The sequence below is a fragment of the Kitasatospora sp. NPDC059812 genome (assembly GCF_042732075.1).
Taxonomy (GTDB): Bacteria; Actinomycetota; Actinomycetes; order Streptomycetales; family Streptomycetaceae; genus Kitasatospora.
Genome location: NZ_JBHWIO010000054.1, coordinates 10979 through 55058, shown reverse-complemented (window position 1 = coordinate 55058; position 44080 = coordinate 10979). Strand labels below are relative to the sequence as shown.

40 protein-coding genes are annotated in these 44080 nt (G+C 72.1%); 7 read left to right on the top strand and 33 right to left on the bottom strand.

The window, feature by feature from the left end:
• Positions 1-131: 131 nt before the first annotated feature.
• From ACFV6D_RS24880 to ACFV6D_RS24785, 20 genes are all read right to left on the bottom strand, one after another.
• Positions 132-1187 carry a 2-oxoacid:ferredoxin oxidoreductase subunit beta gene (locus ACFV6D_RS24880; RefSeq protein WP_380344876.1) on the bottom strand — a complete coding sequence of 352 codons (1056 nt, stop codon included), beginning with the start codon at positions 1185-1187 and terminating at the stop codon, positions 132-134.
• Entirely contained in the window at positions 1184-3181 is a 1998-nt protein-coding gene (locus ACFV6D_RS24875) for a 2-oxoacid:acceptor oxidoreductase subunit alpha (protein ID WP_380561141.1), read from the bottom strand. The genes ACFV6D_RS24880 and ACFV6D_RS24875 overlap by 4 nt, the downstream gene beginning before the upstream one ends.
• Positions 3182-3416: 235 nt before the next feature.
• Complete coding sequence (locus ACFV6D_RS24870) at positions 3417-4079, bottom strand: response regulator transcription factor (protein WP_063348138.1); 663 nt, start codon at positions 4077-4079, stop codon at positions 3417-3419.
• 115 nt (positions 4080-4194) lie between these two features.
• Positions 4195-5205, bottom strand: coding sequence for a polyprenyl synthetase family protein (locus ACFV6D_RS24865; RefSeq protein ID WP_063351191.1), 1011 nt, complete (start codon positions 5203-5205; stop codon positions 4195-4197).
• Between the two features lie 303 nt (positions 5206-5508).
• Positions 5509-7131: an NADH-quinone oxidoreductase subunit NuoN gene (gene nuoN, locus ACFV6D_RS24860; protein ID WP_380423208.1), complete on the bottom strand. Its 1623-nt coding sequence runs from the start codon at positions 7129-7131 to the stop codon at positions 5509-5511.
• Positions 7132-7142: 11 nt separating this feature from the next.
• Entirely contained in the window at positions 7143-8777 is a 1635-nt protein-coding gene (locus ACFV6D_RS24855) for an NADH-quinone oxidoreductase subunit M (RefSeq protein WP_380423204.1), read from the bottom strand.
• Between the two features lie 34 nt (positions 8778-8811).
• Positions 8812-10707 (bottom strand): NADH-quinone oxidoreductase subunit L, encoded by a 1896-nt coding sequence (nuoL, locus tag ACFV6D_RS24850; RefSeq protein ID WP_380423203.1) that lies wholly within the window; start codon positions 10705-10707, stop codon positions 8812-8814.
• A 13-nt stretch (positions 10708-10720) separates the two neighbouring features.
• The gene (gene nuoK / locus ACFV6D_RS24845; RefSeq protein ID WP_030060110.1) at positions 10721-11020 is read right to left on the bottom strand and encodes an NADH-quinone oxidoreductase subunit NuoK; all 300 of its coding nucleotides are present in this window, start codon (positions 11018-11020) and stop codon (positions 10721-10723) included.
• Positions 11017-12030 (bottom strand): NADH-quinone oxidoreductase subunit J, encoded by a 1014-nt coding sequence (locus ACFV6D_RS24840; RefSeq protein WP_380423202.1) that lies wholly within the window; start codon positions 12028-12030, stop codon positions 11017-11019. Before ACFV6D_RS24840 ends, nuoK begins: the two co-directional genes overlap by 4 nt.
• Positions 12027-12629 carry an NADH-quinone oxidoreductase subunit NuoI gene (nuoI, locus tag ACFV6D_RS24835; protein WP_363371702.1) on the bottom strand — a complete coding sequence of 201 codons (603 nt, stop codon included), beginning with the start codon at positions 12627-12629 and terminating at the stop codon, positions 12027-12029. The genes ACFV6D_RS24840 and nuoI overlap by 4 nt, the downstream gene beginning before the upstream one ends.
• Positions 12630-12635: 6 nt before the next feature.
• Positions 12636-13964 carry an NADH-quinone oxidoreductase subunit NuoH gene (gene nuoH, locus ACFV6D_RS24830; RefSeq protein WP_380423201.1) on the bottom strand — a complete coding sequence of 443 codons (1329 nt, stop codon included), beginning with the start codon at positions 13962-13964 and terminating at the stop codon, positions 12636-12638.
• The gene (locus ACFV6D_RS24825; protein WP_380561140.1) at positions 13961-16495 is read right to left on the bottom strand and encodes an NADH-quinone oxidoreductase subunit G; all 2535 of its coding nucleotides are present in this window, start codon (positions 16493-16495) and stop codon (positions 13961-13963) included. Before ACFV6D_RS24825 ends, nuoH begins: the two co-directional genes overlap by 4 nt.
• Positions 16492-17853: an NADH-quinone oxidoreductase subunit NuoF gene (gene nuoF / locus ACFV6D_RS24820; RefSeq protein ID WP_363371709.1), complete on the bottom strand. Its 1362-nt coding sequence runs from the start codon at positions 17851-17853 to the stop codon at positions 16492-16494. The genes ACFV6D_RS24825 and nuoF overlap by 4 nt, the downstream gene beginning before the upstream one ends.
• Positions 17853-18632: an NADH-quinone oxidoreductase subunit NuoE gene (gene nuoE / locus ACFV6D_RS24815; protein WP_079135683.1), complete on the bottom strand. Its 780-nt coding sequence runs from the start codon at positions 18630-18632 to the stop codon at positions 17853-17855. The genes nuoF and nuoE overlap by 1 nt, the downstream gene beginning before the upstream one ends.
• 17 nt (positions 18633-18649) lie before the next feature.
• Entirely contained in the window at positions 18650-20026 is a 1377-nt protein-coding gene (locus tag ACFV6D_RS24810; RefSeq protein WP_063348145.1) for an NADH-quinone oxidoreductase subunit D, read from the bottom strand.
• The gene (locus tag ACFV6D_RS24805) at positions 20026-20739 is read right to left on the bottom strand and encodes an NADH-quinone oxidoreductase subunit C (RefSeq protein ID WP_063348146.1); all 714 of its coding nucleotides are present in this window, start codon (positions 20737-20739) and stop codon (positions 20026-20028) included. The genes ACFV6D_RS24810 and ACFV6D_RS24805 overlap by 1 nt, the downstream gene beginning before the upstream one ends.
• Entirely contained in the window at positions 20736-21290 is a 555-nt protein-coding gene (locus ACFV6D_RS24800) for an NADH-quinone oxidoreductase subunit B family protein (protein ID WP_063348147.1), read from the bottom strand. The genes ACFV6D_RS24805 and ACFV6D_RS24800 overlap by 4 nt, the downstream gene beginning before the upstream one ends.
• A 100-nt stretch (positions 21291-21390) precedes the next feature.
• Complete coding sequence (locus ACFV6D_RS24795; RefSeq protein ID WP_030060100.1) at positions 21391-21750, bottom strand: NADH-quinone oxidoreductase subunit A; 360 nt, start codon at positions 21748-21750, stop codon at positions 21391-21393.
• Positions 21751-22443: 693 nt separating this feature from the next.
• Positions 22444-23124 carry a response regulator gene (locus ACFV6D_RS24790; protein ID WP_380344892.1) on the bottom strand — a complete coding sequence of 227 codons (681 nt, stop codon included), beginning with the start codon at positions 23122-23124 and terminating at the stop codon, positions 22444-22446.
• The gene (locus ACFV6D_RS24785; RefSeq protein WP_380561139.1) at positions 23121-24245 is read right to left on the bottom strand and encodes a sensor histidine kinase; all 1125 of its coding nucleotides are present in this window, start codon (positions 24243-24245) and stop codon (positions 23121-23123) included. The genes ACFV6D_RS24790 and ACFV6D_RS24785 overlap by 4 nt, the downstream gene beginning before the upstream one ends.
• A 193-nt stretch (positions 24246-24438) precedes the next feature.
• Between ACFV6D_RS24785 and ACFV6D_RS24780 the strand changes: the two genes are divergently transcribed.
• Positions 24439-24993 carry a hypothetical protein gene (locus ACFV6D_RS24780; RefSeq protein ID WP_380561138.1) on the top strand — a complete coding sequence of 185 codons (555 nt, stop codon included), beginning with the start codon at positions 24439-24441 and terminating at the stop codon, positions 24991-24993.
• Positions 24994-25006: 13 nt separating this feature from the next.
• On the opposite strand, the gene ACFV6D_RS24775 is transcribed toward ACFV6D_RS24780, so the two are convergent.
• Positions 25007-26032: a DMT family transporter gene (locus tag ACFV6D_RS24775; RefSeq protein ID WP_380561137.1), complete on the bottom strand. Its 1026-nt coding sequence runs from the start codon at positions 26030-26032 to the stop codon at positions 25007-25009.
• A 230-nt stretch (positions 26033-26262) separates the two neighbouring features.
• Complete coding sequence (locus tag ACFV6D_RS24770) at positions 26263-26928, bottom strand: CatB-related O-acetyltransferase (protein WP_208869079.1); 666 nt, start codon at positions 26926-26928, stop codon at positions 26263-26265.
• A gap of 94 nt (positions 26929-27022) precedes the next feature.
• Here ACFV6D_RS24770 and ACFV6D_RS24765 point away from each other — a divergent pair, with 94 nt between their 5' ends.
• The 3 genes from ACFV6D_RS24765 (at position 27023) to ACFV6D_RS24755 (ending at position 28956) form a co-directional block, all read left to right on the top strand.
• Complete coding sequence (locus ACFV6D_RS24765; protein WP_380561136.1) at positions 27023-27706, top strand: TetR/AcrR family transcriptional regulator; 684 nt, start codon at positions 27023-27025, stop codon at positions 27704-27706.
• Between the two features lie 85 nt (positions 27707-27791).
• Positions 27792-28490, top strand: coding sequence for a peptidylprolyl isomerase (locus ACFV6D_RS24760; protein WP_363371732.1), 699 nt, complete (start codon positions 27792-27794; stop codon positions 28488-28490).
• Positions 28491-28593: 103 nt separating this feature from the next.
• Complete coding sequence (locus ACFV6D_RS24755) at positions 28594-28956, top strand: MazG-like family protein (RefSeq protein WP_063348152.1); 363 nt, start codon at positions 28594-28596, stop codon at positions 28954-28956.
• 63 nt (positions 28957-29019) lie between these two features.
• Here ACFV6D_RS24755 and ACFV6D_RS24750 read toward each other — a convergent pair whose 3' ends face one another.
• The 6 genes from ACFV6D_RS24750 to ACFV6D_RS24725 all read right to left on the bottom strand — a co-directional run bounded on the left by ACFV6D_RS24750 (position 29020) and on the right by ACFV6D_RS24725 (position 35227).
• Positions 29020-30309 (bottom strand): geranylgeranyl reductase family protein, encoded by a 1290-nt coding sequence (locus ACFV6D_RS24750; RefSeq protein ID WP_063351195.1) that lies wholly within the window; start codon positions 30307-30309, stop codon positions 29020-29022.
• Positions 30310-30443: 134 nt separating this feature from the next.
• A complete protein-coding gene (locus ACFV6D_RS24745; protein ID WP_063348153.1) occupies positions 30444-31139 on the bottom strand; it encodes a demethylmenaquinone methyltransferase in 696 nt (231 codons plus the stop codon).
• A 199-nt stretch (positions 31140-31338) separates the two neighbouring features.
• Positions 31339-31926, bottom strand: coding sequence for a hypothetical protein (locus tag ACFV6D_RS24740; RefSeq protein ID WP_159398455.1), 588 nt, complete (start codon positions 31924-31926; stop codon positions 31339-31341).
• Between the two features lie 247 nt (positions 31927-32173).
• Positions 32174-32890: a hypothetical protein gene (locus tag ACFV6D_RS24735; protein WP_380344903.1), complete on the bottom strand. Its 717-nt coding sequence runs from the start codon at positions 32888-32890 to the stop codon at positions 32174-32176.
• A gap of 16 nt (positions 32891-32906) precedes the next feature.
• Entirely contained in the window at positions 32907-34127 is a 1221-nt protein-coding gene (mqnC, locus tag ACFV6D_RS24730; protein ID WP_063348156.1) for a cyclic dehypoxanthinyl futalosine synthase, read from the bottom strand.
• 197 nt (positions 34128-34324) lie between these two features.
• The gene (locus ACFV6D_RS24725; protein WP_380561135.1) at positions 34325-35227 is read right to left on the bottom strand and encodes a menaquinone biosynthetic enzyme MqnA/MqnD family protein; all 903 of its coding nucleotides are present in this window, start codon (positions 35225-35227) and stop codon (positions 34325-34327) included.
• A gap of 368 nt (positions 35228-35595) precedes the next feature.
• On the opposite strand from ACFV6D_RS24725, the gene ACFV6D_RS24720 reads away from it, so the two are divergent.
• The gene (locus ACFV6D_RS24720; protein WP_052580872.1) at positions 35596-35799 is read left to right on the top strand and encodes a cold-shock protein; all 204 of its coding nucleotides are present in this window, start codon (positions 35596-35598) and stop codon (positions 35797-35799) included.
• Between the two features lie 266 nt (positions 35800-36065).
• Here the strand turns inward: ACFV6D_RS24720 and ACFV6D_RS24715 are convergent, their stop codons facing one another.
• Complete coding sequence (locus tag ACFV6D_RS24715; protein ID WP_063348158.1) at positions 36066-37412, bottom strand: dicarboxylate/amino acid:cation symporter; 1347 nt, start codon at positions 37410-37412, stop codon at positions 36066-36068.
• A 423-nt stretch (positions 37413-37835) separates the two neighbouring features.
• On the opposite strand from ACFV6D_RS24715, the gene ACFV6D_RS24710 reads away from it, so the two are divergent.
• Positions 37836-39053: an MFS transporter gene (locus ACFV6D_RS24710; protein ID WP_063348159.1), complete on the top strand. Its 1218-nt coding sequence runs from the start codon at positions 37836-37838 to the stop codon at positions 39051-39053.
• Positions 39054-39126: 73 nt separating this feature from the next.
• On the opposite strand, the gene ACFV6D_RS24705 is transcribed toward ACFV6D_RS24710, so the two are convergent.
• The 4 genes from ACFV6D_RS24705 to ACFV6D_RS24690 all read right to left on the bottom strand — a co-directional run bounded on the left by ACFV6D_RS24705 (position 39127) and on the right by ACFV6D_RS24690 (position 42733).
• Entirely contained in the window at positions 39127-40317 is a 1191-nt protein-coding gene (locus ACFV6D_RS24705) for a LacI family DNA-binding transcriptional regulator (RefSeq protein ID WP_380561134.1), read from the bottom strand.
• A gap of 29 nt (positions 40318-40346) precedes the next feature.
• Positions 40347-40691, bottom strand: coding sequence for a DUF4229 domain-containing protein (locus ACFV6D_RS24700; RefSeq protein ID WP_063348160.1), 345 nt, complete (start codon positions 40689-40691; stop codon positions 40347-40349).
• A gap of 137 nt (positions 40692-40828) precedes the next feature.
• Positions 40829-41356, bottom strand: coding sequence for a GNAT family N-acetyltransferase (locus ACFV6D_RS24695; protein WP_063348161.1), 528 nt, complete (start codon positions 41354-41356; stop codon positions 40829-40831).
• Between the two features lie 45 nt (positions 41357-41401).
• Positions 41402-42733 carry an MFS transporter gene (locus ACFV6D_RS24690; protein WP_380423190.1) on the bottom strand — a complete coding sequence of 444 codons (1332 nt, stop codon included), beginning with the start codon at positions 42731-42733 and terminating at the stop codon, positions 41402-41404.
• 197 nt (positions 42734-42930) lie between these two features.
• On the opposite strand from ACFV6D_RS24690, the gene ACFV6D_RS24685 reads away from it, so the two are divergent.
• Positions 42931-43902 (top strand): GlxA family transcriptional regulator, encoded by a 972-nt coding sequence (locus tag ACFV6D_RS24685; protein ID WP_380561133.1) that lies wholly within the window; start codon positions 42931-42933, stop codon positions 43900-43902.
• Positions 43903-44080 lie beyond the last annotated feature (178 nt).

Genomic DNA, 44080 nt, shown 5'->3' with positions numbered 1-44080 from the left:
GAGACTGTGCTTGCTCCCGCCACCCACCCCCCCCCAGGCCGCCCCCCCCCCGCCCCCTCCACCCCCCGCCCGGCTCCGGGGGGCGCGGCTCCCGCCCCCCCCGCCGCGGTGACCGGACCAGGCCGGACCGGTCAGTCCACCGTCCAGGTGTCGCCGCCCGCCAGCAGCGCGGCCAGGTCGCCCGGCCCGCGATCGGCCTGCGCGGCCGCCAACTGCCCCGCCATCAGCTCGTCGTAGACAGGCCGCCGCACATCGCGCAGGACACCGATCGGGGTGTGGTGCAGGGTGTCGGCGTCGGCGATCCGGGACAGCGCGAAGGCCGCCGTCGGGTTGGCCGCGTGCGCGTCGTGGACCAGCACCTGCGCCTCGTTGTCCGCCGTCACCGGGGCGGTGAACAGCTCGCCGTCCGGGCCGCGGAACACGCCGCCGGCCAGGTCCGCGCCGAAGCGGATCGGCTGGCCGTGCTCCAGCCGGATCAGCGCCTCGTCCCGGGTGCCGGGCTGCTTCAAGGCCTCGAACGCACCGTCGTTGAAGATGTTGCAGTTCTGGTAGATCTCCACCAGCGCGGTGCCCTCGTGCGCGGCCGCCGCCCGCAGCACCGACTGCAGGTGCTGGCGGTCCGAGTCGATCGTCCGGGCGACGAAGGACGCCTCGGCGCCGATCGCCAGCGAGAGCGGGTTGAACGGCGCGTCCAGCGAGCCCATCGGCGTCGACTTGGTGATCTTGCCCAGCTCGCTGGTCGGCGAGTACTGGCCCTTGGTCAGGCCGTAGATCCGGTTGTTGAACAGCAGGATCTTCAGATTGACGTTGCGCCGCAGCGCGTGGATCAGGTGGTTGCCGCCGATGGACAGCGCGTCGCCGTCCCCGGTCACCACCCACACGCTCAGGTCCTGCCGCGCGGACGCCAGCCCGGTCGCGATCGCCGGCGCGCGCCCGTGGATCGAGTGCACCCCGTAGGTGTTCATGTAGTACGGGAAGCGCGAGGAACAGCCGATCCCGGAGACGAACACGGTGTTCTCGCGCTTGATGCCGAGCTCCGGCATGAAGCCCTGCACCGCCGCCAGGACGGCGTAGTCCCCGCAGCCGGGGCACCAGCGCACCTCCTGGTCGGTCTTGAAGTCCCGTGCGCTCTGCGGTTCTTCGGCCTTGGGCACCAGGCGCAGGGAGGGGAAGCCGTTCTCGCTCATCGGTGGTCCTCCTCGTCCAGGGTGCCGATCGCCGCCGACAGCACGTCAGCCAACTGTGCCGCCTTGAACGGCAGTCCACGCACCTGGTTGTAGGACTCCGCGTCCACCAGGTACTTCGCCCGCAACAGCAGCGCGAGCTGGCCGAGGTTCATCTCCGGCACGACGACCTTCTCGTAACTCCTGAGCACCGCACCCAGGTTGGCCGGGAAGGGGTTCAGGTGGCGCAGGTGCGCCTGGGCGACCTCCCCGCCGTCCGCCCGCACCCGCCGCACGGCCGCGGTGATCGGCCCGTACGTCGAACCCCAGCCGAGCACCAGCACCCGCGCCTCGCCGCTCGGGTCGTCGACCTCCACGTCGGGGACGGCGATCCCGTCGATCTTCGCCTGCCGGGTGCGGACCATGAAGTCGTGGTTCGCCGGGTCGTAGGAGATGTTCCCCGTCCCGTCCTGCTTCTCGATCCCGCCGATCCGGTGCTCCAGCCCCGGCGTGCCGGGCAGCGCCCACGGCCTGGCCAGGGTCTTCGGATCCCGCAGGTAGGGCCAGAACGAGCCGTCCTCGCGGTTCGGACCGGTCGCGAAGTCCGGGCTGATCAGCGGGAGTTCGTCCACCTCCGGGATCCGCCACGGCTCCGAGCCGTTCGCCAGGTAGCCGTCCGAGAGCAGGAACACCGGCGTCCGGTACGTCACCGCGATCCGCGCCGCCTCCAGCGCCGCGTCGAAGCACTCGGCCGGCGTCGCCGGGGCGACGATCGGCACCGGCGCCTCGCCGTTGCGCCCGAACATCGCCTGCAGCAGGTCCGCCTGCTCCGTCTTGGTCGGCAGGCCGGTGGAGGGGCCGCCGCGCTGGATGTCCACGACCAGCAGCGGCAGTTCCAGCGACACCGCCAGGCCGATCGTCTCGCTCTTCAGCGCCACCCCGGGGCCCGAGGTCGTCGTCACGCCGAGCGCGCCGCCGAAGGACGCGCCGAGCGCGGCGCCGATCCCGGCGATCTCGTCCTCGGCCTGGAAGGTGCGGACCCCGAAGTTCTTGTGCCGGCTCAGCTCGTGCAGGATGTCCGAGGCCGGCGTGATCGGGTACGAGCCCAGGTACAGCGGCAGCCCGGAGCGCTGCGCGGCGGCGATCAGGCCGTAGGAGAGCGCCAGGTTCCCCGAGATGTTGCGGTAGCGCCCGGCCGGGAGCTTGGCCGGCGGCACCTCGTAGGAGACCGCGAAGGTCTCCGTGGTCTCGCCGAAGTTCCAACCCGCCTTGAACGCGCTGATGTTCGCCTCGGCGATCTGCGGCTTCTTCGCGAACTTGCTGCGCAGGAAGGTCTCCGTCCCGCGGGTGGGGCGGTGGTACATCCAGGACAGCAGCCCCAGCGCGAACATGTTCTTGGCCCGCTCGGCGTCCTTGCGCGCCAGCCCGCTGTCCTTCAACGCCTCCAGGGTCAGCGTCGTCAGCGGCACCTTGTGCAGGTGGTAGCCCTCCAGCGAGCCGTCGGCCAGCGGATCCGCCGCGTAACCGACCTTCGCCAGCGCGCGCTTGGTGAACTCGTCCGTGTTGACGATGATCTGCGCGCCGCGCGGCAGGTCCTCCAGGTTCGCCTTCAGCGCCGCCGGGTTCATCGCCACCAGCACGTTCGGCGCGTCCCCCGGGGTGAGGATGTCGTGGTCCGCGAAGTGCAGTTGGAAGCTCGACACGCCCGGCAGCGTCCCGGCGGGCGCCCGGATCTCGGCCGGGAAGTTCGGCAGCGTGGAGAGGTCGTTGCCGAACGACGCCGTCTCCGAGGTGAACCGGTCACCGGTGAGCTGCATGCCGTCACCCGAGTCGCCGGCGAAACGGATGATCACCCGGTCGAGTCGGCGAATCGGCTTGCCGTGCCTCGGCGGCGAACCTCCCGGGGCCGTTGGATCGGCGGGCACGGCCGCACCGGGGCGTCCGTCACCACTCCCGGAACGACCACCGTCGCCGTCCGAGCCGTCCACTGCCTCTGACTGATCGACCTGACTGGTCACTGCCGCGGACCTCCTCGAGGGCACACCACCGCGGGCGCGGCCCCGTGCCCCGTCCGCTTGGTGCACCTCCCGCATCCTATGCGCGGGCACTTGATCCCGGACGGAACTCCCACGTGCGGCGGGAAAACACCGGCCCGCGCCCGAACCGCACACGGGGTACAACGTCCGACCGCCGGAGATCATTCCGCGTCCGACGGCCGCTCCCCCGGCCCCTGCCTCCGAGCCGCCCGGCCGGCTACGAGTTGAGGTAGGTGAGCACCGCCAGCACCCGGCGGTGGTCCTCCGGGCTCTGCGCCAGGCCCAGCTTCAGGAAGATGTTGCTGACGTGCTTCTCCACCGCGCCGTCCGAGACCACCAGCTGCTTGGCCACCGCGCTGTTGGTGCGGCCCTCCGCCATCAGCCCGAGCACCTCCCGCTCGCGCGGGGTGAGGTTGGCCAGCACATCGCCCTTGCGGCTGCGGCTGAGGAGTTGCTGCACCACCTCCGGGTCCAGCGCGGTGCCGCCGTCGGCGACCCGGACCACCGCGTCCGCGAACTCGCGCACCTCCGCGACCCGGTCCTTCAGCAGGTAGCCGACGCCCCGGGTCGAACCCGCCAGCAGCTCGGAGGCGTACCGCTCCTCCACGAACTGCGACAGCACCAGCACGTTCAGCTCCGGGTAGCGGCCGCGCAGCTCGACGCAGGCGCGCAGGCCCTCGTCGGTGTGGCTCGGCGGCATCCGCACGTCGGAGACCACGACGTCCGGCAGCTGCCCGGCCGCGGCCAGGTCGTGGATGGTCTTCACCAGCGCGGCGCCGTCCCCGACACCCGCCACGACCTCCAGGCCCCGGTCGGTGAGCAGCCGGGTCAGGCCCTCCCGCAGCAGTACGGAGTCCTCGGCTATGACGACACGGCGCATGGTGACCTTCCCGGCAGGGCTGAGCTGACAGAGGCCAGTCTCCCCCATCCGGGCAACCACCCGACCCGCCGTCCGCGGATCCGCCGGCCGGGGGCTGCCGCCCGCCGCGCCCCGGTCACATGGTCCGGATCGCCACCGCGTCGCAGAGCCCCTCCAGGGCCGCCTTCGCCGCGCAGTCCGGCAGCGGGGCGAGCAGCGCCCGGGCGTCCTCGGCCTGGCGCAGCGTCTCCCGGCGGGCGCGCTCCAGCGCGGGGTGGCGGCGCAGCAGCCGCAGCGCCTCGGCGTGCAGTTCGTCGTCGGCGAGGTCCAGGGTGAGCAGTTCGCGCAGCCGGGTGTCGGCCGGGTCGGCGGGGTCGGCCGGCATCTGCTCCAGCAGCAGGGTCGGCAGGGTCGGCACGCCCTCGCGCAGGTCGGTGCCGGGCGTCTTGCCGGACTCCTGGCCGTCGCTGGCGATGTCCAGCACGTCGTCGGCCAGCTGGAAGGCGATGCCGATCCGCTCGCCGAACTCGCTGAGGGTGTCCACCATCCACGACTCGGCGCCGGCCATCAGTGCTCCTATCCGGCAGGAGACCGCGATCAGCGAACCGGTCTTGCCGGCCAGCACGTCGAGGTAGTGCAGCAGCGGGTCGCCGTCCGGGCCGGGGCCCCGGGTCTCCAGGATCTGGCCGGTGACCAGCCGCTCGAAGGCGTCGGCCTGCATCCGCACCGCCTCGGGGCCGAGGTCGGCGAGCACCTGGGAGGCGCGGGAGAATAGGAAGTCGCCGGTGAGGATGGCCACCGAGTTGTCCCAGCGGGAGTTGGCGCTGGGGGCGCCGCGGCGCACCGGGGCCTCGTCCATGACGTCGTCGTGGTACAGGGTCGCCAGGTGGGTGAGCTCGACGACGACGGCGGCCGGCACCACCCCGGGCGCCCCCGGGTCGCCGAACTGCGCCGCCAGCAGCAGCAGCAGCGGGCGGAAGCGCTTGCCGCCGGCCTCGATGAGGTGACTGGCGGTGATGGTGATGAACGGGACGTCGCTCTTGACGGCCTCGGCGAGAGCCGTCTCCACCGCGTCCAGTCCGGCCTGAACGTCCCGGGTCAGGTCGCGGTCCTGCACGCTGAGCCCGAAGGGTCCCACGACGGTCACGAAGACCACTCCTCTGTCCCTGGTCGATCTAGCGGCCTGGTCCCTGAGTGCCGCCGCTGGCCATACAGGCAGGGTATCCGGTCACGAGTGGATCACTGCACGGGCGTGCGGATCCTGTCATGATCGGGCCGGATGCCCTGGTCAGGGCGGCTGTGGGGGCAGTACTGCGGTGGGGGCGAATTCAGCTGGAAAACACGGGCCGGAGCCCCTGCGCCGGCAGGCCGGCGGCAAACGCGCGTCCGGACCGCGCGCCGAGGGCGCGGCCCGGACGGGCCCGGGGCGGCGGCGCCGCCCCGGCAGCGGTCAGCGGACGAACAGCGCGGCCTTCGACGCCAGGTCCAGGAAGTACTGCGGCAGCAGGCCGAGACCCAGCGTGACCAGCACCCCCACCCCGATCGCGGTCGCCGTGAAGGCGCTCGGGATCGCCACCGTCGGGCCGCCCGGCTTCGGGTCGGAGAAGAACATCAGCACGATGACCCGGATGTAGAAGAACGCGGCCACCGCCGAGCTCAGCACACCCACGATCACCAGCGGCGTCGCCCCGCCGGCCGCCGCCGCCTGGAACACCGCGAACTTCCCGGTGAACCCGGAGGTCAGCGGGATCCCGGCGAAGGCCAGCAGGAACAGCGCGAACACCGCCGCCACCAGCGGCGAGCGCCGGCCCAGCCCGGCCCAGCTGGACAGGTGGGTCGCCTCGCCCTTGGAGTCGCGCACCAGGGTGACCACGGCGAACGCGCCGAGCGTCACGAAGGAGTACGACAGCAGGTAGAACAGCACCGAGGACAGGCCCTGCTTGTTGGTGGCGATCACGCCCGTGAGGATGAACCCGGCGTGCGCGATCGAGGAGTACGCCAACAGCCGCTTGACGTCCTGCTGGGTGACCGCCAGCACCGCGCCCACCACCATGGTGAGGATCGCCACCCCCCACAGCACCGGCCGCCAGTCCAGCCGCAGGCCCGGGAAGGCCACGTAGAACAGCCGCAGGAACGCCCCGAAGGCCGCGACCTTCGTCGCCGCCGCCATGAAACCGGTCACCGGGGTCGGCGCGCCCTGGTACACGTCCGGGGTCCAGGAGTGGAACGGCACCGCGCCGACCTTGAACAGCAGGCCGACCGCGAGCATCGCCAGGCCGATCAGCAGCAGCGCGTCACTCTGGGTGCTGCTCAGCTGCGCCGGGGTGGTCATCGCCTTGCCGGAGATCACGTCCGAGATGTCGCCGAGCTTCACGCTGCCCGCGTAGCCGTACAGCAGCGCGGTGCCGAACAGGAAGAACGCCGAGGCGAAGGCGCCCAGCAGGAAGTACTTGACGGCCGCCTCCTGGGAGAGCAGCCGGCGGCGCCGGGCCAGCGCGCAGAGCAGGTACAGCGGGAGGGAGAAGACCTCCAGCGCCACGAACATCGTCAGCAGGTCGTTGGCCGCGGGGAACAGCAGCATCCCGCCGACCGCGAACATGGTGAGCGGGAAGACCTCGCTGGTGGCGAAGCCCGCCCGGACCGCGGCCCGCTCCTGCTCGCCGCCGGGGGTGGCGGCGGCCTGGGCCGCGAAGGCGTCGGCGGGCAGGCCGCCCACCGTGGGCTCCAGCTTCCGTTCGGCGTAGGTGAGCACCGCGACGACGGCGACCAGCAGGATCACGCCTTGCAGGAACAGCGCCGGGCCGTCCAGCGCGACCGACTCCATGGCCAGCAGGTCGACCCGGGTGGAGCCGAAGCCCTGGGAGGCCAGCACCACCACGGCGACGAAGGAGCCGATCAGCCCGGCCAGGGCGAGCGACACCTGCGTCCAGTGCCGGTACCGGCGGGGCACGAAGGCCTCCACCAGGATGCCGGCCACGGCGGCGCCGAACACCACCAGCATCGGGGAGAGCTGGCCGTACTCCAGGTGCGGCGCCGGGATGCTGGCGGTGTTGCCGCCGGCGGCGGCGAGCATGCCGGTGGTGCTCACTTCTGCTCACCTCCTGAGGTGGCGGCGACCGGGTGGGCCGGCGCCGGGTCGGTCTCGTGGACCTGCGAGAGCGTCGCGTTCACCGAGGGGTTGACCAGGTCGGTGAGCGGCTTGGGGTAGACGCCGAGCAGGATGGTCAGCGCCACCAGCGGGGCGACCACGGCCAGTTCGCGGACCTTGAGGTCGGGCATCCCGCCGACGCCGGCCTTCACCGGGCCGGTCATGGTGCGCTGGTACAGCAGCAGGGCGTACAGCGCGGCCAGCACGATGCCGAAGGTCGCCACGATGCCGATCGCCGGATAGCGGGTGAACGTGCCCACCAGCACCAGGAACTCACTGACGAACGGGGCCAGCCCGGGCAGCGACAGGGTCGCCAGACCGCCGACCAGGAACGTCCCGGCGAGCACCGGCGCGACCTTCTGCACCCCGCCGTAGTCGGCGATCAGCCGCGAACCGCGACGGGAGATCAGGAAGCCCGCCACCAGCATCCACGCGGCGGTGGAGATGCCGTGGTTGACCATGTAGAGGGTGGCGCCGCTCTGGCCCTGGCTGGTCAGCGCGAAGATGCCCATGATGATGAAGCCGAAGTGCGAGATCGACGCGTAGGCGACCAGCCGCTTGATGTCCTTCTGGCCGACCGCCAGCAGCGCGCCGTAGATGATCCCGATCACCGACAGGACCAGGATCGCCGGGGCGAAGGTCTTCGAGGCGTGCGGGAACAGCCCGAGGCAGAAGCGCAGCATCGCGAAGGTGCCGACCTTGTCCACCACGGCGGTGATCAGCACGGCGGTGCCGGCGGTGGCCTCGCCCATCGCGTTCGGCAGCCAGGTGTGCAGCGGCCACAGCGGGGCCTTCACCGCGAAGGCGAAAAAGAAGCCCAGGAACAGCGCCTTCTCGGCGGTGCCGGACAGCTGCAGCTTGCCGTCGGCGATCGCCGAGGTGAGGGTCTGGAGGTCGAAGGTGCCGAAGCCCTGGTCCTGCGCGATCACGTACAGGCCGATCACGGCGGCCAGCATCACCAGGCCGCCGAGCAGGTTGTAGAGCAGGAACTTCACGGCCGCGTACGAGCGCTGGCGCGCCGCGTCGGGGCCGCCGGCCCGGTCGCCGAAGCCGCCGATCAGGAAGTACATCGGGATCAGCATGGCTTCGAAGAACACGTAGAAGAGGAAGACGTCGGTGGCGTAGAAGGAGACGACCACCATCGCCTCCACCGCCAGGATCAGGGCGAAGAAGCCCTGGGTGCGGCGCCTGCCCTCAAAAGTGTCGGGGGCGAAGGTGCCGTCGGGGCCGGCCGGCCCCGGGTCGGCGTCGTGCCAGGAGGCCAGCATCACCACCGGCACCAGGACGGCGGTGAGCAGGGCGAGGACAGCGCCGATGCCGTCCACGCCGAGCGAGAAGGTGATGCCGAAGGAGCGGATCCAGCTGTACGACTCGGTCAGCTGGTAGCGGTCGCCGTGCGGGTCGAAGCGGGTCGCCACCACGGCGGCCAGCACCAGGGTGACGGCCGAGACGCCCAGGGCGACGGCCTTGGTGGTCGAGCGGCGGCGCTCGGTCGACCCGGCGGGCAGCGCGGCGGTCAGCACCGCGCCGGCCGCCGGGACGGCACAGGTGGCGGTCAACAACGCGCTCATGGCCGCACCCCCCACGTGGAATCTGCGCGAGTCATCAGACGGACCTCATCAGGAGAGTCGTGGCGACCAGCACCAGCGTGCCGCCGAACATGGAGAGCGCGTACGAGCGGACGAAGCCGTTCTGGATCCGCCGCAGCCGACTGGACACCCCGCCGATGGTGGCGGCCAGGCCGTTGACGAAGCCGTCCAGGCCGCGGCTGTCGAAGTAGACCAGCGTCGCGGTGAGCGCCGAGCCCGGGCGGACCAGGACGGCGTGGTTGAAGTCGTCCTGGAGCAGGTCGCGGCGGGCGGCCCGGGTGAGCGGGGAGCCGACCGGCGCCACCACGGGGACGGCGGAGCGCCCGTACATCAGGTACGAGACGAGGACGCCGGCCAGCATGCAGGCCGTGGTGAGCACGGTGACCACCAGCGGGGCGAGCGGCGAGTTGCCCTCGGAGTGTCCGGTGACGGGCTCCAGCCAGGTCAGGAACGAGTCGTTGAAGGCGAACAGCCCGCCCGCGAAGACCGAGCCGAAGGCCAGCAGGACCATCGGGATGGTCATGGTCTTCGGGGACTCGTGCGGGTGCGGGGCGTTGCCGTCGGCGTCCGGCTGCCAGCGCTTCTCTCCGAAGAAGGTCAGCAGCATCACCCGGGTCATGTAGAACGCGGTGACGGCGGCGCCGGTCAGCGCGCACAGGCCGAGGATCCAGCCCTCGGTGCCGCCCTTGGCGAAGGCCGCCTCGATGATCTTGTCCTTGGAGAAGAAGCCGGACAGACCGGGGAAGCCGATGATCGCCAGGTAGCCGAGGCCGAAGGTGACGAAGGTGACCGGCATGAACTTGCGTAGGCCGCCGTAGTGACGCATGTTCACCTCGTCGTTCATGCCGTGCATGACCGACCCGGCGCCGAGGAACAGCCCGGCCTTGAAGAAGCCGTGCGTCACCAGGTGCATGATCGCGAAGGCGTAGCCGATCGGGCCGAGCCCGGCCGCCAGCACCATGTAGCCGATCTGCGACATCGTCGACCCGGCCAGCGCCTTCTTGATGTCGTCCTTCGCGCAACCGACGATCGCACCGAACAGCAGCGTGACCGCGCCGACCACCACCACGGCGGTCTGCGCGTCCGGCGCCAGGTCGAAGATCGCCGACGAGCGGGTGATCAGGTAGACGCCGGCGGTCACCATGGTGGCCGCGTGGATCAGCGCCGACACCGGGGTCGGGCCCTCCATCGCGTCGCCCAGCCAGGACTGCAGCGGCACCTGCGCCGACTTGCCGCAGGCCGCCAGCAGCAGCATCAGGCCGATCGCCGTCAGCTTGCCCTCGCTCGCCTGCGCCGCCCCACCGAAGACCGGTTGGAAGGCGAAGGAGCCGAACTCGGTGAACATCAGCATGATCGCGATCGACAGGCCCAGGTCACCGACCCGGTTGACGATGAACGCCTTCTTCGCCGCCGTCGCCGCGCTCGGCTTGTGCTGCCAGAAACCGATCAGCAGGTACGAGGCGAGGCCCACGCCCTCCCAACCGAAGTACAGCAGCAGGTAGTTGTCGGCGACCACCAGCAGCAGCATGGCGGCCAGGAACAGGTTCAGGTACGCGAAGAAGCGGCGCCGGCGCTCGTCGTGCGCCATGTAGCCCACCGAGTACAGGTGGATCAGCGTGCCGACACCGGTGATCAGCAGGACGAAGGTCATCGACAACTGGTCGAGCCGGAACGACATGTCGGCCTGGAACCCGTTCACCGGGATCCAGCTGAACAGGTGTTGGGTGACGGCCCGGTGCTCGGCCTCGCGGCCCAGCATGTCCCAGAACAGCGCCAGGCCGAAGCCGAACGAGAGCGCCGCGAGGGCGGTGGCCAGCCAGTGGCCGAAGCGGTCCAGCGCGCGGCCGCCGAGCAGGAGCAGGGCGGCGCCGGCCAGCGGGGCCGCCACCAGCAGCGGAATGAGAGAGTTCACCGAGGCCCTCCGCCTACAGCTTCATCAGATTGCTGTCGTCGACCGAAGCGGAGTGCCTGGTCCGGAAGATGGAGACGATGATGGCGAGGCCGACCACGACCTCGGCCGCCGCGACCACCATCGTGAAGAACGCGATGATCTGACCGTCCAGGGTGCCGTGCAGCCTGGAGAAGGTCACCAGGGCGAGGTTCGAGGCGTTCAGCATCAGCTCCACGCACATGAACAGCACGATCGCGTTGCGCCGGATCAGCACTCCGGCCGCGCCGATGGTGAACAACAGGGCCGCGAGGTACAGGTAGTTGACCGGGTTCACTCCGCTCCCCCCTCGTCGGCGCGGCCGTTCAGGCCGTCCTTGCCGTTAAGGCCGTCCTTGGCGTTCAGACCGCCGTTGGCATTCAGACCGCCGTTGACGTTCAGACCGTTCGGACCGTTCGGACCGCCGTTGCCGTCCTTGCCGTTCACCGACGCCGGCACCGGCTCCAGCGACTTGCGCGGTCCGGAGACCGCCGGCCGCTCGGACGACGGCCGGCCCAGCCAGTCCGCCGTGGTGTTCTCCAGCTCGGCCATCCGCCGCAGCATCTCCTGACTGACGTCCCGGACCTGGCCGCGCTCGCGCAGCGTCGCCATCACCGAGTCCTCGGCGATCGTGCCGTCCGGCAGCAGCGCCGGAACGTCCACCGCGTTGTGCCGCGCGTACACGCCCGGCGCCGGCAGCGGCGGCAGCTGGAGGTTGTCCACGACCCGCTGGGCGGCCAGCTCGCGCTGCGTCTTCGGCGCCTTCACGTGCTCGCGGTGGGTCAGCACCATCGCACCGATCGCCGCGGTGATCAGCAGCGCGCCGGTGACCTCGAACGCCCACACGTACCGGGTGAAGATCAGCCGGGCCAGGCCCGGTACATTGCCCTCGGCGTTCGCCTCGGACAGGCCGGTGAAGTGGTCCAGCCGCGCGTTGGCGATCCCGGCGATCAGCAGCACGCCGAAGCCCAGCCCGCACAGCACCGCGGCGACCCGCTGGCCCTTCAGCTGCTCCTTCAGGGAGTCCTCGCTGGTGACGCCGACCAGCATCACCACGAACAGGAACAGCATCATGATCGCGCCGGTGTACACGACGATCTGCACCACGCCCAGGAACACCGCGCCCTGCGCCATGTAACAGACCGCCAGCGCCATCATCGTGGCCGCCAGGCACAGCGCGCTGTGCACGGCCTTGCGCATCAGCACCATACCGAGCGCGCCGCCGACCGCGAGCACCGCGAGCACCCAGAACTGGACGGCCTCCCCGACGGAGGTCGTCCCGGTCGCGGCCAGGTTGAGGGAGGTCACTGCTGGACCTCCCGCTCCCGGTCGGTGCGCTCCTGCTGGACCGTCCCGGGCGCCGCCGCGGTGATCTCGCCCCGGTAGTACGCGCCCTCGTCGGCGCCCGGGAAGATCGAGTGCGGGGAGTCCACCATGCCCTCGGACAGGCCGACCAGCAGCTGCTCCTTGGTGAAGATCAGGTCCCGGCGCGAGGAGTCGGCCAGCTCGTACTCGTTGGTCATGGTGAGCGCGCGGGTCGGACAGGCCTCGATGCACAGCCCGCACAGGATGCAGCGGGCGTAGTTGATCTGGTAGACCGCGCCGTAGCGCTCGCCCGGCGAGTAGCGCTCCTCCTCCCGGTTGTCCGCGCCCTCCACGTAGATGGCGTCGGCCGGACAGGCCCACGCGCACAGCTCGCAGCCGATGCACTTCTCCAGGCCGTCCGGGTGCCGGTTCAGCTGGTGGCGGCCGTGGAAGCGCGGAGCGGTGGGCTTCTTCTGCTCCGGGTACTGCTCGGTGAGCCGCTTCTTGAACATGGCCTTGAAGGTCACGCCGAAGCCGGCGGCCGGGCCGAGGATCGACGGCTTGTCGGGCCGTTCGGCCCGTTCCGTCTGGTCGGACGACATCTCGGTTCAGCTCCCTTCGGTATGGTCGGCCCCGTTGAGGGCTTCCTGGAGTTGCTTCGGGGCCCGGCTGCGCCGGCGCGGCACCGGCGGGAGCTCCTGCCCGGGCAGCGGGGGCACCGGGTAGCCGCCCGCCATCGGGTCGAACTCCCCCTTCGGCAGGGTTGGTTCGGGCTCGGGTTCCTTCTTCAGGAAGTCCCGCAGCAGGGCGAGCAGCAGGATCGCCCCGACCGGCGCGCCGACGTACAGCACCACCTCGCCGAAGCCGTAGCCCTCGTTGCGCAGCGCCCGCACGCTCGCGATCAGCACCAGCCACACCAGCGAGACCGGGATCAGCACCTTCCAGCCCAGCTTCATGAACTGGTCGTAGCGGAACCGGGGCAGCGTGCCGCGCAGCCAGATGAAGAAGAACAGCAGCAGCTGGATCTTCAGCGTGATCCACAGCATCGGCCACCAGCCGTGGTTGGCGCCCTCCCAGAAGGTCGACACCGGCCACGGGGCCCGCCAGCCGCCCAGGAACAGGGTGGAGGCCACCGCCGAGACGGTCACCATGTTGACGTACTCGGCCAGCATGAACATCGCGAACTTCAGCGAGGAGTACTCGGTGTTGAAGCCGCCGACCAGCTCGCCCTCGGCCTCCGGGAGGTCGAACGGCGCCCGGTTGGTCTCACCCACCATCGCGATGATGTACACGATGAACGACACCGGCAGCAGCGCCGCGAACCAGGTCGGCTGCTGGTGCGCCACGATCTCCGAGGTCGACATCGACCCCGAGTAGATGAACACCGCCGCGAAGGACAGACCCATCGCGATCTCGTAGCTGACCATCTGCGCGGCCGAGCGCAGCCCGCCCAGCAGCGGGTACGTCGAACCGGACGACCAGCCGGCCAGCACGATGCCGTAGATGCCGATCGAGGCCGTCGCCAGGATGTACAGCAGCGCCACCGGGAAGTCGGTCAGCTGCATCGCCGTCCGGGTGCCGAAGATCGACACCTCGTTGCCGGCCGGCCCGAACGGGATCACCGCGAAGGCCATGAACGCCGGGACGGCGCAGACGATCGGGGCCAGGATGTAGACCACCTTGTCCGCGCCCTTGACCACCAGGTCTTCCTTGAGCGCCAGCTTCACGCCGTCCGCCAGGGACTGCAGCATCCCCCACGGCCCGTGCCGGTTCGGCCCGATGCGCAGCTGCATCCAGGCCACCACCTTGCGCTCCCAGACGATCGCGATCAGCACCGTCAGGACCAGGAAGCCGAAGCAGAACACCGCCTTCAGCAGCACCATCCACCACGGGTCCTGCCCGAAGAAGTGGAGCGTCTCGTACGGCTGCGGAGTCATCGCTCCTCCCCTTCAGTGCCCGCGTCGCCCGCCGCGGCCTCGGCCCGGACGGCCGGCTCGGGGGCGGCCACGGCGATCGTGACCAGATGGCCGACGGTGGTGCCGAGCGCGCGGTGGGCACCGCCCGGCGTGGAGTTGAGCGGGATCCAGACCGTGCGGTCCGGGATCGAGTCGGTGACCTCCAGCGGCAGGGTCAGCGAGCCGGCCGGGCCGGTCAGCCGCAGCGCCCCGCCCGCCTCGGCGCCGGTGTCCTTCGCGCCGATCTCCTTCGCGGTGGCCGGCGAGACCCGGGCCACCGCCCGGTGCCGGGTGCCCGCCAGGTGCGGATCGCCCTGCTGCAACGTGCCGTTGTCCAGCAGCTGGCGCCAACCCGCCAGCACCGCCTGGCCGGTGGCCGGGCGGGGCAGCACGCCGGGGTGCGCGGCCGGGTCCGCGGACCGGTCACCCGCCCACGGGGTGAAGTGGTCCAGCTCCAGCCGGGCCGCCCGGACGTCCGGCAGACCCAAGCGGTGGCCCAGCGCCTCCGCCAGCATGGTCAGCACCCGCAGGTCCGGGTACAGATGGCGGCCCATCTGCTGATCGGGCTTGAGCGCCGCCTCGAACATCCGCAGCCGGCCCTCCCAGTCCAGGAAGGCACCGGCCTTCTCCGCCACCGCCGCCACCGGCAGCACCACGTCCGCGCGCGCCGTCACCGCGGAGGGCCGCAGCTCCAGCGACACCACGAACGGCACCGCCGCCAGCGCCGCGTCGGCCAGCGCCGGATCCGGCAGGTCGTCCGGGTCGACGCCGCCGACCAGCAGCGCGTCCAGCTCACCGTGCGCCGCGGCCGTCAGGATCTGCTCGGTGTCCCGGCCCGGCCCGGACGGCAGCTCCGCCACCCCCCACACCCCGGCGGCCTCCGCCCGGGCGGCCGGAGCCGCCACCGGACGGCCGCCGGGCAGCAGCCCCGGCAGCAGGCCCGCCTCGACCGCACCGCGCTCACCCGCCCGGCGAGGCACCCACGCCAGCCGGGCGCCGGTCGCGTGCGCCAGCCGCAGCACCGCCGTCAGCGCGCCCGGGGCCGCGGCCAGCCGCTCGCCCACCAGGATCACCGCGCCCGGGCCGCGCAGCAGCTCGGCGGCCCGCCCGGCCTCGTCGTTCAGCGGCTCGTCGGCGGCCAGCGCGGCGAACCACTCCGCCTCCGTGCCCGGGGCCGCCGGCAGCAGCGCGCCACGCAGCTTGGCCAGGCCCCGGGAGGCGAACGCCGCCACCGAGTACACCTTCAGGCCCCGGTCGCGGCTCGCCTTGCGCAGCCGCAGGAAGACGATCGGCGACTCCTCCTCCGGCTCGAAGCCCGCCAGCAGCACCGCCGGAGCCTGCTCCAGCTGCTCGTAGGTGAGGCCCTCGCCGTCCACGTCCACCCCGCGCCCGGCGACGGCGGCGGCCAGGAAGTCCGCCTCCTCTCCGCTGTGCGGGCGGGCCCGGAAGTCCACGTCGTTGGTGCCGAGCACCACCCGCGCGAACTTCCCGTACGCATAGGCGTCCTCGACGGTCACCCGGCCACCGGTCAGCACCCCGGCGCGGACGCCGCGCAGTCCCTCGGCGGCCCGGGCCAGCGCCTCCGGCCAGGAGACGGGCACCAGCTCGCCGTCCACCCGCACCAGCGGGGTCGCGATCCGGTCCCGCTGCTGGGCGTAGCGGAACGCGAACCGGCCCTTGTCGCAGTTCCACTCCTCGTTGACCGCCGGGTCCTCGCCCGCCAGCCGGCGCAGCACCTTGCCGCGCCGGTGGTCGGTGCGCTGGGCGCAGCCCGCGGAGCAGTGCTCGCACACGCTCGGCGAGGAGACCAGGTCGAACGGGCGGGAGCGGAAACGGTAGGCCGCCGACGTCAGGGCGCCCACCGGGCAGATCTGGATGGTGTTCCCGGAGAAGTACGAGTCGAGCGGCTCGTCGTCCCCGGTGCCGACCTGCTGGAGCGCGCCGCGTTCCAGCAGGTCGATGAACGGGTCCCCGGCGATCTGCTGCGAGAAGCGGGTGCAGCGCGCGCACAGCACGCAGCGCTCCCGGTCCAGCAGCACCTGGGTGCTGAGCGGGATCGGCTTCTCGTAGGTGCGCTTCATCCCCTCGAAGCGGGTGTCGGCGTCACCCGTGGACATCGCCTGGTTCTGCAGCGGGCACTCGCCGCCCTTGTCGCAGACCGGGCAGTCCAGCGGGTGGTTGATCAGCAGCAGCTCCATCACGCCGCGCTGCGCCTTCTCGGCCACCGGCGAACTCACCTGGGTGCGCACCACCATGCCCTCGGCGACCGGGATGGTGCAGGAGGCGACGGGCTTGCGCTGGCCCTCGATCTCGACGATGCACTGCCGGCAGGCTCCGGCCGGGTCGAGCAGCGGGTGGTCGCAGAAGCGCGGGATCTGGGTGCCGATCCGTTCAGCGGCCCGGATCACCAACGTCCCCTTGGGGACCTGCACTTCGACGCCGTCGATGGTGAGCGTGACCAGCTCGACCGCGGCCTTGTCGCCCGTGGAGGTGGATGGCTCTGTGATCGTCACGCGTGCACCTCCCTTTCGGTGGCGGACTGGTGGCCGGGGCGGGGGCCGTCGGCCCAGACGGTGGAGGCGGCCGGGTCGAACGGGCAGCGGCGCTCGGCCAGGTGCTGCTCGTACTCGGCCCGGAAGTGCTGGAGGGAGGAGACGATCGGGCTCGCGGCGCCGTCGCCCAGTGCGCAGAAGGACTTGCCGTTGATGTTGTCGGCGATGTCGAGGAGCTTCTCCAGGTCCCCCTCGACGCCCGCGCCCGCCTCGATCCGCTTGAGCAACTGGACCAGCCAGTAGGTGCCCTCGCGGCAGGGGGTGCACTTGCCGCAGGACTCGTGGGCGTAGAACTCGGTCCAGCGGGTGACCGCCCGCACCACGCAGGTGGTCTCGTCGAAGACCTGCAGCGCCTTGGTGCCGAGCATCGAGCCGGCCGCGCCGACACCCTCGTAGTCCAGCGGGACGTCCAGGTGCTCGTCGGTGAACATCGGGGTGGACGAGCCGCCCGGGGTCCAGAACTTGAGCCGGTGCCCGGGGCGGACGCCGCCGCTCATGTCCAGCAGCTGGCGCAGCGTGATGCCCAGCGGCGCCTCGTACTGGCCGGGGTTGGTGACGTGGCCGGAGAGCGAGTACAGCGTGAAGCCGGGGGACTTCTCGGTGCCCAGGCCCTTGAACCACTCCTTGCCGCGGGCCAGGATCGGCGGCACCGAGGCGATCGACTCGACGTTGTTGACCACCGTCGGGCAGGCGTACAGGCCGGCGATCGCCGGGAACGGCGGCCGCAGCCGGGGCTGGCCGCGGCGGCCCTCCAGCGAGTCCAGCAGCGCCGTCTCCTCGCCGCAGATGTAGGCGCCGGCGCCGGCGTGCACGGTGATGTCGAGGTCGACGCCGGAGCCGAGGATGTCCCGGCCGAGCAGCCCGGCCTGGTACGCCTCGGCGACGGCCGCGTGCAGGCGGCGCAGCACCGGGACGACCTCGCCGCGCAGGTAGATGAACGCGTGGTCGCAGCGGATCGCGTAGGAGGCGATGATCATGCCCTCGATCAGCGCGTGCGGGTTGGCGAACAGCAGCGGGATGTCCTTGCAGGTGCCCGGCTCGGACTCGTCCGCGTTGACCACCAGGTAGTGCGGCTTGCCGTCGTTCTGCGGGATGAACTGCCACTTCATCCCGGTGGGGAAGCCGGCGCCGCCGCGACCGCGCAGCCCGGAGTCCTTCACCAGGGCGATCACGTCGTCCGGCGGCATCGCCAGGGCCGCCTTGAGGCCGTCGTAGCCGTGGTGGCGGCGGTAGGTGGCCAGCGTCCAGGGCCGGTCGTCGTCCCAGGAGGCGGACAGGACGGGGGTGAGCAGCTTCTCGGCCGGCTCGGCGGCGGTCATCACGCTTCCGTCCCTTCGTGGCCGGTGCCCTCGTGGCCGGTGCTCTCGTAGCCGGCGCCCTCGTGGCCGATGCCCTCGTGGCGGGGTGCGACGACCTTGGTGCCGCCGGTGCCGGGCAGCGCCTCGCCCTTGGCCAGGCGCAGGCCCGCCAGCGAGGGCGCGCCGCCCGCGCCGGACTCGTCGTTGGCACCCGGGCGCTCGTCGGGGAAGCCCGCCAGGATCCGGGCGGACTCCTTGAAGGTGCACAGCCGGGCGCCGCGGGTCGGCCGGACCTCCCGGCCCGCGCGCAGGTCGTCGACCAGCCGCTTGGCGCTCTCCGGGGTCTGGTCGTCGAAGAACTCCCAGTTGACCATCACCACGGGCGCGTAGTCGCAGGCCGCGTTGCACTCGATGTGCTCGATCGAGATCTCGCCGTCCCCGGTGGTCTCGTTGTTGCGCACGCCGAGGTGCTGCTGGAGCTCGTCGAAGATCTGGTCGCCGCCGAGCACCGCGCACAGGGTGTTGGTGCAGACCCCGACGTGGTACTTCCCGGCCGGGCGCCGCCGGTACATGGTGTAGAAGGTGGCGACGGCGGTCACCTCGGCGGTGGTGAGGTCCAACTGCTCGGCGCAGAACCGGATGCCGGTCGGGCTGACGAAGCCCTCCTCGGCCTGCACCAGGTGCAGCAGCGGCAGCAGCGCCGACCGGGCCTGCGGGTAGCGGCCGATCAGCTCCGCGGCGTCGGCGGCCAGCCGGGCGTGCACCTCCTCGGGGTACGGTGTGGCCGGCAGCGCCGGCATCCCCAACTGAACGTCTGTCACCGGTCCACGCCTCCCATCACCGGGTCGATCCCGGCCACCGCGACGATCACGTCGGCGACCTGGCCGCCCTCGCACATCGCCGCCATCGACTGCAGATTGGTGAACGACGGATCCCGGAAATGGACCCGGTACGGGCGCGTCCCGCCGTCGCTGACCACGTGCACGCCCAGCTCGCCCTTGGGCGACTCGACCGCCGCGTACGCCTGGCCGACCGGGACCCGGAAGCCCTCGGTGACCAGCTTGAAGTGGTGGATCAGGGCCTCCATCGAGGTGCCCATGATCTTGCGGATGTGGTCGAGCGAGTTGCCCATCCCGTCCGGTCCGACGGCGAGTTGGGCGGGCCAGGCGATCTTCTTGTCGGCCACCATCACCGGGCCCGGCCGCAGCCGGTCCAGGCACTGCTCGACGATCCCCAGCGACTGCCGCATCTCCTCCAGGCGGATCAGGAAGCGGCCGTAGGAATCGGCGCTGTCCGCGATCGCGACCTCGAAGTCGTAGTCCTGGTAGCCGCAGTACGGGTCGGTCTTGCGCAGGTCGTGCGGCAGGCCGGTGGCACGCAGGATCGGGCCGGTGGCGCCGAGGGCCAGGCAGCCGGGCAAATCGAGGAAACCGACGTCGACCAGGCGGGCCTTGAACACCGGGTTCCCGGTGGCGAGTTTGTCGTACTCGTGCATCCGGGAGCGCAGGGTCTTCACGCACTCGCGGATCTGGTCGACGGCGCCGGGCGGGAGGTCCTGGGCGAGGCCGCCGGGGCGCACGTACGCGTGGTTCATGCGCAGGCCGGTGACCAGCTCGAAGACGTCCAGGATCAGCTCGCGGTCGCGGAAGCCGTAGATCATCAGGGTGGTGGAGCCGATCTCCATGCCACCGGTGGCCAGGCAGACCAGGTGCGAGGCGATCCGGTTGAGCTCCATCATCAGCACCCGGATCACGGTGGCCCGGTCCGGGATGTCGTCGGTGATGCCGAGCAGCTTCTCGACGGCCAGGCAGTACGCGGTCTCGTTGAACAGCGGGGTCAGGTAGTCCATCCGGGTCACGAAGGTGGTGCCCTGGACCCAGTTGCGGAACTCCATGTTCTTCTCGATGCCGGTGTGGAGGTAGCCGATGCCGCAGCGGGCCTCCTTCACCGTCTCGCCGTCGATCTCCAGGATCAGCCGCAGCACGCCGTGGGTGGACGGGTGCTGGGGGCCCATGTTGACGATGATGCGCTCGTCGTCGGCCCGGCCGACCGCCTCGACCACCTCGCCCCAGTCGCCGCCGGTGACCGTGAAGACCCGGCCCTCGGTGGTCTCCCGGGCCTCTGCCTGCTCGGCTCCTTCGTGGGGACGAGTCCCTTCGTCGTGCCGAGCCTCTTCGTCGTGCCGAGTACTCATCAGCTGTACGACCTCCGCTGGTCGGGAGCCGGGATCTGGGCGCCCTTGTACTCGACGGGGATGCCGCCGAGCGGGTAGTCCTTGCGCTGCGGGTGGCCCAGCCAGTCGTCCGGCATCATGATCCGGGTGAGCGCCGGGTGGCCGTCGAAGACCAGGCCGAAGAAGTCGTAGGCCTCGCGCTCGTGCCAGTCGTTGGTCGGGTAGACGCTCACCACGGAGGGGATGCGCGGGTCGGCGTCCGGCGCGGTGACCTCCACCCGGATCAGCCGTCCGTGGGTGATCGACCGCAGGTGGTAGACCGCGTGCAGCTCGCGGCCCTTGTCGTCGGGGTAGTGCACGCCGCTCACGCCCAGGCACAGCTCGAAACGCAGCGCCGGGTCGTCGCGCAGGGTGCGGGCGGTCCGGAGCAGGTGGGCGCGGTCGATGTGGAAGGTGAGCTCGCCGCGGTCGACAACGGTCTTCTCGATCACCTCGGCCGGGTCCAGGCCCTGCTCCTCCAGGGCGCCCTCCAGCTCGTCGGCGACCTCGTCGAACCAGCCGCCGTACGGCCGTTCGCTCGGGCCGGGCAGCACGATCGGCGCGGCCAGGCCGCCGAAGCCGGAGGTGTCACCGCTGCCCAGGGCGCCGAACATGCCCTGCCGGCGGCCGACCACCTCGACCGGGATCTCGCGGACCGGGTGCTCGCGACGGGTCTCGGGTACCTGCTCGTTCATCGCAGCAGCCCCCGCATCTCGCTGACCGGGGTGGCCTTGAGGGCGAGCGCCTCGCCGAGCTCCTCGGCCCGGATCCGGTTCGCGCCCAGCGGCTCGTGCTGGATCTTGTCGTGCAGCTTCAGGATGGCGTCCATCAGCATCTCCGGGCGGGGCGGGCAACCGGGCAGGTAGATGTCCACCGGGACGATGTGGTCGACGCCCTGCACGATCGCGTAGTTGTTGAACATCCCGCCCGAGGAGGCGCAGACGCCCATCGAGATGACCCACTTCGGGTTGGCCATCTGGTCGTACACCTGGCGCAGCACCGGGGCCATCTTCTGGCTCACCCGACCCGCCACGATCATCAGATCGGCCTGCCGGGGGGAGCCCCGGAACACCTCCATGCCGAACCGGGCCAGGTCGTAGCGGCCGGCGCCGGTGGTCATCATCTCGATCGCGCAGCAGGCCAGACCGAAGGTGGCCGGGAAGAGTGACGCCTTGCGCACCCAACCGGCGGCCGTCTCCACGGTCGTGAGCAGAAAGCCGCTCGGCAGCTTCTCCTCGATTCCCATCAGATCCCTCTCAATGCCCTCAAGAAGCCCTCAAGTCCTGTGGTACCTCGGCCCGTTCGGGCTTGTCCGCTCGTTCACAAAGGCGGCGGCCACCCCGCGCTCAGTCCCACTCCAGGCCGCCGCGGCGCCACACGTAGGCGTAGGCGACGAAGACCGTGGCGATGAACAGGAGCATCTCGACCAACCCGAAGATCCCCAGGGCGTCGAAGGTCACCGCCCAGGGATAGAGAAAGACGATCTCGATGTCGAAGACGATGAAGAGCATCGCCGTCAGGTAGTACTTGATCGGGAACCGACCGCCGCCCACGGGCTGCGGGGTCGGCTCGATGCCGCACTCGTACGCCTCCAACTTGGCCCGGTTGTAGCGCTTGGGGCCGGTGAGTGAGGCCATCACGACGGAGCCGACCGCGAACGCCGCCGCGATGGCACCGAGTACGAGGATCGGCGCGTAGGCATTCATAGCCCCCGCTCCCTCCGTCCAGTCGTCCTTGACTGCAGATCGGAACCGGCAGGTCACGCTGAGGTGAACCCGCGTTCCGGTTCCCGGGATCCACCTCATGTGAGGCAGTTCACAAAGCCTGGAACGAGCGCATCCTATGCCCGTCGGCTTGTGATCTGCGACACGCAGTTCAACGTCATCTTTGTGATCTACGCCACGATGGGAATCGTGCCGAATATGAACATGTCCAGAATTGTCAACACAAAGAAGTCAAATGGTCACAACCAGTCGCATTTACTTGTGAAGCGGCTGGTCAGAGCCGCGCTCCTATATCAACTATGCGTCGACGGGAGCAAATTTCGAGGCGCCATGTTGACGTGTTATAGCGGCTCACTCTGAGGGGTGGCGGGGGGCCGAACGCTCGCTTGACCCTTCGTTCACAAGCGCGCGAAACGGTCCTTGGGGCCCTCCCCCTCCCCCTCCCCCTCCCCCACCCCGCCCGCCGCCCGCCGCCCGCCGCCCGCCGCCCGCCCGACCCTCTCCTGCGCTGGGCCATGCCCGGCCCAGCGCGCGGCGCCCCGACCTCCGTGCGCTGCCCTTCCCGCGCCGCCTTCCCTGGGGCCCTTTCCTGGGGGCCCTTCCTCGGGGCCGCTGCCCTCTGCCCTCGCGCCCGCGTCCGGGCTCGCCCCACCGTTCACCGGGGCCGGTTACCGGCTACCGGCCCTGCTCCCAGACCCAGGCCGCGATGCCCACCCGGTTACGGGCACCGAGCTTGCGCTGGACGTTGGCGAGGTGGTTCTTGACCGTCCCCGGCGAGATGAACAGCCCCGCTCCGATCTCGGCGTTCGTCGCGCCGTCTGCCACCTGTTCGGCGATCTCCCTTTCTCTCGCGGTCAGTTCCTCGATCGGGCCGGCTATCAGCGGCGCCGCCGCCGAAGGCCCCGCTCCGGCCGTACGGTCGCTCCCGGGCGCCGTCATGTGCCGCAGCAGCCGGACGGTGACCTGTGGACTGATCAACGCGTCCCCGGCCATCGCCGCCCGCACCGCCTCGATCAGCAGCACTGGCCCCGATCGCTTCAACAGGAAGCCGGCCGCCCCATGCCGCAGGGCCGTATGCACGTACTCGTCCAGGTCGAAGGTGGTCACCACGATCACCTTGCACTCGCCGGCCAGCTGCCTCGTGACCTCCAAGCCGTCGAGCCTCGGCATTCGAATGTCCGCGAGCACGACGTCCGGTCGAAGCCGTCGGGCCTCCTCCACCGCCGCGGCGCCGTCCGCCACCTCCGCCACCACCGACATGTCCGGCTGAACGTCCAGGATCATCCGGAACGCGGTGCGGACATCGGCCTGGTCGTCCGCGACCAGGATCCGGATCGGCCCTGTGCTGCCGATCATTTCCACCTCTCCCCTGAACTGGTCCTCACCGGAATCACTGGTTTCTCCTGACTCTCCTGTCGTTCCTGCCTCTCCAGCGGCAGTCTCGCCGCCACCCGCCAAGCCTCCCGCTCCTCCGTGCCTGCCGCGAACGTGCCGCCGAGCGCCTCCACTCGGGCCGCCAGCCCCGGCAATCCGCTGCCGCCGCCACCGCGCGGGCGCCCACCCGCGCCGGGTGCGAGTCCGTCGTTCGTCACGGTCAACTCCAGCCACCCGCCCGCGCGACGGGCACGGACCTCGACCGTCCGGGCGCCCGCAGCGTGCCGCCGGACGTTGGTCAGCGCCTCGACCACGATCCGGTGGACCGTGCCCTCCACCTCCCGGGGGACCGGCCCGTCCGGCAGCTCCACCCGGACCTCGGCGCCGCCCAAGGCGGTGAACCGTTCTGCCACCTCCGCCAGCTCGGCCAGCCCCTGTTGCGGTCCGCGCCCGCTCCCCTCCTCCGTGCGCAGCAGTTGAACCGTCCGGTCCAGCGAGGCCAGGGCCCGCTGCCCGGCCTGTTCTATCCGCTCGAACATCTCGACCGCCCGGGCTGGGTCAGCCGCGGCCAGGTACACCCCGGCCTGAGCCTGGGCGACCATGCCGCTCACGTCGTGCGCCACGAAATCGTGCAGGTCGTGGGCCAGTTCGAGCCGCTGGGAACGCCTGGCCTCGGCCACCGCCCGACACCGCCCCTCGTCCAGGCCGCGCAGGTAGAGCCCGGTCAGGACGGCCGGCAGGGCCAGCATCGACCCGAATCCGAAGAGGGTGAGCACGTCTCCGGGCCCGCCGATCGCCTCGAACCGGGACGGCCAGAGCGCGACCGCGCCGCAAGCCGTCCACGTCGCCAGCGCGCACCGGAGGCCGTCCTCGACGCGCAGGGCGAGGACCACGGACAGCAGGAGGGCGGCCAGTTCGACCAGGCCGACCAGCCCGGGCCACCGGTCCGACTCCGTCCAGCGGCCGGTGAGCCAGACGGCAACCGTGACCGCGGCCGACATCGCCCCGGCCGTCGCCGTCACGACCGCCATGCCGTGGCGCCTGCGCGCCGCCCGGACCAGCGGAAGCACGGCCGGGACGATCACCGCCAGCATCTGATTCATCGCCATCTCCTCCCTTCGACTGCCGTCACGTTACGACGCGGCGCAGGTTGCCCGCCTGTGCCGATCGGCATATTTCAGAGGCCTGTTGAGCAGGGAGAACAGCCCGATCGGCAGCTGCCGCTCGCCGCGTGGAACGGCCAGGCTTGAGCCATCGAAGCGGCCGGAGCGCCGGCCGCGAAGGGAGTTCACCACCATGTCGAAGCTCGCGATCAACGCCCGGACCACCACCCGTCCGGCCGTCCCGCCCGCACCACGCTGGGCCGAGTTCGCCGCCAAGGCCACCGTGCTGACCACCGTTCCCTCGGGGCTGTGGCGGATCGCGTTCGGCTTCGGCATCCCGGTCGGCTTCACGGGTGCCACCGCCGCACGGTACGCCGAGCACCAGCCGGGCTGGGGCACGGTCTACGTCGTGGTGCTGAGCGCCCTGGCCGAAGCGCTGGCCTTCCTGACCGTCGGGCTGGTCCGGCCCTGGGGCCAGCTGGCGCCGCGCTGGATCCCGCTGATCGGCGGCCGGGCGGTGCACCCGCTCGCCGCGATCGTTCCGGGCGCGCTGGGCTCGGCGTTTCTGACCGTGCTCGGGATAACCGCGGCGGTCGGCGGCTGGGGCCGGAACATGGCGGAGCCGGACTCCCCGCACGGTGCCGCCGGCCTGGTGATGACCCTCGCCTACCTGCCGCTGGTGGCATGGGGTCCGCTGCTCGGCGCGGTCACCATCGACTACGCCCGTCGGACGCTGAGTCGCCGGTGACCACCACAGCGGATCACACCGGGGCCGGCTCCGGGCCCCGCTCCCCGACCCCGGTCGCGGACTCGGCAACAACAGATCCAGCGGCCTCGGACTCGACGACCTCGGACTCCCCGCGCCGGACGGGGGCGGGAGCGGGGACGGGGGCGGGAGCGATGCGGCGGCCCCACTCGGTGGCGACCACGACCAGGGCTCCGCCGACCAGGGCGAGCGGCCCCATCCGGTTCCCGGCGATGGTGATGCCGAAGACGGCGGCCCACAGCGGTTCGGTGCCGAGCAGCAGACTCACCCGGGACGGCGAGGTGGCGCGGACAGCCCACATCTGAACGAAGAAGGCGAACAGCGTGCACAACAGGGACAGGTGCAGCAACCAGGCCCACTGGCCGGGCCCGTACGAGCGGGCGACGGCCCACGGCGACGGCCCTACGGCTGGCGCGACGGCCGCGAACACGGCGGTCGCGACGGCGAGTTGGACCCAGGTCAGGGCCAGCATGTCGGTTTCGCGGACGGCGCGGACGCGGGCCGTCGCCAGGACGAAGGCCGAGCGAACCAGGGCAGCTCCCAGCACCAGCAGGTCGCCGAGCGAAGGCGGGCGCAGCCCGCCGTCCCCGGTGAGCAGGGCGACGCCGAGCACGGCCAGCGCGGCGGCCGCGAGGAAGGCGCGGGGCGGTGCCGTCCGGCTGAGGACGCTCTCGCCGAGCGGGGTGAGCACCATCGCGAGGCTGATGATCAGCCCGGCATTGGTGGCGGAGGTGTGCACGGCGCCGTACGTCTCCAGCAGGAAGATCCCGCTGAGCACCAGCCCCAGTGCGCCGCCGCCCAGCCACTCGGCGCGGCTCAGCCTCCGTAGCGCCGGCCAGGCGGCCATCCCGAGCAGCGGCAGCACCAGCCCGAACCGCAGGACCAGCATCGCCACGGCCGTCCCGGGCTCCGCCACCCGCTGGACGGCGAGGAAGCTCGACCCCCACACCACCGCCACCAGGAGAACCGGCAGGTCGCGAAGGGCCGATGAGGACGAAGACATGGACAGGGAGGCACTCATGAGTCAGATCCCTCCGAGCGAACGGAACCGGCGGGGCGCGAGTACCGTACGGCGTCGGACGGACCCTGGAGCTGGGCGAAGGGCACAGCTATCGACGGGGCTGGGCATGGAGCAGGGGGACGCCATCCTCCCGCACCGGCCCACCCGTGATCAACGCCCTGCCGTAACTCGCTGGATCTCCGGAGGGATCCAGCGTCCCCGGGGCCAACGCCTTTCCCAGGCCCGGCAGGTCAGCGGGCGAGCAGGCCGTTCGCCGCGGCGATCTCCTCGATGTCGGCCGGGGTCCCGGACATGATGGCGCGGACGTGCTCGGTGACGAGCTCGACCGGCCAGTCCCACCAGGCCGCACGGAGCAGGCGCTCGACGTCGGCGCCCTCGAAGCGGCGCCGGATCGGCCGGGCCGGGTTGCCGCCGACGATGGTGTACGGCTCGACGTCGGCGGTGACCATCGCACCGGCCGCGATGATCGCGCCGTCACCGATCCGGACGCCGGGCAGGACGGTGGCACCGAAGCCGAACCAGACGTCGTTGCCGATCACGGTGTCGCCCCGGCTGGGCAGGCCGGTCACGAGGTCGAGGGTCCGCTCGGTCCACTCACCGCCGAACATCGTGAACGGGAAGGTGGACACGCCGATGGTCGGGTGGGCGGCGCCGGCCATCAGGAAGCGGGCCCCGGTGGCGATCGCGCAGTACTTGCCGATCACCAGCCGCTCGGGTCCGTAGGCGTAGAGGACGTTGCGCTCCTCGAAGCGGGTGGCCCCCTCGGGGTCATCGAAGTAGGTGTACTCACCGACCTCGATCCGCGGGTCGGTGACGAGCGGGCGCAGCAGGACGACCCGGTCGTGGCCGGCGAGCGGGTGCAGGGCAGTGGGGTCGGGAATGGCGGTGGCGGTCACGCAGGCTCCTCTCGTAACGCGACCAAAGTCGCATTACGATGAGCATGGCACGACCGCCACACCGCAGCAAGCCTTAACGCGACTGGAGTCGACTTTGAACGAGAACGCCCCGGAGCCGACTCACCTCGAAACGACCCACCCAGAGCCCCGCACCCCGACCCCGCGCCCCGGCGGCCGCAGCGCCCGGGTCCGGGAGGGGGTGGTCGCCGCCACGCTCGCCGAGGTCACCGAGAGGGGGTACGACGACCTCACCATCGAGGCGGTCGCGAGCCGCTCCGGCGTCCACAAGGCGACGCTGTACCGGCGGTGGGGCGGAGTGGACGGCCTGGTCGCGGACGCCCTGACCGCCTCGGCCGACCAGCCCTGGCCGCTGCCCGACACCGGCGACCTCCGCGAGGACCTGCGACTGATCACCCAGGAGGTGTTCACCGTCTTCACCGATCCCGACCTGGGGGCCACCCCCACCGCGCTGATCTTGGCCGCCCAGCGCTCCGACACCGGCGCGACCGCCCTGCGCGCCTTCTTCGCCTCCCGTCACCGCCAGGCCGCCGAGGTCGCCGAACGAGCCGTCGCCCGAGGCGAGTTGCCCACCGGAACGGACGGTGCCGAGGTGGTCCGGGCCGCCACCGCCCCGCTCTACTACCGGCTGTTCGTCACCGGCGAGCCGCTGGACGCCCGCACCGCCGAGCGGGCCGCCGACGCCGCCGCACTGGCCGCCCGCGCCGGACTGTTCACCCCCGCCCCCCGGGCCAACCCCGTTCCCCCGGAGTCCTCCTGACCCTCCACCCGCCCGACGGGGCCTGAACCCCACCGCTCCCTACCGCCCCCTACCGGATCGCCGCCCCGGCGTGGATGATGGCGCCATGCCAACCCCGCCGTCCACCACCCTTCGGAAGGCCCGTCACGTGAAGCGCGCACCCTGGGCTCTGCTCGCCGTCGCCACCGTCCTCCCGCTCACGGCGAGCACCGGCACCGCCGTCGCGGACACCACGCCGCCCGCGCCCGCCTGCACCTACACGCCCGCGGTGCCGGCCGACAACTTCAAGGGCATCCCGGTCTTCGACGCCAAGAAGGCCGCCCAGCCCTACCGCGCCACCCTGCGCACCAGCCAGGGCGCGATCACCTTCCAGGCGTTGACCGACAAGGCGCCCTGCACCACCTTCTCGTTCCGTTTCCTCGCCGAGCACGACTACTTCGACCGCAGCCACTGCCACCGCCTCACCACCCAGCGGCTCTACGTCCTGCAGTGCGGCGACCCGACCGGAACGGGCAGCGGCGGGCCCGGCTACTCCTTCCCGGACGAGAACCTGACCGGCGCCACCTACCCGGCCGGCACCGTGGCGATGGCCAACGCCGGTCCGAACACCAACGGCAGCCAGTTCTTCTTCGTCTGGAAGGACACCAAGCTCTCCCCCGCCTACACCCCGTTCGGCCGGATCACGGCGGGCCTGGACGTCCTGCAGAAGATCGCCGCGGGCGGCGAGGACGACCAGAACAACCCCGGCGACGGCTTCCCCACCCTCCCCGTGAACATCCGCCACGTGAAGATCAGCACCCGCTGACCGGGAGCCCGCCCCTCACCGCCCGCCCCCACGCCGTTCCCGTGCGTCGGCAGCGCCTCCCGTACGGTGGCAGCACCAACGACACCGCACGGGAGCAGCGCGCATGGACAGCCGGATCTGGGAGAGCGTGGACCACCTCGTCGCGTGGCTCGACGAGCAGGGCACGCAGTCGCCCCGGGAGGAGCGCCTGCTGCGGATCCTCAAGCTCTCCGAGGAGGTCGGCGAGGTGGGCGCCGCGGTGATCGGCGCCACCGGCCAGAACCCGCGCAAGGGCGTCACCCACAGCTGGGAGGACGTCCAGCACGAGCTCTGCGACGTCGTCTTCACCGCCCTCGTCGCCCTCCGGACGCTCACCCCCGACGCGGCCCGGGTCTTCGCCGACCGCCTCGCCTACGTCGAACAGCGCTCCGCCGCCTCCCGCCGCCCGGCGGACGGGGAGCGGAAGGCGGCGGAGGAGACGCCTTGAGGTCCTGGAAAGGACCGGGGGGACCGGGGGGACCAGGGGGACCGGAAGGAAGGCCCAGGCCCGCTACGCGTTGGGCGCGACCTTCGCGAGGCCGTTGATGATGCGATCCATCGCGTCGCCGCCCTGCGGGTCGGTGAGGTTGGCGAGCATCTTGAGGGTGAAGCGCATCAGCATCGGGTGGGTGAGGCCGCGCTGGGTGGCGATCTGCATCACCTTGGGGTTGCCGATGAGCTTCACGAAGGCGCGGCCCATCGTGTAGTAGCCGCCGTAGACGTCCTTGAGGACGCGCGGGTAGCCCTGCAGAGCGCGCTCGCGCCCGGTCTCGGTGACCCGGGCGTGGGCCTGGACGATGACGCCGGCGGCGATCTGGCCGGATTCCATCGCGTAGGCGATGCCCTCGCCGTTGAACGGGTTGACCATGCCGCCCGCGTCGCCGACGAGCAGCAGGCCGCGGGTGTAGTGCGGCTGCCGGTTGAAGGCCATCGGCAGCGCGGCACCGCGGATCGGGTCGGTCATGTTCTCGGGGGTGTAGCCCCATTCCTCCGGCATGCCGGCGCACCAGGCCTTGAGCACCTCGCGCCAGTCGAGTTCGCCGAACGCGGGCGAGGAGTTGAGGATGCCGAGGCCGACGTTGGAGGTGCCGTCGCCCATGCCGAAGACCCAGCCGTACCCGGGCAGCTGCTTGCGCTGGCCGCCGCGGGTGTCCCACAGCTCCAGCCAGGACTCCAGGTAGTCGTCGTCGTGGCGCGGCGAGGTGAAGTACGTCCGGTAGGCGACGCCCATCGGGCGGTCCTCGCGGCGGTGCAGGCCCATGGCGAGCGAGAGCCGGGTGGAGTTGCCGTCGGCGGCGACCACCAGCGGGGCACGGAAGGTGACCGGCCGCTTCTCGTCGCCGAGCTTGGCGGTGACGCCGACGATCCGGCCGGTGCGCTCGTCCAGGACGGGCCCGCTGACGTTGCAGCGCTCGTAGAGCCGGGCGCCGGCCTTCTCGGCCTGACGGACCAGCAGCTCGTCGAAGTCGGCGCGCTTGCGGACCAGGCCGTAGTCGGGGAAGGCGGACAGCTCGGGCCAGTCCAGCTCCAGCCGGACGCCGCCGCCGATGATGCGCAGGCCCTTGTTGTGCAGCCAGCCGTTCTCGGTGGAGACGTCGATGCCCATGTCCACCAGCTGCTTGGTGGCGCGGGGGGTGAGGCCGTCGCCGCAGACCTTCTCGCGCGGGAACGCGGTCTTCTCCAGCAGCAGCACGTCCAGCCCGGCCTGGGCGAGGTAGTACGCGGTGGTGGACCCGGCCGGACCCGCGCCGACCACGATGACGTCGGCCGTGCTCTCGACCGGGCTGTCCGGCTTCGTCAGATCGGCTGCGGTCTCGGACACGGTGGACACTCTCCTGGAGCTGCGGCTGTGGGGACGGCGGCTTTTGTCTCCGGCAGTCTAGTTCCGTCCCCGCCGCCGGAAACGACCACGCCCCCATCCCGCCGGTGCAGCGGCTACCCGAGCTTGTACGCCCGGTGCAGCGCGACGATGCCGCCGGTGAGGTTGCGCCAGGCGACCTTGGACCAGCCGCTCTCCTGCAGCCGGGCCGCCAGCTCGGGCTGGTCGGGCCAGGACCGGATGGACTCGGCGAGGTACACGTACGCGTCCGGGTTGCTGCTGACCGCGGTGGCGACCGGCGGCAGGGCGCGCATCAGGTACTCGGTGTAGACCGTCCGGAACGGCGTCCAGGTCGGGGTGGAGAACTCGCAGATCACCAGCTTGCCGCCGGGCTTGGTGACGCGCTGCATCTCGCGCAGCGCCGCGTCGGTGTCCTGGACGTTGCGCAGCGCGAAAGAGATCGTCACCGAGTCGAAGGTGCCGTCCGCGAACGGCAGCCGGGTGGCGTCGCCGGCGGTGAGCGGCAGCTCGGGGTGGCGGCGCTTGCCCTCGACGAGCATGCCGACGGAGAAGTCGCACGGGACGACCTGCGCGCCGGCCTCGGCGAAGGGCAGCGAGGAGGTGCCGGTGCCGGCTCCGAGGTCGAGCACGAGGTCCCCCGGTCCGGCGGCCACCGCCTCGGCCACCGCCCGGCGCCAGGCGCGGGCCTGGCCGAGGGACAGCACGTCGTTGGTGCGGTCGTACTTGGCCGCGACGTCGTCGAACATGGCGGCGACTTCGTGCGGCTGCTTGTCCAGAGAGGCTCGGGTCACGCCCCCATTGTTCACCCTGGCGCCGACAGCCCGACCAACGGGGCACGCCGCGGGGCGTCCGCACCCGCCACACGGGCCCCGCCGCACAGACCCGTCCACCCGGCACCCGTCGCACGGACGTCGCCGCACGCCCCCGCCGCCCAGTTCCCCCGCCCAGCCCACCGGCGCCCCACCCGGCCCACCGGCGCTGCGCGCCCCGTCAGTGCTGCGCGCGCCGCCCGCCCGCGCGCCGCCGGCGCCGGGAGCGCTTGCCGTGGGTTATCGCGGGCATCCCGTCGGCCAGCGCCCCGGTCGCCAGTGCGACGGTGGTGGCCAGCCGGCCCTGCCCGGCGCGGACCGCGAGCGCCCGCCGGTGCCGCCGGATGCGCAGCACGCAGATCACGAACATCCCGACCGCGACCGGCACGCTGAACCGGGCCAGGCCGACGCCGACCGGCTGCGGGTAGGTGTCGCCGCAGATCCGCACCGCGCCCGGGTCGTCGGCGGCGTGCTCCAGGCAGATCGGGTCGCCGATCCTGGCGCCGTCGGCGAGCGGCAGCGCGGCCGCGGTGTGCGACTGGCCGGACGCCCGGTAGCTGACGGCGCTGTAGGAGCCGCCGCCGGTGGGGAGCTGGGTGACGACGCCTTCGACTCTCACGGGGTGGGCGCCGATCCGGTCGGCCTGGTCGGCCTGGCGCCAGCCGAGCAGGCACATGCCGACGGCCAGCACGGCGCTGAGCACGGCGGCGAGGTACCAACCACGGCCCATCCGCGGGGATCGCGGCGGGGGGACGGTCGCGGATCGCATGGTTCCTGTCCTGGCTTGCCTTCGGGGCCTGGGACACGGCCCCGCCACCCGCGGGCACGGGCGGTAGGTGGTGAGGGTACGGAGTGAGCTGTCCGGGATCGTATCCGCTGGCGGGCCCTCAGGTCACGGCGAAGGGGGAATCACCCCACAGGGTGGACAGTGGAGTTCGGCGGCACACGAAGGAAGTGCCGTACGCCGCAAGGAAGTCCGACTACCGGCGAGTACGTCGCCCGGTTCCCGGCCTCGTTCAGCGCCGCCGGTACACCAACCGCCCGCCCAGTACGGCGGCCAGGCAACCGCCCGGCGATGGTTGGGCGAAGCCCTCCCCAACGGCCGGGAACACCGCGAAGTCGGCCCGGCCGCCCGCCGCCACCCGGCCGTGCACGGCCGCCGCGAGCGGCAGCACCGACAGCGGGTCCAGCGGGCCGTCTCCCAGGCCCAGCAGGCAGTCCCCCGCGCCCACCGCACCAGGGCCACCCCCGGCGCCTGGGCCACTCCCCGCCTCAGGGCCACCCCCCGTGCCAGGGCCGCCCGGCAGCGCGACCAGCCCGGAGCGCGCCACGGCCGTGCGCACCGCGGCCCGCTCGAACGGCCCGGCCACCGCCGTCACCCCGAACCCGAGCATCCGTTGCAGCCCGCGCCGGGCGCTCGCGCCGCAGCGCCCCTCGTCGGCGGAGCCCGTCAGCCCGTCCGCGACCGGCTCGACGCCGATCTCCTCGCGCGGGTCCGGGTGGTAGGCGTGTTCCAGCAGCCGGTGCCCGTACGGGTTGCGCAGCCCCGGCGTGAGCACCGCGGCGCCCCAGTCCCGCAGTCGCGCCCCCGGGTGCGCGGCGGCCAGTTCCCGGTACGGTCCGACGGCCTCGACGCGGTCACCGCGCACCAGCACCGCCCCGTCCGGGAGGGACGGGGCGGTGGGGTCGGCCGGGTCGGGCAGCACCAGGGCCGCCCGGTGCAGGGTCAGCACGGCGGTGCCCCGGGCCTCAGTTGTCCAGGATCTTCAGCTCGGGGTGCGCGGTGCCGCCCTCGATCGCCGTGGAGGCGATGTGCGAGGCGACCCGCGGGTCCACCGGGTCGTTGGCCGGGTCGTCCAGCACCCGCAGGTGCTCGTACGTGGTCGCGCGCTGCGCCGGTACGCGGTCGGCGGCCCGGATGAGGTGGATCAGCTCGGTGAGGTTGGAGCGGTGCTTGGCACCGGCCGCCGAGACGACGTTCTCCTCCAGCATGACCGAGCCGAGGTCGTCCGCACCGTAGTGCAGCGACAGCTGGCCGGCCTCCTTGCCGGTGGTGAGCCAGGAGCCCTGGATGTGGGCGATGTTGTCGAGGAACAGGCGGGCGATCGCGATCATCCGCAGGTACTCGAAGACGGTGGCCTGCGTCGAGCCCTTCAGGTGGTTGTTCTGCGGCTGGTAGGTGTAGGGGATGAAGGCCCGGAAGCCGCCGGTGCGGTCCTGCACGTCGCGGATCATCCGCAGGTGCTCGATCCGCTCGGCGTTGGTCTCGCCGGTGCCCATCAGCATGGTGGAGGTGGACTCCACGCCGAGGCCGTGCGCGGCCTCCATGATCTCCAGCCAGCGCTCGCCGGACTCCTTGAGCGGGGCGATCGCCTTGCGCGGCCGCGCGGGCAGCAGCTCGGCGCCGGCGCCGGCGAAGGAGTCCAGGCCGGCCCGGTGGATCCGGGTGATGGCCTCCTCGATCGAGACGCCCGAGATCCGGGCCATGTGGTCGACCTCGGAGGCGCCCAGGGAGTGGATCACCAGCTGCGGGAAGTCGGCCTTGATGGCCGAGAAAGCGCGCTCGTAGTACTCCACGCCGTAGTCCGGGTGGTGGCCGCCCTGGAACATGATCTGGGTGCCGCCCAGTTCGACGGTCTCGGCGCAGCGGCGCAGGATCTCGTCGAGCTCGCGGGACCAGCCCTTGTCGCTCTTCGGCGGCACGTAGAAGGCGCAGAACTTGCACGCCGTCACGCAGACGTTGGTGTAGTTGATGTTGCGCTCGATGATGTACGTCGCGATGTGCTCGGTACCGGCGTAGCGGCGGCGGCGCACCGCGTCGGCGGCGGAGCCGAGCGCGTGCAGCGGCGCCGAGCGGTACAGCTCCAGCGCCTCCTCCGGGGTGATCCGGCCACCGCCGGCGGCCCGGTCGAGCACGGCCTGCAAATCGGTGCTGGGCGCATCGAGGGTGGTCGCTGCGAGCTCGGTCACCTGGCCGCCTTCTCTCTCTCGGATACTGCAGTTCTCGGCGCTGCCGCCCCCGGACGACGGGCGTCCGGGTACGGCCGAACCAGCCTACGCCAGGCCTTTCGAGCGTCCGCGTCAGCCCGCTGCCCGTCGGCCCCGGAGCACCTGAGCACCTGAGCACCTGAGCCGGCGCACCGGAGCACCGGAGCGCCCCGCCGCACTCAGCCGACCGGCAGCGCCGCCGGCTCCAGCAGCCGCACCGCGACGTCCGACGCGAAGCCGCTGTCGTGCGCGACCCGGCGGGCGAACTCGGCGACGCCGGCCAGCTGCCGCTCGCCGAGCGAGAAGTCGAGGGCCTCGCTGAAGTACCGCTCCAGCACGTCCGCGCCGAAGGCCTCCCAGCGGGCGGCCTGTTCGGCGACCTTGGCGGCCTCGACCAGTGAGAGGTCGCGGGACTCCAGGAAGGCCCGGTGCACGGCCGCGGTCAGTTCCGGACGGCGCTCGGCGAACTCGCGGCGCACGGCCCAGACGGCGAAGACGAACGGCAGGCCGGTCCACTCCTTCCACATCTCGCCGAGGTCGTGGACGGTCAGTCCGAGGTCGGCGGCCTGGCCGAGGTAGGCGCGCAGCGCCGGGTCGCCGATCAGGACGGCGGCGTCGGCCTCGGCGAGCATCGAGCTGAGGTCGGGCGGGCAGCTGAAGTAGTCGGGGCGGACGCCCTCGCGTTCCTCCAGCAGCAGCCGGGCGAGCCGGACGGAGGTGCGGCTGGTGGAGCCGAGGGCGACGCGGCGGCCGTCCAGGTCGGCGAGCGGCACCTTGCTGACGATGAGGCAGGACATCACCGGGCCGTCGCTGCCGACCGCGATGTCGGGCAGGACCAGCAGGTCGTCGGCGTTGCGCAGGTACTCCACGCAGGTGATCGGACCGATGTCCAGCGAGCCGTCGACGAGCTGGTCGCTCAGCTTCTCCGGGGTGTCCTTGGTGAGGTCGAGGTCCAGCAGGTTGCCGGTCCTGGCGAGGCCCCAGTAGAGGGGTACGCAGTTCAGGAACTGGATGTGGCCGACGCGAGGCCTGACCGGGGTGTGTTCCTGGGGCTCCCACGATTGTCCGTCCGGTGCTGCCACTGCGCCGCTCCCTTGTACTGTTCGTGCGCTTTCCCGCAGCGTATGCCTGCTGTTCACAAAGGCCTGCACCGGGCACCCGACACGCGCTCGCGAGGCCTGCGGGACGCGCCTGCGAGGGCCCACGACACGCGTCGTGGGGGCCGCAGTTCACCCCTGGTCGTCACAGCGACCGCATGCTAGCGTTGCCCTCAGTTGCAGTTTGATTCCCCTTGCAGTACTTGAAGCCTGCGGAGCATGTAACCGCGGGCTTTTTGTAGTTTTTCAGCAATATCGAAAAACTTCGGACTCGTCCGGAGGCAGGGCGATCAGCGCAGCGGACCGGGTGCCACACGGTGTGGCCCCGACACGTCCCTCGCAAGGAGAACGGCATGGCCACGGGAACCGTCAAGTGGTTCAACGCTGAGAAGGGCTTCGGCTTCATCGCCCAGGAGGGCGGCGGCCCCGACGTCTTCGTCCACTACTCCGCCATCAACGCGAGCGGCTTCCGCTCGCTGGAGGAGAACCAGGCGGTGAACTTTGACGTCACCCAGGGCCCGAAGGGCCCGCAGGCGGAGAACGTCACCCCCATCTGACCATCTTCTGATGTTCTGATCGCTCGGGACCCCAGCGGGTCCGTCGGCGGCTCCCGACAGCCGTCACCATGAGCACAAGAGCAACACCCAAGGGGGCCCGCCCAACCGGCGGGCCCCCTGCCTTTTCCCCTGGCCGCCGCCCCGGAGAGCAGCACACGAGCACGCGCCAGCACCCGCGCCCCCGCGCCCCAGTGGCACGCACAAGGGCCCGCTGCCGCACCGGGGAACGGTGCTGGAGCGGGCCCTTGTCGCCGAGCCGGCGGGGATCAGGCGGCCACCGGGGCCGCCTTGTCCGCCTGCGCCGGGACGACGGCCGACGGCGCGTCCTCGTACAGGTCGCCGGAGGGGCGGTTGTAGGCGGCGACGTCGAGGATCTTCTCCCGCGAGGCCACCAGGACCGGTACCAGCACCTGGCCCGCGACGTTGGTCGCGGTGCGCATCATGTCGAGGATCGGGTCGATGGCGAGCAGCAGGCCGACACCCTCCAGGGGCAGGCCCAGGGTGGAGAGGGTGAGCGTCAGCATGATGATCGCACCGGTGAGGCCCGCGGTGGCGGCCGAGCCGACGACCGAGACGAAGGCGATCAGCAGGTAGTCCCGGATGCCGAGGTCGATGTTGTAGACCTGGGCGACGAAGATCGCGGCGATCGCCGGGTAGATCGAGGCGCAGCCGTCCATCTTGGTGGTGGCGCCGAACGGCACGGAGAAGGACGCGTACTCGCTGGGGACGCCGAGGCGCTCGGTGACGCGGCGGGTGACCGGCAGGGTGCCGACCGAGGAGCGCGAGACGAAGGCCAGCTGGATCGCGGGCCAGGCGCCCTTGAAGAAGTTGACCGGGTTCAGGCCGGCGGCGAACTTGAGCAGCAGCGAGTAGACGACGAACAGCACCAGCGCGCAGCCGACGTAGATGTCGAGGGTCAGCGTGGCGAAGGGCTTGAGCAGGTCCCAGCCGTACTTGGCGACGGACTTGCCGATCAGGCCGAGGGTGCCGAGCGGGGAGAGCCGGATGACCCACCACAGGGCGGTCTGGGTCAGCTCCAGGACGGACTCGCTGAGCTTGAGGACCGGCTCGGCCTTGCTGCCGAGCTTGATGATCGCCGCGCCGACCACGACCGCCATGAAGACGATCTGCAGGACGTTCACCTTGGCGAAGGCGTCGACGATGTTGGTCGGGAAGATCCCGGTCAGGAAGTCGATCCAGGAGCCCTTGGAGTCGAGCGCCTTGAGGCCGTCGGTCTTGAGGTTGGTGCCCTGGCCGGGGTTGGTCAGCAGGCCCAGGCCCAGGCCGACGGCCACCGCGATCAGCGAGGTGATCATGAACCAGAGCAGCGTGCGGGTCGCCAGGCGGGCCGCGTTGGTGACGTTGCGCAGGTTGGCGACGCTCACCACGATCGCGGTGAACACCAGCGGCGGGACGGCCAGCTTGAGCAGCTGGACGAAGATCTTGCCGATGGTCTCCAGGGTGGTGGCCAGCCAGGAGATGTCGGCGGCGCGGGCCAGGTAGCCCAGGCCGACGCCGAGCAGCAGGCCGCCGACGATCTGGACCCAGAACGGGGTCTTGCGGATTCTCGCGAGCACGGACGGCGACGGGGTCGCCTCGGGCGCTGTGGACATGACGGTGCGGCTCCGGGGGAGGGCGTTGCTGACGGTGGGGTGTGGCGGAGGAGGCGGCACGGCGCGCGGGCCGGGTGGGGAGGTCCCGGCCCCCGGTCAGGGGCGTGCCGCCGGGATACAGCTCGTGGCGCGACAACGGCGCGGGCTGTCCACAGCACCGGTCAGAGCGCACCGGCGGGCGGCGCCGGGCAGCGAGCCCTGGCCGTTCTTCCGCGATGCGTCTGAGGTGGTCATGGCCGACACATTAGCAGCAAAGGTTTGAGATGTTCAAAGTAGTTGTTTGAGGTTGGGGTGAGATCCGGACACGAACGAAGCTGACGCACCATCAGATCATCCCCACCGGCCCGATTGACCGCTGAGCGGTTATACGTATAACTTTGACGGCGTCCCCGCCCTCGCCTGCCCAGACCGGAGAAGACGCCGATGGGCTACCTCGCCCTGCTCCGCGCCCCCCACGTCAGCCGCCTGCTCCTCGGCACCCTGCTCGGCCGCCTGCCCGCCGGCATGACCGCCCTGGTGATCGCCCTCGCCCTGCGCGAGGCCGGCGCGCCGTACGGGCGGATCGGACTGGCCACCGCCGCCTACGCGATCTCCGCCGCCGTCGGCGGGCCGGTGCTCGGGCGGATCGTGGACCGCACCGGGCAGCCCCGCGTCCTGCTCGCCTCCGCCGTGCTCGCCGGCGGCGGGTACGCGCTGCTCGCCCTCGCCCCCGGCTCCGGGATCGCCGCCCCGCTCGGCGCCGCGATCGCCGGGCTCGCCATGCCCCCGCTCGAACCCTGCCTGCGCTCGCTCTGGCCGGACGTGGTGGAGGAGGAGCAGCTCGACACCGCCTACGCCTTCGACTCCGCCTCCCAGCAGATCCTCTACGTGGCCGGCCCGCTGGCCGTCGCCGGGATCGCCGGCCTGTTCAGCCCGGTCGCCGCGCTCTGGATGGCCGCCGGACTGGGGCTGGCCGGCGCGCTGATCGTGGCCACCACCGCCCCGGCCCAGGCCTGGCGCGCCCCGGCCCGCGCACACTCTGCCGGGCTGCTCGGCCCGCTGCGCTCCCCCGGCCTGGTGCTGCTGCTGGTCGGACTGGCCGGGGCCGGCTGGGCGGTCGGCGCGCAGAACGTGCTGTTCATCGCCTACGCCGAGCACCACGCCGACGCCCTGCCCGGCGGCGCGGGCACCCTGCTGGCGCTGGCGGCGCTCGGCGGCCTGCTCGGCGCGCTCGCCTACGGCGCGGTGAAGTGGCGCAGCAGCACGGCCACCCGCACCTGGGTCATGGCGCTCGCGATGGCCGCGTCCTACCTGCCGCTGGTGCTGCTGCCCGGGCCGTACCCGATGGCCGCACTGGCCTTCCTCTCCGGGATCGGGCTGGCGCCGCTGCTGGCGGCGGCGTTCGTGCTGGTCGCCGAGCTGGCGCCGACCGGGACGGTGACCGAGGCGTTCGCCTGGCTGGTGACGCTGTTCGCGACGGGCAACTCGCTCGGCTACGCGGTGTCCGGCAACCTGGCCGAGGACTCGCTGCGGCCGGTGGCGCTGTGCGCGGCGGGCGGGATCGCCCTCGGCGCCCTGCTGCTGTTCGGCGCCCGCCGCTGGTTCCACCCGGTGCCGCCGGCGCCGTCGGTGCAGCCGGTGCAGCCGGTGCCGGTGGGCTGAGGCCCCCCACAGACGACCGCGCCCACCGGGGTCTGGCCGGCGGGCGCGGTCTTTCGTTCTCCCCTACTACTACCTACTGCTTCGCGCCCCGCCCCGGCCCGCCGACCGCCGGCGCGGTGGAGGAGCGCAGCACCAGCGAGGTGGCCAGCGGCGGGACGGGCGCCGCCCGCTCGCCGCGCAGCAGGCCCGCCAGCGCCGCCGCGCCGACCCGGCCCAGCTCCTCGCCGGGCAGGTCGACGGTGGTCAGCGGCGGGGCCAGCAGCGCGGCCACCGCGACGTTGTCCATGCCGACCACCGACAGGTCGGCCGGCACCCTCAGCCCCAGCTCGGCGGCGGCCTGGTACACCCCGGAGGCGACCACGTCGTCGTCGCAGATCACCGCGCGCGGGCGGTCCGGGCGCTCCAGCAGGCGGTGCGCCACGCTCCGCGCGGCCGGCTGGCCCTCGTTCAGGCTCACACCCAACTCCACGACTTCCAGGTCGAGTTCGGCGGCGACCTGCTCGAACGCGGCCTGCCGCACCCGGAACGTGTACGCGGAGTGGGTGGAGCGCAGCCGCCCGATCCGGCGGTGGCCGAGCCCGGCCAGGTGCTCGACGGCGGCGCGCATCCCGCCCGCCACGTCGAGTTCGACGGTCGGCCGGGCCCGGTCGGTGCCCGGGTCGGCGTCGAGGAAGACGGCGGGGGTGTCGGCGGGCAGCTCGCCGAGCTGGCTGTCGTCCGGGGAGCAGATCAGCAGGCCGTCGAAACGACTGGTGGTGGCGGCCTCGGCGAGGGTGGCGCTCCCCCAGCCGGAACTGACCACGACCGCCAGGCCGTGCCGGCCGGCCTCCTCGTGGACGCCCTCCAGCACCCGGCCGAAGAACGGGCCGAGGATGTTCGGCACCGCCAGCAGGATCATCCCGCTACGGCCGAGCCGCAGCTGCCGGCCGGCCGCCTGCGGGCGGTAGCCGAGGCTGCGGGCGGCCTCCCGGACCCGCTCCCGGGTGGCGTCGGAGACCCTGCGGCCGGCCTCGGCGCCGGAGAAGACCAGTGAGACGGTGGCTTGGGAGACCCCGGCGAGCCTGGCCACGTCCCGGCCGGTGGGCCGGCGCACCGGGGCCGGCCAGGTCCCGGCCTCCGCCTCGACGGGCGCCGCCTCGACGGACGACCCGCGCAACGCGGACGGCCCGGACGGCGGGTCGGCCGGTCCGGGCTCGGAAGCCGCAGAAGCGGAAGCGGGGTCGGGGTCGGAAGCGGAGGCGTCCGAGGCGGCGGAGTCGGGCACGGCGGCTGCGGTCGCGGGTCCGGCCGGGGTCAGCTCTGCCGGACGGCGGCCGTCCGGGCCGCCTCGTCGACGGCGTCCTCCTCGGCGTTCTGCGCGGCGATCCGCTCGGCGGTGCGGCTGCGCAGGCCGGAGACCTTGGTGGTGATCTGGGCGGACATGTCGTCGCGCTGACGGCTCAGCAGCACGTAGCTGAGCGGCGCGGACGCGATCGCGGCCAGCAGGAACAGGAAGATCACGCCGGCCTGGCCGCTGACCGGGATGATCTTGAAGTGCCCGAGCAGCAGGGCGACCAGCAGGCAGCCGAGGAAGATGCTGACCCGCAGGGAGGTGTAGCGGAGCGTGGCGTGCGACTTCTCCTGGCCGGTGCTGCTCACGGGACACATCCTTTTCACTGGTCTGGCTTTTCACTGGTCTGGGCGGGGGCCGGTCTCCCAGTGAAGCATGCCTGACGGGCGGCGAGGGGAAGGGGGCGCCCGTCCCCCGCCCGCCGCCGCCCGACCGGACCCGCCGCTCAGCGCAGGTCGAGCCAGAGGGTGATGTCGTCGCGGTCGTCCCCGGGGGCGACCCGGATCGCGGCCGGCACCCGGCCGACCTCCCGGTAGCCGCAGCGGGTGTAGAAGCGCTCCAGGCCCTGGCCGCCGCGCGCGGTCAGCCGCAGGCTCTCCAGGCCCCACTCCCGGGCTATCCGCTCGGCCTCGGCGAGCAGCCGGGCACCGTAGCCGCGGCCCTGGCAGTCGGGGTGCACCATGACCCGCTTGAGCATCCGCCAGTGCTCCATCAGGTCGAAGCGCATCGACTCGAAGAAGAGGACACCGACCAGCCGGCCGGTGTCACTCTCGTGGGCGACCAGCAGCCGGTCCGGGCCGTCCGGCTCGACCCCGGCGAACTGGTGGTCGGCGGTGTCCCAGACCTCGTCCTCCGTCACCGGCGCCACGAAGCCGACCGCGCCGCCGGCGTTGGTGACGTCGGCCCACAGTCGGACGACGGCGGTGCGCAGGTCCGGGTCGAGCTTCGGGTCCAGGGTGAAGGTGAGCGCCATGGTCGCGGAGCCTAGCCCTCCGGTCCGACAGGCCCCCGGCCCGCCCTACGAGAGGGCCGGGACGGGGCGGTCCGGCCGGCTGGTGCGCAGCGCCAGGCAGAGCCCGACGGCGACCACGCACAGGGCGCCGGCGCCGTACCAGGTGAGGTCGTAGTTCCCGAGCGCGTCGCGGGCCAGGCCCGCCAGCCCGGCGACGACGGCCGCGCCGATCTGGTGGCTGGCCAGCACCCAGCCGAAGACGATCGGGGCGTCCCCGCCGAAGTGCCGGCGGCACAGCGCGACGGTCGGCGGCACGGTGGCCACCCAGTCCAGGCCGTAGAAGATGACGAAGGCCAGGATCGGCGGTTGCAGCGAGCCGGCGAGCAGCTGCGGCAGCAGGAGCAGCGAGATCCCGCGCAGCCCGTAGTAGGTGACCAGCAGGATCCGGGAGTCGACCCGGTCGGTGAGCCAGCCGCTGAAGATGGTGCCGACCACGTCGAAGACGCCGATCATGGCGAGCAGGCCGGCCGCGGTGGTCACCGGCATGCCGTGGTCGTGGGCGGCCGGGATGAAGTGGGTGCCGACCAGGCCGGCGGTGGTGGCGCCGCAGATCGCGAAGGAGCCGGACAGCAGCCAGAACGCCCGGCTCCGGGCGGCGTCCCGCAGCACCCGCAGCGAGCGGGTCAGGGCGCGGCCGTCGGCGGCGGGCGCCGGCGGCTCCTCGGTCGCCCCGTACGGGAGCAGGCCGAGGTCGGCGGGCCGCTCGCGCATCAGCAGCAGGACGGGGACGGCGACCGCGCTGGCCGCGAGCGAGACCACGATCACCGCCGAGCGCCAGCCGTGGTGCTCGACCAGCCAGGCGCCGACCGGCAGGAACACCAGGTTTCCCGCTGCCCCGGCGGCGGTCAGCACGCCGGTGACCAGGCCCTGGCGGGCCTGGAACCAGCGGCCGGTGATGGTGGTGGCGAAGGCGCCGGCCATCGAGCCGCTGCCCAGGCCCACCAGCACGCCCCAGCAGAGCACCAGTTGCCAGGGCTCGCGCATCAGCATGGTGAGCCCGGAGCCGACCGAGATGGTCAGCAGCGCGCAGACCACCACCAGGCGCACGCCGAAACGGTCCATCAGGGCGGCGGCGAAGGGGGCGGTGAGGCCGTAGAGGGTCAGGTTGACGGAGGTGGCGCTGGATATCGTCCCGAGCGACCAGCCGAACTCGTTGTGCAGGGCGTCCATCATCAGGCTGGGCGTGGACCGGAAGCCGGCCGAGCCGAGCAGGACCAGCAGCGAGACACCGGCCACCACCCAGGCGTAGTGCACCCGGAAGCGGGTCGGACGGGCGGGGCGGACGGGTCCTTCGGGGGCGGGCGCGGGGGCGGGGGCGGGGGCGTTGCGTTCGGTCACGCGGACGAGTGTCCCGAAGCGGCGCGGCCGCGACGAGTGGCCTGAATGACAGCTTTCGCAAGAATCGGGCCACGGTCCCGGCATACCCTGGCCCGAACCGGCCGGACTGGCCCGAACCGAACCGAACCAACCGACCCGACCGACCGACCCGACCGACCCAACCGGTCCGGGCGGCCGCACCACCGAAGGGGAACGGCATGGCCCACCTGGTCGCGGTACTCGCCCTCGACGGCGTGATCGCCTTCGAACTCGGCATCCCCGCCCGCATCTTCGGCGGCGCCAAGGACCCGGCCGGGCGGCCGCTCTACGAGGTCGCCACCTGCACGCTGGACGGCCGGCCGATCGCCACCAGCGCGGACTTCCGGATCAGCGTCGACCACGGGCCCGAACTGCTGGAGCGGGCCGACACGGTGGTGATCCCGGCCTCCGCCGACGCGAGCACGGCCACCGTCGACGCCGCCTTCACCCCCGAACTGGCCGCCGCGCTGGGCCGGATCCGGCCCGGCACCCGGCTGATGTCGATCTGCACCGGGTCCTTCCTGCTGGCCGCCGCCGGGCTGCTGGACGGCCGCCCGGCCACCACCCACTGGCGCTACACCCGGCGCTTCGCCGAGCTGTACCCGAAGGTGCGGCTGGACCCGGACGTGCTCTACACCGACGACGGCGACGTCCTCACCTCCGGCGGGGTGGCCGCCGGGGTGGACCTGTGCCTGCACGTGGTCCGCCGCGACCACGGCAGCGCGGTGGCCAACGCGGTGGCCCGCAACTGCCTGGTGCCGCCGTGGCGCGAGGGTGGCCAGAAGCAGTACGTCGAGGCCCCGAGCCCGGTGGACTCCACCGGCCAGGGCACCGCCGCCGTCCGCGCCTGGGCGCTGGAACACCTGGACCAGCCGCTGGCGCTGAGCCGGCTCGCCGACCGGGCGGGCATGAGCCTGCGGACCTTCACCCGGCGCTTCCGCGAGGAGACCGGCGCCAGCCCCGGGCAGTGGCTCACCGTGCAGCGCACCGAGCGGGCCCGGCAGCTGCTGGAGCGCACGGACCTGACGATCGACCAGGTCGCCCGGGAGTCCGGTTTCGGCACCGCCGCCTCGCTCCGGCTGCAACTGCGCGGCCGGCTGGACGTCGCCCCGAGCGCCTACCGGCGAACCTTCCGCGCCGTCTCCGGGTGACCCCGGGCGGCTTCAGGTGCCCTGGACGGCTCTCGGCCGAGTGGCCGGAAAGCGCCGCCGGACGACGGCGGATCGGACGGCGGGGGGGGGGGCGGCTCGCGCACACCACCACCCCCCGGCGCCGACCGCCCCACACTCCACGCCACGAGAGAACGACAACCCACACCCCCGCACCCCA

Bases quoted from the DNA above. Each gene is read 5' to 3' on its own strand.
- ACFV6D_RS24780 (WP_380561138.1), top strand. From the start codon at position 24,439: ATGTCGAAGCTCGCGATCAACGCCCGGACCACCACCCGTCCGGCCGTC.
- ACFV6D_RS24800 (WP_063348147.1), bottom strand. From the start codon at position 21,290: ATGGGAATCGAGGAGAAGCTGCCGAGCGGCTTTCTGCTCACGACCGTG.
- ACFV6D_RS24710 (WP_063348159.1), top strand. From the start codon at position 37,836: ATGGGCTACCTCGCCCTGCTCCGCGCCCCCCACGTCAGCCGCCTGCTC.
- ACFV6D_RS24755 (WP_063348152.1), top strand. From the start codon at position 28,594: ATGGACAGCCGGATCTGGGAGAGCGTGGACCACCTCGTCGCGTGGCTC.
- ACFV6D_RS24810 (WP_063348145.1), bottom strand. From the start codon at position 20,026: ATGAGTACTCGGCACGACGAAGAGGCTCGGCACGACGAAGGGACTCGT.
- ACFV6D_RS24775 (WP_380561137.1), bottom strand. From the start codon at position 26,032: ATGAGTGCCTCCCTGTCCATGTCTTCGTCCTCATCGGCCCTTCGCGAC.
- ACFV6D_RS24760 (WP_363371732.1), top strand. From the start codon at position 27,792: ATGCCAACCCCGCCGTCCACCACCCTTCGGAAGGCCCGTCACGTGAAG.
- ACFV6D_RS24795 (WP_030060100.1), bottom strand. From the start codon at position 21,750: ATGAATGCCTACGCGCCGATCCTCGTACTCGGTGCCATCGCGGCGGCG.
- ACFV6D_RS24805 (WP_063348146.1), bottom strand. From the start codon at position 20,739: ATGAACGAGCAGGTACCCGAGACCCGTCGCGAGCACCCGGTCCGCGAG.
- nuoF (WP_363371709.1), bottom strand. From the start codon at position 17,853: ATGACCGCCGCCGAGCCGGCCGAGAAGCTGCTCACCCCCGTCCTGTCC.
- nuoN (WP_380423208.1), bottom strand. From the start codon at position 7,131: ATGCTCGCCGCCGCCGGCGGCAACACCGCCAGCATCCCGGCGCCGCAC.
- ACFV6D_RS24715 (WP_063348158.1), bottom strand. From the start codon at position 37,412: ATGTCCACAGCGCCCGAGGCGACCCCGTCGCCGTCCGTGCTCGCGAGA.
- ACFV6D_RS24870 (WP_063348138.1), bottom strand. From the start codon at position 4,079: ATGCGCCGTGTCGTCATAGCCGAGGACTCCGTACTGCTGCGGGAGGGC.
- ACFV6D_RS24855 (WP_380423204.1), bottom strand. From the start codon at position 8,777: ATGAGCGCGTTGTTGACCGCCACCTGTGCCGTCCCGGCGGCCGGCGCG.
- ACFV6D_RS24740 (WP_159398455.1), bottom strand. From the start codon at position 31,926: ATGCGATCCGCGACCGTCCCCCCGCCGCGATCCCCGCGGATGGGCCGT.
- ACFV6D_RS24785 (WP_380561139.1), bottom strand. From the start codon at position 24,245: ATGAATCAGATGCTGGCGGTGATCGTCCCGGCCGTGCTTCCGCTGGTC.
- ACFV6D_RS24695 (WP_063348161.1), bottom strand. From the start codon at position 41,356: ATGGCGCTCACCTTCACCCTGGACCCGAAGCTCGACCCGGACCTGCGC.
- nuoI (WP_363371702.1), bottom strand. From the start codon at position 12,629: ATGTCGTCCGACCAGACGGAACGGGCCGAACGGCCCGACAAGCCGTCG.
- ACFV6D_RS24720 (WP_052580872.1), top strand. From the start codon at position 35,596: ATGGCCACGGGAACCGTCAAGTGGTTCAACGCTGAGAAGGGCTTCGGC.
- ACFV6D_RS24790 (WP_380344892.1), bottom strand. From the start codon at position 23,124: ATGATCGGCAGCACAGGGCCGATCCGGATCCTGGTCGCGGACGACCAG.
- nuoE (WP_079135683.1), bottom strand. From the start codon at position 18,632: ATGCCGGCGCTGCCGGCCACACCGTACCCCGAGGAGGTGCACGCCCGG.
- nuoH (WP_380423201.1), bottom strand. From the start codon at position 13,964: ATGACTCCGCAGCCGTACGAGACGCTCCACTTCTTCGGGCAGGACCCG.
- ACFV6D_RS24685 (WP_380561133.1), top strand. From the start codon at position 42,931: ATGGCCCACCTGGTCGCGGTACTCGCCCTCGACGGCGTGATCGCCTTC.
- ACFV6D_RS24880 (WP_380344876.1), bottom strand. From the start codon at position 1,187: ATGAGCGAGAACGGCTTCCCCTCCCTGCGCCTGGTGCCCAAGGCCGAA.